At 72.5% G+C, this 56,340-nt stretch carries 57 protein-coding genes (2 of these 57 cut by a window edge); 19 read left to right on the plus strand and 38 right to left on the minus strand.

Annotated elements, in window-relative coordinates; all coding sequences use genetic code 11:
• From FO059_RS14125 to FO059_RS14145, 5 genes are all read right to left on the minus strand, one after another.
• Positions 1-361, minus strand: partial view of a MaoC family dehydratase gene (locus FO059_RS14125; RefSeq protein ID WP_233267121.1) — the 5' portion only. 107 nt of this gene lie to the left of the window's left edge; the window shows 361 of its 468 coding nt (coding positions 1-361); the start codon lies at positions 359-361; the stop codon falls past the left edge of the window.
• The gene (locus FO059_RS14130; RefSeq protein ID WP_143909643.1) at positions 358-1,383 is read right to left on the minus strand and encodes a bifunctional MaoC family dehydratase N-terminal/OB-fold nucleic acid binding domain-containing protein; all 1,026 of its coding nucleotides are present in this window, start codon (positions 1,381-1,383) and stop codon (positions 358-360) included. Before FO059_RS14130 ends, FO059_RS14125 begins: the two co-directional genes overlap by 4 nt.
• Positions 1,384-1,400: 17 nt before the next feature.
• Positions 1,401-2,567, minus strand: coding sequence for an acyl-CoA dehydrogenase family protein (locus FO059_RS14135; RefSeq protein ID WP_143909644.1), 1,167 nt, complete (start codon positions 2,565-2,567; stop codon positions 1,401-1,403).
• On the minus strand, positions 2,552-3,661 hold the full coding sequence (locus FO059_RS14140; RefSeq protein WP_143909645.1) for an acyl-CoA dehydrogenase family protein: 1,110 nt from the start codon (positions 3,659-3,661) through the stop codon (positions 2,552-2,554). The genes FO059_RS14135 and FO059_RS14140 overlap by 16 nt, the downstream gene beginning before the upstream one ends.
• 186 nt (positions 3,662-3,847) lie before the next feature.
• A complete protein-coding gene (locus FO059_RS14145) occupies positions 3,848-6,046 on the minus strand; it encodes an acyl-CoA dehydrogenase (RefSeq protein WP_143909646.1) in 2,199 nt (732 codons plus the stop codon).
• 357 nt (positions 6,047-6,403) lie between these two features.
• Between FO059_RS14145 and kstR the strand changes: the two genes are divergently transcribed.
• The 5 genes from kstR to FO059_RS14170 all read left to right on the plus strand — a co-directional run bounded on the left by kstR (position 6,404) and on the right by FO059_RS14170 (position 12,960).
• Positions 6,404-7,108: a cholesterol catabolism transcriptional regulator KstR gene (gene kstR / locus FO059_RS14150; RefSeq protein ID WP_143909647.1), complete on the plus strand. Its 705-nt coding sequence runs from the start codon at positions 6,404-6,406 to the stop codon at positions 7,106-7,108.
• Between the two features lie 178 nt (positions 7,109-7,286).
• On the plus strand, positions 7,287-9,836 hold the full coding sequence (otsB, locus tag FO059_RS14155) for a trehalose-phosphatase (RefSeq protein WP_143909648.1): 2,550 nt from the start codon (positions 7,287-7,289) through the stop codon (positions 9,834-9,836).
• Positions 9,837-10,046: 210 nt separating this feature from the next.
• Entirely contained in the window at positions 10,047-11,117 is a 1,071-nt protein-coding gene (locus FO059_RS14160) for a metal ABC transporter solute-binding protein, Zn/Mn family (protein ID WP_143909649.1), read from the plus strand.
• Positions 11,114-12,037, plus strand: coding sequence for a metal ABC transporter ATP-binding protein (locus FO059_RS14165; protein WP_143909650.1), 924 nt, complete (start codon positions 11,114-11,116; stop codon positions 12,035-12,037). The genes FO059_RS14160 and FO059_RS14165 overlap by 4 nt, the downstream gene beginning before the upstream one ends.
• On the plus strand, positions 12,034-12,960 hold the full coding sequence (locus tag FO059_RS14170) for a metal ABC transporter permease (RefSeq protein ID WP_143909651.1): 927 nt from the start codon (positions 12,034-12,036) through the stop codon (positions 12,958-12,960). The genes FO059_RS14165 and FO059_RS14170 overlap by 4 nt, the downstream gene beginning before the upstream one ends.
• A 13-nt stretch (positions 12,961-12,973) precedes the next feature.
• On the opposite strand, the gene FO059_RS14175 is transcribed toward FO059_RS14170, so the two are convergent.
• Complete coding sequence (locus FO059_RS14175) at positions 12,974-13,264, minus strand: thioesterase family protein (RefSeq protein ID WP_143909652.1); 291 nt, start codon at positions 13,262-13,264, stop codon at positions 12,974-12,976.
• A gap of 111 nt (positions 13,265-13,375) precedes the next feature.
• On the opposite strand from FO059_RS14175, the gene FO059_RS14180 reads away from it, so the two are divergent.
• From FO059_RS14180 to FO059_RS14190, 3 genes are read left to right on the plus strand one after another with little or no spacing between them, the layout of a single operon-like run.
• Positions 13,376-14,134, plus strand: a complete 759-nt coding sequence (locus FO059_RS14180; RefSeq protein WP_143909653.1) for a LamB/YcsF family protein — start codon at positions 13,376-13,378, stop codon at positions 14,132-14,134.
• 13 nt (positions 14,135-14,147) lie between these two features.
• Positions 14,148-14,939: a 5-oxoprolinase subunit B family protein gene (locus FO059_RS14185; RefSeq protein ID WP_143909654.1), complete on the plus strand. Its 792-nt coding sequence runs from the start codon at positions 14,148-14,150 to the stop codon at positions 14,937-14,939.
• Positions 14,936-15,871 carry a 5-oxoprolinase subunit C family protein gene (locus tag FO059_RS14190; protein ID WP_143909655.1) on the plus strand — a complete coding sequence of 312 codons (936 nt, stop codon included), beginning with the start codon at positions 14,936-14,938 and terminating at the stop codon, positions 15,869-15,871. The genes FO059_RS14185 and FO059_RS14190 overlap by 4 nt, the downstream gene beginning before the upstream one ends.
• On the opposite strand, the gene FO059_RS14195 is transcribed toward FO059_RS14190, so the two are convergent.
• The 8 genes from FO059_RS14195 to FO059_RS14230 form a co-directional block, all read right to left on the minus strand.
• On the minus strand, positions 15,855-16,100 hold the full coding sequence (locus FO059_RS14195; RefSeq protein WP_143909656.1) for a hypothetical protein: 246 nt from the start codon (positions 16,098-16,100) through the stop codon (positions 15,855-15,857). The genes FO059_RS14190 and FO059_RS14195 overlap by 17 nt on opposite strands.
• A complete protein-coding gene (locus tag FO059_RS14200; RefSeq protein WP_233267120.1) occupies positions 16,097-16,624 on the minus strand; it encodes a hypothetical protein in 528 nt (175 codons plus the stop codon). Before FO059_RS14200 ends, FO059_RS14195 begins: the two co-directional genes overlap by 4 nt.
• Entirely contained in the window at positions 16,621-17,190 is a 570-nt protein-coding gene (locus FO059_RS14205) for a hypothetical protein (protein ID WP_143909657.1), read from the minus strand. Before FO059_RS14205 ends, FO059_RS14200 begins: the two co-directional genes overlap by 4 nt.
• Before the next feature lie 18 nt (positions 17,191-17,208).
• On the minus strand, positions 17,209-18,192 hold the full coding sequence (gene hemB / locus FO059_RS14210; RefSeq protein WP_143909658.1) for a porphobilinogen synthase: 984 nt from the start codon (positions 18,190-18,192) through the stop codon (positions 17,209-17,211).
• A gap of 88 nt (positions 18,193-18,280) precedes the next feature.
• Entirely contained in the window at positions 18,281-19,846 is a 1,566-nt protein-coding gene (locus tag FO059_RS14215) for a bifunctional uroporphyrinogen-III C-methyltransferase/uroporphyrinogen-III synthase (protein WP_143909659.1), read from the minus strand.
• 115 nt (positions 19,847-19,961) lie between these two features.
• Positions 19,962-20,927, minus strand: a complete 966-nt coding sequence (gene hemC / locus FO059_RS14220; protein ID WP_143910782.1) for a hydroxymethylbilane synthase — start codon at positions 20,925-20,927, stop codon at positions 19,962-19,964.
• 65 nt (positions 20,928-20,992) lie between these two features.
• Positions 20,993-22,375 (minus strand): glutamyl-tRNA reductase, encoded by a 1,383-nt coding sequence (locus tag FO059_RS14225; RefSeq protein WP_143909660.1) that lies wholly within the window; start codon positions 22,373-22,375, stop codon positions 20,993-20,995.
• Between the two features lie 600 nt (positions 22,376-22,975).
• Positions 22,976-23,248, minus strand: coding sequence for a glutaredoxin family protein (locus tag FO059_RS14230; RefSeq protein ID WP_143910783.1), 273 nt, complete (start codon positions 23,246-23,248; stop codon positions 22,976-22,978).
• 406 nt (positions 23,249-23,654) lie between these two features.
• Between FO059_RS14230 and FO059_RS14235 the strand changes: the two genes are divergently transcribed.
• Entirely contained in the window at positions 23,655-24,665 is a 1,011-nt protein-coding gene (locus FO059_RS14235) for an HAD family hydrolase (RefSeq protein WP_143909661.1), read from the plus strand.
• 41 nt (positions 24,666-24,706) lie between these two features.
• Here the strand turns inward: FO059_RS14235 and FO059_RS14240 are convergent, their stop codons facing one another.
• The 8 genes from FO059_RS14240 to FO059_RS14275 form a co-directional block, all read right to left on the minus strand.
• Positions 24,707-25,726, minus strand: a complete 1,020-nt coding sequence (locus FO059_RS14240; protein ID WP_143909662.1) for a lysophospholipid acyltransferase family protein — start codon at positions 25,724-25,726, stop codon at positions 24,707-24,709.
• A 154-nt stretch (positions 25,727-25,880) separates the two neighbouring features.
• Positions 25,881-26,942, minus strand: a complete 1,062-nt coding sequence (locus FO059_RS14245; RefSeq protein ID WP_143909663.1) for an NAD-dependent epimerase/dehydratase family protein — start codon at positions 26,940-26,942, stop codon at positions 25,881-25,883.
• A gap of 238 nt (positions 26,943-27,180) precedes the next feature.
• On the minus strand, positions 27,181-27,282 hold the full coding sequence (locus tag FO059_RS14250) for a 30S ribosomal protein bS22 (RefSeq protein WP_003402602.1): 102 nt from the start codon (positions 27,280-27,282) through the stop codon (positions 27,181-27,183).
• A 361-nt stretch (positions 27,283-27,643) separates the two neighbouring features.
• Entirely contained in the window at positions 27,644-27,907 is a 264-nt protein-coding gene (locus FO059_RS14255; protein WP_143909664.1) for a helix-turn-helix domain-containing protein, read from the minus strand.
• Between the two features lie 208 nt (positions 27,908-28,115).
• Entirely contained in the window at positions 28,116-28,943 is an 828-nt protein-coding gene (proC, locus tag FO059_RS14260; RefSeq protein WP_143909665.1) for a pyrroline-5-carboxylate reductase, read from the minus strand.
• 75 nt (positions 28,944-29,018) lie between these two features.
• The gene (locus tag FO059_RS14265) at positions 29,019-29,858 is read right to left on the minus strand and encodes a sugar phosphate isomerase/epimerase family protein (protein WP_199257170.1); all 840 of its coding nucleotides are present in this window, start codon (positions 29,856-29,858) and stop codon (positions 29,019-29,021) included.
• A gap of 154 nt (positions 29,859-30,012) precedes the next feature.
• On the minus strand, positions 30,013-31,143 hold the full coding sequence (locus FO059_RS14270) for a hypothetical protein (RefSeq protein ID WP_143909666.1): 1,131 nt from the start codon (positions 31,141-31,143) through the stop codon (positions 30,013-30,015).
• Between the two features lie 29 nt (positions 31,144-31,172).
• The gene (locus FO059_RS14275) at positions 31,173-32,126 is read right to left on the minus strand and encodes a Ppx/GppA phosphatase family protein (RefSeq protein ID WP_143909667.1); all 954 of its coding nucleotides are present in this window, start codon (positions 32,124-32,126) and stop codon (positions 31,173-31,175) included.
• A gap of 34 nt (positions 32,127-32,160) precedes the next feature.
• Here FO059_RS14275 and FO059_RS14280 point away from each other — a divergent pair, with 34 nt between their 5' ends.
• Both FO059_RS14280 and FO059_RS14285 read left to right on the plus strand, forming a co-directional pair.
• Positions 32,161-33,015: a hypothetical protein gene (locus FO059_RS14280; RefSeq protein ID WP_233267119.1), complete on the plus strand. Its 855-nt coding sequence runs from the start codon at positions 32,161-32,163 to the stop codon at positions 33,013-33,015.
• 241 nt (positions 33,016-33,256) lie between these two features.
• Positions 33,257-33,784: a hypothetical protein gene (locus FO059_RS14285; protein ID WP_143909668.1), complete on the plus strand. Its 528-nt coding sequence runs from the start codon at positions 33,257-33,259 to the stop codon at positions 33,782-33,784.
• Positions 33,785-33,893: 109 nt separating this feature from the next.
• Here the strand turns inward: FO059_RS14285 and FO059_RS14290 are convergent, their stop codons facing one another.
• From FO059_RS14290 to FO059_RS14315, 6 genes are all read right to left on the minus strand, one after another.
• Complete coding sequence (locus FO059_RS14290; RefSeq protein WP_168226630.1) at positions 33,894-34,586, minus strand: response regulator transcription factor; 693 nt, start codon at positions 34,584-34,586, stop codon at positions 33,894-33,896.
• Entirely contained in the window at positions 34,583-35,773 is a 1,191-nt protein-coding gene (locus tag FO059_RS14295) for an ATP-binding protein (protein ID WP_143910787.1), read from the minus strand. Before FO059_RS14295 ends, FO059_RS14290 begins: the two co-directional genes overlap by 4 nt.
• A gap of 73 nt (positions 35,774-35,846) precedes the next feature.
• Positions 35,847-36,599: a phosphoglyceromutase gene (locus FO059_RS14300; protein ID WP_143909669.1), complete on the minus strand. Its 753-nt coding sequence runs from the start codon at positions 36,597-36,599 to the stop codon at positions 35,847-35,849.
• An 8-nt stretch (positions 36,600-36,607) separates the two neighbouring features.
• Positions 36,608-37,309 (minus strand): type III secretion system chaperone family protein, encoded by a 702-nt coding sequence (locus FO059_RS14305; protein ID WP_143909670.1) that lies wholly within the window; start codon positions 37,307-37,309, stop codon positions 36,608-36,610.
• Positions 37,306-38,649 (minus strand): D-inositol-3-phosphate glycosyltransferase, encoded by a 1,344-nt coding sequence (gene mshA / locus FO059_RS14310; protein WP_143909671.1) that lies wholly within the window; start codon positions 38,647-38,649, stop codon positions 37,306-37,308. The genes FO059_RS14305 and mshA overlap by 4 nt, the downstream gene beginning before the upstream one ends.
• Positions 38,649-39,563 (minus strand): alpha/beta fold hydrolase, encoded by a 915-nt coding sequence (locus FO059_RS14315; protein WP_143909672.1) that lies wholly within the window; start codon positions 39,561-39,563, stop codon positions 38,649-38,651. The genes mshA and FO059_RS14315 overlap by 1 nt, the downstream gene beginning before the upstream one ends.
• A gap of 95 nt (positions 39,564-39,658) precedes the next feature.
• Here FO059_RS14315 and FO059_RS14320 point away from each other — a divergent pair, with 95 nt between their 5' ends.
• Positions 39,659-40,501 (plus strand): SDR family oxidoreductase, encoded by an 843-nt coding sequence (locus FO059_RS14320; RefSeq protein WP_143909673.1) that lies wholly within the window; start codon positions 39,659-39,661, stop codon positions 40,499-40,501.
• A gap of 36 nt (positions 40,502-40,537) precedes the next feature.
• Here the strand turns inward: FO059_RS14320 and FO059_RS14325 are convergent, their stop codons facing one another.
• Positions 40,538-41,653, minus strand: a complete 1,116-nt coding sequence (locus FO059_RS14325) for a UDP-N-acetylmuramate dehydrogenase (RefSeq protein WP_143909674.1) — start codon at positions 41,651-41,653, stop codon at positions 40,538-40,540.
• 24 nt (positions 41,654-41,677) lie between these two features.
• Between FO059_RS14325 and FO059_RS14330 the strand changes: the two genes are divergently transcribed.
• Positions 41,678-42,190 (plus strand): DUF2505 domain-containing protein, encoded by a 513-nt coding sequence (locus FO059_RS14330; RefSeq protein ID WP_143909675.1) that lies wholly within the window; start codon positions 41,678-41,680, stop codon positions 42,188-42,190.
• A gap of 60 nt (positions 42,191-42,250) precedes the next feature.
• Entirely contained in the window at positions 42,251-43,015 is a 765-nt protein-coding gene (locus tag FO059_RS14335; protein WP_143909676.1) for an LmeA family phospholipid-binding protein, read from the plus strand.
• A gap of 59 nt (positions 43,016-43,074) precedes the next feature.
• On the opposite strand, the gene deoC is transcribed toward FO059_RS14335, so the two are convergent.
• Positions 43,075-43,752, minus strand: a complete 678-nt coding sequence (gene deoC / locus FO059_RS14340; protein WP_143909677.1) for a deoxyribose-phosphate aldolase — start codon at positions 43,750-43,752, stop codon at positions 43,075-43,077.
• 64 nt (positions 43,753-43,816) lie between these two features.
• Here deoC and purU point away from each other — a divergent pair, with 64 nt between their 5' ends.
• A complete protein-coding gene (gene purU / locus FO059_RS14345) occupies positions 43,817-44,725 on the plus strand; it encodes a formyltetrahydrofolate deformylase (protein ID WP_143909678.1) in 909 nt (302 codons plus the stop codon).
• Between the two features lie 58 nt (positions 44,726-44,783).
• Here the strand turns inward: purU and FO059_RS14350 are convergent, their stop codons facing one another.
• The 6 genes from FO059_RS14350 to FO059_RS14375 form a co-directional block, all read right to left on the minus strand.
• Complete coding sequence (locus FO059_RS14350) at positions 44,784-45,821, minus strand: alpha/beta fold hydrolase (protein ID WP_233267118.1); 1,038 nt, start codon at positions 45,819-45,821, stop codon at positions 44,784-44,786.
• 161 nt (positions 45,822-45,982) lie between these two features.
• A complete protein-coding gene (locus FO059_RS14355) occupies positions 45,983-46,762 on the minus strand; it encodes a MerR family transcriptional regulator (protein ID WP_143909679.1) in 780 nt (259 codons plus the stop codon).
• A gap of 308 nt (positions 46,763-47,070) precedes the next feature.
• On the minus strand, positions 47,071-47,343 hold the full coding sequence (locus FO059_RS14360; RefSeq protein WP_233267117.1) for a DUF2516 family protein: 273 nt from the start codon (positions 47,341-47,343) through the stop codon (positions 47,071-47,073).
• 153 nt (positions 47,344-47,496) lie between these two features.
• A complete protein-coding gene (locus FO059_RS14365; RefSeq protein ID WP_143909680.1) occupies positions 47,497-48,231 on the minus strand; it encodes a heparin-binding hemagglutinin in 735 nt (244 codons plus the stop codon).
• Between the two features lie 121 nt (positions 48,232-48,352).
• Positions 48,353-48,868: a helix-turn-helix domain-containing protein gene (locus FO059_RS14370; protein ID WP_143909681.1), complete on the minus strand. Its 516-nt coding sequence runs from the start codon at positions 48,866-48,868 to the stop codon at positions 48,353-48,355.
• Positions 48,869-49,022: 154 nt separating this feature from the next.
• Entirely contained in the window at positions 49,023-50,276 is a 1,254-nt protein-coding gene (locus FO059_RS14375) for a DUF445 domain-containing protein (RefSeq protein WP_143909682.1), read from the minus strand.
• Between the two features lie 257 nt (positions 50,277-50,533).
• Between FO059_RS14375 and FO059_RS14380 the strand changes: the two genes are divergently transcribed.
• The gene (locus FO059_RS14380; RefSeq protein WP_158726854.1) at positions 50,534-51,229 is read left to right on the plus strand and encodes a TetR/AcrR family transcriptional regulator; all 696 of its coding nucleotides are present in this window, start codon (positions 50,534-50,536) and stop codon (positions 51,227-51,229) included.
• Here FO059_RS14380 and FO059_RS14385 read toward each other — a convergent pair.
• Positions 51,189-52,283 carry a helix-turn-helix transcriptional regulator gene (locus FO059_RS14385; protein WP_158726853.1) on the minus strand — a complete coding sequence of 365 codons (1,095 nt, stop codon included), beginning with the start codon at positions 52,281-52,283 and terminating at the stop codon, positions 51,189-51,191. The two genes, FO059_RS14380 and FO059_RS14385, sit on opposite strands and share 41 nt — an antisense overlap.
• A gap of 110 nt (positions 52,284-52,393) precedes the next feature.
• On the opposite strand from FO059_RS14385, the gene FO059_RS14390 reads away from it, so the two are divergent.
• From FO059_RS14390 to FO059_RS14395, 3 genes are all read left to right on the plus strand, one after another.
• Positions 52,394-52,945 carry a septum formation family protein gene (locus FO059_RS14390; protein WP_143909685.1) on the plus strand — a complete coding sequence of 184 codons (552 nt, stop codon included), beginning with the start codon at positions 52,394-52,396 and terminating at the stop codon, positions 52,943-52,945.
• A gap of 62 nt (positions 52,946-53,007) precedes the next feature.
• Positions 53,008-53,142, plus strand: a complete 135-nt coding sequence (locus FO059_RS18910) for a hypothetical protein (protein ID WP_268892906.1) — start codon at positions 53,008-53,010, stop codon at positions 53,140-53,142.
• Positions 53,143-53,636: 494 nt separating this feature from the next.
• The gene (locus FO059_RS14395) at positions 53,637-54,629 is read left to right on the plus strand and encodes a type IV toxin-antitoxin system AbiEi family antitoxin domain-containing protein (protein WP_143909686.1); all 993 of its coding nucleotides are present in this window, start codon (positions 53,637-53,639) and stop codon (positions 54,627-54,629) included.
• A gap of 258 nt (positions 54,630-54,887) precedes the next feature.
• Here FO059_RS14395 and metE read toward each other — a convergent pair whose 3' ends face one another.
• Positions 54,888-56,340: the 3' portion of a 5-methyltetrahydropteroyltriglutamate--homocysteine S-methyltransferase gene (metE, locus tag FO059_RS14400; protein ID WP_143909687.1), read on the minus strand. The gene runs 866 nt beyond the window's last position; 1,453 of the gene's 2,319 nt are visible here — the last part of the coding sequence; its start codon lies beyond the right edge, outside the window; its stop codon occupies positions 54,888-54,890.

A 56,340-nucleotide genomic window follows, 5' to 3' on the forward strand; every position in this document is an offset into this window, starting at 1 on the left:
CGTCATCGTCGACCGACTCGACGGAACCGGTCAGCGTCAGCGTGTCGTACGCGTACCAGGGCACGCCCAGGCGCAGGGAGATCGACCGGATGACGGCCTTCTGCCCTGCCCAGTCGGTCACGTACCGCTGGACCAGCCCGGTGTCGGTGAGGATGTTGACGAACATGTCCTTGGACCCGCGCGTCTGCGCCCGGTCGCGGTCGTGGTGCACGTCCTCGAAGTCGCGCGTGGCCAGGGCCGACGCGACGATGAAGGTGGGGGTGCCCTCGATCTTCAGCTCCGGGAGCGCGTCGCCGGCCGCCACTGCGGGCGGCCCGGCCGGGGGCGCCGCCACGGGGGCGCCGGGTGTGCTGGGGCTCATCGCATCTCCTTGGCTGCTTCGTCGACGGGTCGCCACGCGTAGAGCGTCCAGGCCTCGCGGCCCGACGCGTCGGGGTCCTCGGGGAAGTCGAGGAAATCGACCTCGACGGGCTGCCCGATGGCCACCGCGCCCGGGTCGACGCCGCGCAGCTCCCCGAGCATCCGTACGCCCTCCTCGAGCTCGACGAGCGCGATGACGAACGGCAGCTGCCGCCCGGGCACCTTGGGTGCGTGGTGGACGACGTAGCTGTACACCGTGCCCCGCCCGGATGCGACGACGTAGTCGGTGGTCTCGCCCTTGGGCTTCCACAGCGCGGGGAGCGGCGGGTGCTGCAGCGTGCCGTCCTCGAGCTTCTGGATGCGCAGCTCGTGCGCGGCGACGCCGTCCCAGAAGAACTCGGTGTCGCGGGACGCCTGCGGTCGCATCATCTTCGTGCCGTCGAGGTCGTCGACGGGGTCGCCGCTGGCCGAACGCGCCTCGGCCGGCCCGGCCGATGCGCCGCCGGTGCTGCTCGGCGGACGGAACTTCAGGATCCGGAACTCCATCTCGGCCACCACGTCACCGGCGGCGTCGCGCCAGAAATTGCGGGTGGTGAAGAACCAGCCCTCGCCCAAACCCGTCTTCTTGGGGCCGACGACGTCCTCGAGCACCGACTCGATCGTGACCTCGTCGCCGGGCTGCAGGTAGCGGTGATACACCTGGTTGCAGTTGGTGGCGACGACGGACGTGAAGCCGGCGTCGTTGAGGATGTCGGTCATGCGCCCCAGCGGGTCGTCGGCCTCGCGCACCGCGCCGAGCCCGCGCATCGTCCACACCTGCGCCATGGCGGGCGGCGCCACGATGCCGTCGTGACCGGCCGCGCGGGCGGCGGCGGCGTCGACGTAGACGGGGTTGCGGTCGCCGATGGCCTCAACCCAGTTGTTCACCATCGGCTGGTTGATCGGGTCGCGTCCCCTGCGCCGCGCGCTCGCACCGTCGTCACGCACGCGCTGGGCGGCGTCGAGGATGTCCTGATCCGTCATGTGCGTCTCCTGTGCGGTCACCGGCGCGACACCTTCGGCAGTCCGAGGCCGGCGGTGGAGATCAGGTCGCGCATGACCTCGTTGACGCCGCCGCCGAACGTGATGACCAGGTTGCGCTTGGTCTGCGCGTCCAGCCAGCGCAGCAGGTGGCCGGTCTCCGGGTCGGCCGGGTCGCCCCAGCGGCCCACGACCTCCTCGGCGACGCGACCCATGCGCTGCACCTGCTCGGTGGCGAAGACCTTGGTGGCCGACGCGTCCGCCATGTCGAGGTCGCCGGTGTTCGCCGCGACCTGCCAGTTCAGCAGCTCGTTGAGCCGGTAGATCGCCCGGATCTCGCCGAGCGCACGCTGCACGTCGGGTTGGGAGGCGATGGGGGCGCCGTCGGGCCCCTCGCGCTTGGCCCACTCGCTGACGTGGTCGTACAGGCCGCCGATGCGCCCGCACGGCCCGAGCATGACGCGCTCGTGGTTGAGCTGGGTGGTGATCAGGCGCCAGCCCTTGTTCTCCTCGCCCACGAGCATCGAGGCGGGCACGCGCACGTCCTCGTAGTACGTGGCGTTGACGTGGTGCGCGCCGTCGGCGGTGATGATCGGGGTCCAGGAGAACCCGGGATCCTTCGTGTCCACGATGAGGATCGTGATGCCGCGGTGCCGGTCCTCCACGGTGCCGGTGCGCACCGCCAGCCAGATGTAGTCCGCCTGGTGCCCGCCCGTGGTGAAGATCTTCTGGCCGTTGATCACATACTCGTCGCCGTCTCGCACGGCGGAGGTGCGCAGCGAGGCGAGGTCGGTGCCCGATTCCGGCTCGGTGTAGCCGATCGCGAAGTGCACCTCGCCGGCCAGGATGGCGGGCAGGAACCTGCGCTTCTGCTCGTCGGTCCCGTACCGCTGGAGCGTCGGCCCCACCGTCTGCAGCGTCACCGACGGCAGCGGCACGTCCGCACGGACCGCCTCGTTGGTGAAGATCTGCTGCTCGATCTCGCCGAAGCCCTTGCCGCCGAACTCGGTGGGCCAGCCCACGCCGAGCCAGCCGTCGGAGCCCATGCGGCGGATGACGTTCTCGTACGCCGTGCCGTGGCGGTCGGTGAGCATCTCCTCGGCCTCGTCGGGCGAGATGAGGTTCGCGAAGTACTCGCGCAGTTCCGACTGCAGTTTGCGCTGCTCGGGGGTCAGATCGATGAGCATGCTGCCTCCACACCCAGGTCGCGGGCGCTCAGGGCGCCCAGGATGGTCAGACGGGACGCCGGGCCGCCGACGAGGCGCACCAGGTCCTTGGTCTGCTCGTAGTACAGGTGCGCCGCGTAGGTGACGTCGGCGCCGAGGCCGCCGTGCATGTGGCTGCACTGCTGCATGGCCACCGGCAGCTGCTCGGCCAGCCAGAACGCGGCGACCGCCGTGTCCTCCGCGGCGTCGAGCCCCTGCGCGAGCCGCCAGCATGCCGACGTGGCCGCCAGCTCCAGGGTGCGCGCGGTGACGTAGGCGTCGGCGACCTGCTGCGAGACCGCCTGGAACGCGGCGATGGGCTTGCCGAACTGTTCGCGCGTGCTCACGTGCTGCGCGGTGAGGTTGGTCATGCCCGTGCCCAGGCCGGCCGCCTGCGAGGCCAATGCCGCCAGCGCGATCCGGTACACGGCCTCCACCGGCGCGCCGGTGAGCATGGCGCCCGCGTCGACGCGCACGCCGTCGAGCACCACCGTGCACTCCGGCGCGAGCGACGCGGTGAACGTGCGGGTCAGCGTGACCCCGTCCGCGCCGGGCGCCACCACGGCGACGCCTGCCGACGTCGGCACCAGGATGTACGCGGCCTGCTCGGCGTAGCGCACCGCCACCTTGCGGCCGCTGACCACGTACCCGTCGCCGTCCGCCACCGCGGTGGTGGCGGGCTCGGCGGGCATCGGCGCCCCCGGCTCGTTCAGCGCGGCCGTGAGGATCGCGCCGCCCGGGACCCCGGACAGGAAACGTTGCGCGTCCCCGCCGAGCGCGAGCAGCGGCAGCACGCCGAACCCGAGGGTCTCAAGGACCGGCGCCTGCGCCGCCTGCCGGCCGACCTGGTCCAGCAGCACCCCGATCTCCGCGATGCCGAGGTCGTCGCCGCCCAGCGATTCCGGCAGCGGCAGCGAGAGCACGCCCTCGTCGGCGAGCCGCTTCCACAGCGTCTCGTCCCACACCGGGGATTTCCTGTCCATGGCGGCGAGGGTCTCGGCGCTCGCCGCCGTCTGCAGCACGGTGGCGGCCACTTCGGCCACCGCCTGCTGCTCACTTCCCAGAGTGAAGTCCACCTGAAAACCGTCCTATCGAACTAAGTGGAAGCATTTGTCACGATCCGTTCCGTCGCACCGCGCGGGACGCGACCAGGGCACCGGCGCCCGTGTGCGTACTGATACTCCGGCTCGCATTGAATCACCGCCGGGGCCGCCGGGGCACGTGCCGGGCCCGCTGTCCGGTAGCGGCCCCGACCGGCGGCATCACCCGCGGGGCAGGCCCAGCAGTCGTTCGGCGGCGACGGTGAGCAGAATCTGCTCGGTGCCGCCGGCGATCGACAGGCACCGATGGTGCAGGACCTTCTTGATCTGCGGCCCCCACACCGCGCCGCGCACGCCCGCGATCTCGAGTGCCGCGTCGGCGAGCGCCTGGCGGTGGCGCACGCCGATGATCTTGCGCACGCTCGACCCCGGCCCGGGATCCTGCCCCTCGAGTGCCCGGATCGCGGTGCGCAGTCCCAGCAGCGAACCGGTGGTGCCCTCCGCCACCTGCGCGCCCAGCGTGTCGAGCTCGGTGTCGCCCAGGCCTCCTGCGGCGCCGTGGATCTCGGAGATGAGCCCCTCCATCTCGTCGCCCATCGCCGAACCGCCGCCCATGGCGACGCGTTCGTTGGCGAGAGTGGTGCGCGCCAGCCGCCAGCCGCCGTCGACCTCCCCCACCACGCACTCGTCGGGGACCACGACCCCCTCGAGGAACACCTCGTTGAACAGGGCGTCCCCCGTGATCTCGCGCAGCGGGCTGATCCGGATGCCCGCCGACTTCATGTCCACCAGGAAGTACGTGATGCCCTTGTGCTTGGGCGCGTCCTTGTCGGTGCGTGCGAGGCAGATGGCCCAGTCGGACTGCACCGCCAGCGAGGTCCACACCTTCTGGCCATCGAGCTTCCAGCCGCCGTCGACCCGCTCCGCGGTGGTGCGCAGCGCGGCCAGGTCCGATCCGGCGCCCGGCTCGGAGAACAGCTGGCACCAGGAGATCTCGCCGCGCAGCGTGGCGGGGACGAAGCGGTCGATCTGCTTCTGCGTGCCGTGCGCGATGATCGTCGGCGCGGCCCAGGCGCCGATCACCAGGTCGGGCCGGTGGATGCCCGCACGGTCGAGTTCCTCGTCGATGAGCACCTGCGCGCCGGCCGACGCGGCGCGCCCGTACGGCTTCGGCCAGTGCGGCGTCAGCAGCCCGGACGCGGCCAGCTCCGCGCGCTGCCTGCCCTCGTCGAGCTGCGCGATCTTCTCGGCCTCGGCGCGCACCTCGGCGCGGCCCGCCTCGGTGGCCTCGTCGAGCTGCAGGCGCAGTGTGCGGCGCGCGCCGCCGAGGGTCAGCTCGGCCACGCGGCGGCGCCACGCGGCCGACCCGCCGAGCACCTGCCGCAGCGCCAGCGCCCGCCGGAAGTACAGGTGCGCGTCGTGCTCCCAGGTGAACCCGATCCCCCCGAGCATCTGGATGCAGTCCTTCGCGTTGTCCACCGCGCAGTCCAGCGCGGCCGCGGCGGCCACGGAAGCCGCGATGTGGAGCTCCCCGCCGGCGGCGCCCTCGTCGACGGACTCGTCGACGGCCACCGCCGCGTCCCACGCGACGGCGCGCGCCTGTTCGGCGCGGCAGAGCATCTCGGCGCACAGGTGCTTGACGGCCTGGAACCGCCCGATCGGCTGGCCGAACTGCTCGCGGATCTTCGCGTACTCGACCGCGGTGTCGAGCAGCCACCCGGCGAGTCCGGCGGCCTCGGCGGCCGCGAGGGTCGCGAACAGGTCGTGCACGAGCCCCGCGCGCAGCCCCGTGAGGACACGCCCGGCCGGCACGGCGACCGCGTCGCAGTGCACAGTGGCCATGGGCACGGAGAAGTCCGCCGCCTGCTGCGGGTCGGCACGGACGCCCTCGGCGCCGGCGTCGAGGAGCACCCACGTCTCCCCGTCCGCGTCGTCGCCGCCCGCCAGGCGCACCAGGATGAGGCCGTCTTCGTCGTACCCGTAGACGAGGCCGGCGTCCCCGGTCAGCGACAGGCCGCCGTCCGGGGTGCCCGACCCGGCTGCGCCGGCCGGCTCCACCGCGAGACCGCAGGTGCGTTCGCCCGCGGCCAGGGCCGGCGCCAGCTCGTCGGCGGCCGCCCCGCCCGCCTGCGCGAGCACCAGTCCCGCGAGCGCTCCGGTGAGGACCGGCCCCGGGGCCAGCGCGGCGGCGGCCGACTCGAGCATCGCCGCCAGGTCGGCGACGGTGCCGCCCGCCCCGTCGAGCTCCTCGGGCAGCGCCACCGAGAGCACTCCGAGATCCGCCATGGCCGGGTAGAGTCCGCGCCACGAGCGCGGATCGTCCTCGGATCGCCGCACGGTCTCCAGCGGCGAGGCCGAGCGCGCCCAGGCGCCGATGGAGTCCTGTACCGCCTGTTGTTCCGCGGTGGTCGCGATGGTCACGGTTCCTCCTGGCCGGTCATTCGTCAGATCCGCTCCATTCTGGGCGTTAACACCCGCGAGCGGTGCGGCAGACTCGATCAGTGGTCCGCGGCGGACTGCGCGTGGCGCAGCGCACGGCCGCCGCCCGGATCGAGACAAAGCCTCGCCCAACCTTAGAACGTGTTCTAATATGAGGTGTCATTCGGGTCGAGACCGCATCTCGGCCTCCCGGAGAGTGGTACACCGGTTGACAACCCGGCGCGCCGCGTAACCGTAGCCTGAACGCCACGGCCGCACAGCGCACGATCGATGCACCGTGCCGGGTCGATACACAGTGCCGATGCCCCACACGGCCACACGGATATTCGAGGTAGTCCCATGGCAAGCAGTTCCCGCACCACCGCCCGCGACGGTGTCATCCCGACCCTGCGCGACGACGACCTGAATTCCACCGCGCAACGGGATCGGCGCCGCCGCATCCTCGACTCCACGTTGGCGCTCGCGTCCCGCGGCGGGTACGACGCCGTGCAGATGCGCGCCGTGGCGGACAGGGCGGACGTCGCCGTGGGCACCCTCTACCGGTACTTCCCGTCCAAGGTGCACCTGCTGGTATCGGCGCTGGCGCGCGAGTTCGAACGCATCGACACCAAGACGGACCGCCGCATGCCGGCCGACCTGTCCACCCGGGAACGCCTGGAGCTGATGATCGGCCAGATCACGACGGTGATGCAGCGCGACCCGCTCCTGACCGAGGCGATGACGCGCGCGTTCATGTTCGCCGACGCCTCGGCGTCCGCGGAGGTGGCGCGGGTCGGCGAGCTCATCGACCGCATCTTCGCCCGCGCCCTCACCAATTCCGAGCACCCCACGGCCTACGAGCTCAACGTCTCGCGCGTGATCTCCGACGTGTGGATGTCGAACCTCGTCGCCTGGCTCACCCGGCGCGCCACCGCCGTCGACGTGGCCGATCGCCTCACGCTGACCATCCGGCTGCTCATGGGCGACCGCGCCGACGCGGTGGACCCGGCGCCGAGCGACGCGCCGGCCGCGCCGGATGCATCCGGATCCGCCGGCACCGCGTGACCGGCGGGGGCGCACATCGCGCAGCGTGATCCGCCGGGCGTGACGCGGCACGCACCGGGCCCGCGGACCCGGCGACGGCGCCGGTGGTGGCACTAGACTTCGGCTGCACGGACCGCAACCGTCCGCCGCAGGCGGGCGCGTGCGGTCGCCCCGCTCCCGAAAGCCCAGGACTGCCGCTGTGTCATCCCTGCCCGACGACCTCCGACGCACGCTGACCGCCCTGGCACGCGTGCCGCGGCTGCTCGTCGCGTCCGACTACGACGGCACGATCGCGCCCATCGTCAACAATCCCGTCGAGGCCTACCCGCGCCCGGAGTCGGTCACGGCACTGCGCAATCTCGCCACACTGCCCGGCACCGTGGCGGCGGTGATCTCCGGCCGCGCCCTGCGCGACCTGGCCACGCTTTCGCGGCTGCCGTCCGAGGTGCACCTGGTGGGCAGCCACGGCTCCGAGTTCGACATCGGGTTCATCGAGGAGATCGACGCACCGGCCCGCGCCCTGCTGGGCCGCGTGGTGGACGCGCTCGAGGAGGTCGCCGCGGGGGTGCCCGGCGCCGGCGTGGAGGTCAAGCCGGCCAGCGCCGCGCTGCATGTGCGCAACGTCGAGGACTCCGCCGCGGCGGATGCGGCCGTGCACTCCGTGCGCGTCGGGGCGGCGGCGTGGTCGGGGGTGCAGTGCACCGAGGGCAAGGCGGTGATCGAGCTGTCGGTGGTGACCACCGACAAGGGCGATGCGCTGGACATCCTGCGCCATCGGGAGGGCGCGTCGGCCACGGTGTTCCTGGGCGACGATGTCACCGACGAGAAGGCGTTCCGCCGCCTCCACGGGCCCGATGCCGGCATCAAGGTGGGCCCGGGGCCCACCGGCGCGCACTTCCGCGTGGGGGGCACCGAGGACGTGGCGCGGGTGCTGGCCTTCCTGCTCGAGCAGCGGCGCGCGTGGCTGCTGGGCGCGCACGCCACGCCCATCGAGCGGCACACCATGCTGGCCTCACCCGACGCCAAGGCGCTGGTGACGCCCACCGGATCGATCAACTGGCTCTGCCATCCGGACCCCGACTCCGCCGGGCTGTTCTCGGCACTGCTGGGCAGCGACTCCGCCGGACACTTCACCGTGGTCCCCGAGCATGACGGCCTGCCGCTGAGCCAGGAGTACGTCGACGGGACGATGACCGTGGAGACCCGCTGGGCGTCCCTGCTGGTGACCGACTATCTGCCGCACGATGCCGCACGCGGCCGGGTGAACCTCACGCGCGTGATCAGCGGGACGGCACCGTGCCGCGTCGTGTTCGCGCCCCGGCCCGAGTTCGGGCAGGTGCGGGTGCAGATCGAGGCGGACGTCGACGGCCTGCGCGTGCAGGGCACCAACGATCCGATCGTGCTGCGCTCCCCCGGCGTCCGCTGGCGCATCGTCGGCGACGGGCTCCAGCAGTCCGCCGAGGCCGTGGTGGACCCGTCCGGCGCGCCCGTGGTGCTGGAGCTGCGGTGCGGCACCGACGATCTTTCCGCCGCACCGCGCCCGGAGGCCGAGATCCGGGCCGAGGCCGAGGACTACTGGCGCACGTGGGCGCAGTCGCTCACGTTGCCGCCGCTCAAGCCGTCGCTGATGAAGCGCAGCGCACTGACGCTGCGCGGCCTGGTGCACGCGGACACCGGGTCGATCATGGCCGCGGCCACCACGTCGCTTCCCGAGGAGATCGGCGGCGTCCGCAACTGGGACTACCGCTACTGCTGGCTGCGCGACGCCTCGATGACGGCGTCCGCGCTGGTCTCGGTCGGGTCGCTCGGCGAGGCCGCCGGGCTGCTCGACTGGCTGCACCGCGTCCTGGGCACGCTCTCCGGCCCGGAGCGCCTCAACCCGCTCTACACGCTCGACGGCGCGGGGCTGCCGCCCGAGGCCGTGCTCGACGCCCTGCCGGGGTACGCGGGTTCCCGGCCGGTGCGTGTGGGCAACGCCGCAAATCAGCAGGTGCAGTTGGACGTGTTCGGCCCCATCACCGAGCTGATCGCCGACCTCGCGCGCGCCCGGCGCGCGGTGGGGGCGGACGCCGCCGACGCGCTGACGGACCGGGACTGGGCGCTGGTGCGGGCGATGACCTCGGCCGTCGCGCAGCGCTGGACCGAGCCGGACAACGGGATCTGGGAGATCCGCGGAGCACCGCGGCACCACGTGTACTCGAAGGTGATGTGCTGGGTCACCATCGACCGGGCGCTGTCGCTCTCCTCGGACTTCGGGCGCGAGGCCGAGCCGGAGTGGGAGTCGCTGCGGGCCAAGATCGCCGACGACGTGATCGAGAACGGCTGGAGCGGGCAGGCGCACTCCTACACCGCCGCCTACGACGGGGTGGACCTGGACGCCGCGTCGCTGTTCATCGGGCTGTCCGGCCTGCTGGACGCGGCCGACCCGCGCTTCGCCGCCACCGTCTCCGCCACCGAGGCCGTGCTGCGCAGCGGGTCCACGGTGTACCGGTACCGCTCGGACGACGGCCTGCCCGGCACCGAGGGCGGATTCCATCTGTGCGCGGCATGGCTGGTGGAGGCGTACCTGCTGGTGGGTCAGCGCCGCCAGGCGGAGGCGCTGTTCAATCAGCTCGTCGCCGCGGCGGGCCCCACCGGCCTGCTGCCGGAGGAGTACGACCCCGTGGCCGAGCGCGCCCTGGGCAATCATCCGCAGGCGTACAGCCACATCGGGATCCTGCGCTGCGCGCAGCTGCTGTCCGCGGAGTAATCCTCGCCTCACCACCGCGCGTTCCGGCGCGCCCTTGCGCTACTCTGTAATGACAATCGTTTTCATCAAGCGATCCATCACAGAAGCGATCCGTTCGAGTTGCGACGCGTTCGGGCACCCGCGTGTCCGAGCGCGACCACCGTCCCCGGCGGCACCGTCCGTCGCCGCCGGCGTGGCGCAGCGACGAGCGCCGGCGAGGAAGGGGCCCGAATGCGCTGGCAGCCGCGCGCCCGCCGAACCGCCCGCACCGCGGCGGGCCGGCGCCCCCACGCCGCCCGGGTGGCGTCGGCGGCCGTGGCGTTGACCGCGCTCGCGGCGGCCGGCTGCGCCTCCGCGGGCACCGCCCCCTCCGACGGCCGCATCTCCGTCGTCGCCTCCACCCCGGTGTGGGCGGAGATCGCCGAGCAGATCGGCGGCTCCGCGGTGGACGTGCGGTCGATCGTGCCGCAGGGCCAGGATCCGCACGAGTTCCAGGTCACCCCCACGGACGCGCTCGCGGTGGACCGGGCGGACGTGCTGGTGGCCAACGGCGGCGGGTACGACGCCTTCTTCTCGTCGCTGCTCCGTGGCGTATCCGCCACCGCTCCCCTGATCGACGCGGCGGAGCTGCACGCGACGGCCGCCGATCGGGCAGTCGATGGAGGGCATGCCGGGGAAACGGACGGCGGACGGGAGCACGCCGACGAACACGACGACGGTGACGGCCACGACCACGATCAGGGCCATGGCCACGGTCATGATCACGGTCATGATCACGGGGCGGCCAACGAGCACCTGTGGTTCGACCTCCGCACGGTCGACGCCGTCGCGGCCGACCTCGCCGGGCACCTGGCGCGGATCGTGCCCGCGGAGGCGGACGCGTTCCACGCCCGCGCTGATGCGCTGCACCAGGAGCTGCAGTCGCTCGAGGACCAGTCCGCCGCCATCGCCGCGGGCCGCCCCCGCCCCGTCATCGCCACCGAACCGGTGGCCCACTACCTGCTGGCCGCCGCCGGCATCGAGGACCTGACCCCGCCGGAGTTCGGCGAGGCCATCGAGCACGGCTCCGATCCGGCGCCCGCGGTGATCGCGCGCCTCAAGTCGCTGCTGGCCGGCGGCGACGTGGCCGCGCTGGTCTACAACACGCAGACCGACAGCCCCACCACCGAGGCGGTGCTCCGCGACGCCGAACGCGCCGGCCTCCCCGTCGTCGAGGTCGCGGAATCCCCGCCCGACGGCATCCCCTACACCGAATGGGTGCACACGATCCTCACCGCACTGGGAAAGGCGACCGCCCGATGACCACGCAACCCGCCCCGGCCGCCGCCGACGGCCGGAAGACTCCGGAACCTGTGCCCGCTCTCGCGCTGCGCGGCGCCGGCCTGGGCTTCGGCGACCGCACGCTGTGGTCCGGGCTGGACCTCACGGTGCACCCCGGCGAGTTCATCGCCGTGCTCGGACCCAACGGTTCCGGAAAGTCGAGCCTGCTCAAGGTGCTGCTGGGGCTGCAGCCGCTCAGCCACGGAGAGGCGGAGGTGACGGGCAGGGCGGTCCGCACCGGCAACGACCGGGTCGGCTACATCCCGCAGCAGAAGATGATCGACCCGGGGACCACCGTGCGCGGCCGGGACCTGGTGGGCTTCGGGCTCGACGGCCACCGGTTCGGGGTGGGACTGCGCGGCAGGCGCCGGCGCCGGGAGAAGGTCGACGCCGCGCTCGCGGAGGTCGGCGCCGGCGCGTACGCCGACCGGCCGATGGGCGTGCTGTCCGGCGGCGAGCAGCAGCGTCTCCGCGTGGCGCAGGCGCTGTGCGGCGACCCGGCGGTGCTGTTGTGCGACGAGCCGCTGCTCAGCCTGGACCTGGCCAACCAGCAGACGGTGGCCAGGCTGATCGACCACCGCCGCCACGAGGCCGGCACCGCGGTCCTGTTCGTCACCCACGAGGTCAATCCGATCCTGCCGATGGTCGACCGGGTCCTGTACATCGTCGACGGACGGTTCGCCGTCGGCACGCCCGACGAGGTCCTCACCACCGAGGTGCTCACCGACCTGTACCGCACCCCGGTGGACGTGCTGCGGGTACACGGCCGCGTGATCGTCGTCGGCGCCACCGATGCCCCGCTGGACCCGCACTGCCAGGCCTCGCCGATGGCGCCGGACGGCCGGCCCGGCGCCGATGCGGACGGCCCCGCGGCCGCGGGCCGGACGGCGGCCCTGCGATGAACGACAAGCTGACGCAGCTGATCGACAACCTGTTCGCCTTCGAGACGACCGGCGCCCTGCTGCAGATGGACTTCGTGCGCAACGCCCTGATCGCCGCGGCCGTCATCGGGCTGGTCTCGGGCATGATCGGCCCGCTGATCGTCACCCGCCAGATGTCCTTCGCCGTGCACGGCACCTCCGAGCTGTCGATGGCCGGAGCCGCGTTCGGGCTGCTGTTCGGCATCGACGTGGGCGTGGGCGGGCTGGCAGGCGCTGTGGTGGCGGCGGTGGCCTTCGGCCTGCTCGGCACCCGCGTCCGCGAGCGCGACTCGGTGATCGGCGCGATCCTGGCCTTCGGCCTGGGCCTGTCGGTGTTGTTCATCTGGCTCAACCCGGACCGCACGTCCAACAAGTTCTCGCTGCTGGTCGGCCAGGTGGTCAGCGTGGACACCGCGGGGATCTCGCTGCTGGTGTGGTCCGCCGTGGTGGTGCTGGCGGTGCTCGCCATCGTCTACCGGCCGTTGTGGTTCGCCAGCGTCGACCCGGACGTGGCCGCCGCCCGCGGGGTGCCGATGCGGCTGCTGTCGATGGTGTTCGCGGTGCTCATCGGCATCACGGCCGCCATGGGCGTGCAGATCGTGGGCGCGCTGCTGGTGCTGTCGCTGCTGATCACCCCCGCCGCGGCCGCCGGCCACGTCACGTCCAGTCCGCTCCGCGCCACCGTGCTCTCGGTGGTGTTCGCGGAGGTCTCCGTGGTGGGCGGAATCATCCTGTCGCTGGCGCCGGGCGTACCCGTCTCGGTGTTCGTCACCGCCATCTCGTTCGCGATCTACGTGGTCTGCCGGTCGGTGGCGGCGGTGCGCGCCCGCCGCGCCTGCCTGCACCGGAGGGCGGGCGCCGAGCCTGCGCCGCAGGCGACGGACCCCGAGCCCGTCGGCGCGTGACGCGGCGCGGCGTCTATCCGCGCACTCCGGACGTCTTGCCGATCCCCGTGGGGAGACCTGCGGAGCGCTGCGCCTCCCACAGCGCCGCGAGCCTTGCCCGCACCTCGCCGGGGAAAGGGGCCGCCCGGCGTGCCCCGAGGTCGAAGTGCAGGTCCAGCTGCTCGCCTGCGGCCACGCGGATCCCGGACTCGAGCGAGCGCATCTCGTGGAAGAAGTGCAACCGCTTGTCATCGACGCCCAGCAGCCAGGAGTCCACCGCGATGCCCTCGCCGAGCCGCGCGGAACGGGAGTGCTCGCCGGTCATGACCCCGGGTACTAGGCAGGCCCGCCGCCCCCGGCCGGAACGCCGGTCCCGCGCACCGGGAGGCGGCCGCGTCCGCACACGTCGGTGCCCGCCCCGTGGGAACATGGTGGCGTGACGGTGATCGACCTCAACAGCGACCTCGGCGAGGGCTTCGGCGCCTGGCCGCTGGGCGACGACGCCGCCATGCTCGCGCTCGTCACCTCCGCCAACCTGGCGTGCGGATTCCACGCCGGCGACCCGGCCACGCTCCTCGACACCGCGGGCGCCGCGGTGGAACGCGACGTGCGGGTGGGCGCCCAGGTGGGCTACCGCGATCTGGCGGGGTTCGGCCGCAGGTTCATCGACATGACGCCGCGCGACCTCACCGCGGACGTGATCTACCAGATCGGCGCGCTCGACGGCCTGGCCCGGGTGCGGGGCGGCCGTGTGCGTTACGTGAAGCCGCACGGCGCGCTCTACAACGCCGTCGTGCATCACGAGGGCCAGGCGCGCGCCGTCGTCGACGCGGTCCGGGCCTACGACCCGGCGCTGCCGGTGCTGGGGCTGCCGGGGTCGGTGTTCCTCCAGACCGCCGAGCGCGCGGGGCTGCGCGCCGTCGCCGAGGCCTTCGCCGACCGCGGCTACACCCCGGCGGGCACGCTGGTGCCGCGCGGCGAGCGCGGCGCGCTGCTCACCGACCCCGACGCCATCGCCGCGCGGGTGCTCGCCATGGTCGAGGACGGTGCGGTCACGGCGGTCGACGGCGCCCGGATCCCGGTCGCCGCCGAGTCGGTGTGCGTGCACGGGGACACCCCCGGCGCCGTCGCGATGGCACGTTCCGTGCGCGCGACGCTCGACCAGGCCGGGATCGGCCTCCGCCCGTTCACGTGAGGGCGGGGCCACGATGGGCACGGCGGACGGCCGGCACGTGAGCGGCGGGCACAACGACGGCGGGGACAGGGTGCGCGTCCTCGCCGCGGGCGACGACGCCGTGCTCGTCGAGTTCCCGGACTCCGACGGACCGGTCGCCCCCGCAGTGCTGCCGTTCGTCGCCGCCGCCGCGCATGACCGACCACCCGGCGTCGTCGACGTGATCCCGGCCGCGCGCACCGCGGCCGTCACCTACCGCGCCGAGAAGATCGCCGCCCACGCGGTACGCGAGTGGTGCGCGGACCTCGCCGTCCGTGCGACCAGCGCTGCGGCGGCGGGCACGGGGACAGCGGGTGCGGAGACAGCGGGTGCGGAGACAGCGGGTGCGGAGACAGCGGGTGCGGGGACAGCGGGCGGCCCCGCGGAGCCGGCGCCGGAGGAAGTGGTGCTGCCCGTCGTCTACGACGGGCCCGACCTGGACGCGGTCTCCGCGGCCACCGGATTGTCCAAGGACGAGGTGATCGACGCGCACACGGGAACCGCGTGGACGGTCGCCTTCACCGGCTTCGCCCCCGGCTTCGGGTACCTCGTCGGCGGGGACCCGCGGCTGGCAGTACCTCGCAGGACCACGCCGCGCACCCGCGTCCCCGCGGGCAGCGTGGGTCTCGCCGGGCCGTTCAGCGGCGTCTATCCGCGGCCCTCGCCGGGCGGCTGGCAGCTCATCGGCACCACTGCCGCGGAACTGTGGCAGCCGCGCCGCGACGCCCCCGCGCTGCTCGCGCCGGGTGTCCGCGTGCGCTTCGAACGGCAGGGGCCGGCGGCATGACCGGGACGGACGGCGCGGAAGGCGAAGGCGCGGCGCACGACGGCTGCCTGGAGGTGGAGGAGCCGGGCCCCTTCACGACCGTGCAGGACGGCGGCCGCCCGGGCCTCGGCGCGCTGGGGGTGGGACGTTCCGGCGCCGCGGACCGGGCCGCGATGGCCGCGGCGAACCGCCTGGTGGGAAACCCAGAACGGGCGGCGGTGCTCGAGTCGACGATGGGCGGTCCGGCAGTGCGCGCCCGCCGTCCCGTGATGATCGCGGTCACCGGCCCCGCCACCGTCGTCGAGGTCGACGGCACGGCGGTGGGCTCGCATTGCCGCGTGCTCCTGCGCGCCGGTCAGGTGCTGTCCGTCGGCGCACCGCCGCACGGACTGCGGAACTATCTGGCGGTCCGCGGCGGGGTGACCGGGGTCCGCGGTGCGGACGGCTCGGTGCACGGGCCCGAGCTGGACAGCCTGGCGACGGACGTGCTCTCCGGGCTCGGGCCACCGGCGCTGCGCGCGGGCGACGTCCTCACGGCCGGCCGCGCCGCCGCGCCCCTGCCTTCCGCCGATCTCATCCCGCCCGACCGCGCCGCGCACACCGGCCCGGTCCGCCTGCCGGTGGTGTGGGGGCCGCGCGACGACTGGTTCACCGACGGCGCCCGGCGGCTGCTGGTGGGCGGCGAGTGGACGGTCACGCCCGACGCCGACCGGGTGGGCGCCCGGCTGCACGGCCCGGAGGGTCTGCGCCGCGCACGAGGTGGCGAGCTCGCCCCGGAGTCGATGGTCACCGGCGCGCTGCAGGTCCCCGCCGACGGGCTGCCGGTGCTGTTCCTGGCCGACCACCCGGTGACCGGCGGCTACCCGGTGATCGCGGTGGTGCGCGGCGCCGCGCTCGACGCGGCCGCACAGCTGCGCCCCGGGGACCGGGTGGTGTTCACCGCCGCCGGGTGAGGACCCTGCGCAGCGCGTCCACGACCGCCAGCCCGGCCGCGGCCATCATCACGATCGACGTGGTGACCCGCGCCCCGTCGTACATCGTCACCTCGATGGGGGGCAGCCCCTCGACGAGCACCGGGGTGCTCGCCGGCTGCACCGCCTGGTTCCAGAACCACACGGACATCGCGATGGCCACCAGCGCCACCAGGGTCTCCGCGGCGGCGATCCACCGGTTGCGCGTCACCGCAGCTCCCCGCCCGGTCGCGGCGCCGCCTTGCTGCCCGGGCCGCCCTTGCGCGGACGGCGACGGGCTACCAGCGGTTCGAGCTGCGCACGCAACGCCGCGTCGTCGCGGGCCCACGCCTGCCGCAGCGCGCCGGAGCGCAGCTGCACGCCGATCCCCCGCCGTCCCCGCGGGACCACGGACAGCCCGCCCAGCGAGCGCGCGGACTCCCACGGCTCACGCGGATCCTGGCGGGCGCGCCTCTTGGGGGCCGGCGGGAACACGTGGACGATGTCGGTGACGGCGATGTCGTCGGTGCCCAGGCGCAGCGTGCCCGCGGTCAGCTCGACGGCGGTGTGCGTGCGCGCGGCGTGGATGATGAGCGCTCCCACCGCCGCGAGGACCACGCCGGACACCAGCCACACGAGCACCGGCATGCCGCCGCCCATGGCCGCGTCGGTGGCGATGCCGACAAGCGCGAACGCGGGCGCCAGGACGATGGGCCACCAGCGTGCGCCGGGTTCGGAGAACAGCGGGGTGCTCACCGCGGCCGACCGCCGTAGAAGTACCGGTGCGCCTCGCCGCGGTGCACGATCACCGAGGCGCCTATCGCGAGCACGGCCTGCAGGATGGAACAGACCTCCAGCACGATGGACCCGCCGCTGTTGAAGCCCAGCAGCCCCTCGAACCCGATCACCGTGATGATCGCCGTGAACCCCACGAGCGCCGCACGCGCCCACGCCTTGCCCCGCAGCATCCGGTGCGCCACCAGCCACGTCAGGCCGATGACCACCGCGCCCAGCACGCCGATCACGCCCAGCGACACGTGGAAGCTGGACACCACGTCGGCGCGGGTGACCGGCTGTCCGTTGACGCCGCCGGAGAACTGTTCGAGCATCTCGTCGACCACGGTGTCCTGCAACCCCGACATCAGCAGGATCACGCCGATGGTGGTGCCGATGCCGAGCACCGCCACCACGCACCACAGCTCGTAGGCGATGCGCACCGCCGGCGGCGCCTCCGGGCGCTCGTCGCCGGAGCCTCCGCCGCCCTGCCCCGTCCCCGGGAACGGCGGCGGCGGGGCGCCCGGCATCTGCTGGTTGGTCCTCACGCGCGGATCACCACCGGTTCACCGCAGAATCGCGGCGGCCTCGGCCGCCCAGTAGGTGAGAACGATGTCCGCGCCGGCGCGGCGGATGGCGGTGAACGACTCGAGGATCATCGCGTCACGGTCGATCCACCCGTTCGCCGCCGCGGCGCTGATCATCGCGTACTCGCCGGACACCTGATACGCGGCGACGGGGACGGTGGCCTCGGCGGCCACTTCGCGCAGCACGTCCAGGTAGAGCATCGCGGGCTTGACCATGACCATGTCGGCGCCCTCGGCCAGGTCCAGGCGGGTCTCGCGCAGCGCCTCGCGGGCGTTGGCCGGGTCCTGCTGATAGGTTTTGCGGTCGCCCACGAGCGTGGAGCCGACCGCCTCCCGGAACGGCCCGTACAGGGCCGACGCGTACTTGGCGGAGTAGGCCAGGACGGAGGTGTGCCGGAAGTTCGCCGCGTCCAGCGCCGAGCGGATGGCGCCCACCTGGCCGTCCATCATGCCGCTGGGGCTCACCACGTGCGCGCCGGCCTCGGCCTGCGCCAGCGCCATGTCCACGTAGCGCTGCACCGTGAGGTCGTTGTCGATGCGCTCACGGCCGTTGGCGTCGCGGCTGAGCACGCCGCAATGCCCGTGGTCGGTGAACTCGTCCAGGCAGGTGTCGGCCATGATGACGGTGTCGTCGCCGAACTCGGACCGCAGCGCCGCGAGCGCCCGGTTGAGCACGCCGTCCGGGTCGTCGGCCCCGCTGCCGGTGGCGTCCCTGCGTTCGGGCACGCCGAAGAGCATCAGCCCGCCGACGCCGGCCGCGACGGCGTCGTGCGCCGCGCGCACCAGCGTGTCCTGCGTGTGCTGCACGACCCCGGGCATCGCCGCGATGGGCCGCGGGTCGGAGAGGCCCTCGGCCACGAACATGGGCAGCACCAGGTTGCGGGGCGTCGTGGTGGTCTCCGCCACGAGCCTGCGCATCGCCGGCGTGGTGCGCAGGCGCCGGGGACGGTGGTCTGGGTACACGCTCTCCTCCTTCGGACCCCGCCGGGCAGGGCCGCACCGCGCACGATACCCCGCGCCGCCCGGTCGGCGGCGCGGGAACCCGCCCGTCTCAGCGGCGGCGCGACTTCTTCCGCGGCGGCGGCAGAGCGCCCTCCGCCCGCAGCCGCGCGGCGTGCTCGGCCAGCGCCTCCACCAGCGGGATCACCTGGGAGACCTCCGGCTGCACGTCCACGCGCAGCCCGAACTCGCGGGCGGTCTCCGCCGTCTTCGGCCCGATGCAGGCGACGATGGTGCGGGCGTGCGGCTTGCCGGCGATGCCCACGAGGTTGCGCACCGTCGACGACGAGGTGAAGCACACCGCGTCGAACCCGCCGGTCTTGATCATCTCGCGGGTCTCCGCGGGCGGCGGCGAGGCGCGCACGGTCCGGTATGCGGTGACGTCGTCGATCTCCCAGCCGCGCTCGCGCAGACCCTCGGCGATGGTCTCGGTGGCGATGTCGGCGCGCGGGAGCAGCACCCGGTTGACGGGGTCGAGGACCTCGTCGAACGGCGGGAACTCCGACAGCAGCCCCTCACTGGACTGCTCGGTGGCCGGCGGGATCATCTCCGGTTCGATGCCGAACAGGCGCACCCGGTCCGCCGTCGCCTGGCCCACGCAGGCGATCTTGACCCCGGAGAACGCGCGCGCGTCCAGCCCGAACTCCTGGAACTTCTCCCACACGGCCTTGACCGCGTTGGTGGAGGTGAACACCACCCACTGGTAGCGGCCGTCGACGAGCCCCTTGATGGACCGCTCCATCTGCGCGGGGCTCCGGGGCGGCTCGACGGAAATGGTGGGCACCTCCCTGGGGATCGCGCCGTGGTCGACGAGGCGACTGCTCATCGCCGCGGCCTGGTCCTTGGTGCGCGGCACCAGCACCGTCCACCCGTACAGGGCGCGCGACTCCCACCACGACATCTTGTGCCGCTGCGAGACCACCTTGCCGATGGTGACGACCAGCGGCCCCACCATCTCGGAGCCGACCTCGTCGAGAGTGCCCAGCGTGGCCTCCACCGTGCGCTGGCGGCGCGTCGTGCCGCTGACCGTGATGGCCGCGGGGGTCGACCCGCTCATGCCGTGCTCCACCAGGGCGCCGGCCGTCTCGGCCAGGCGACCGGAGGTGGCGTGCAGCACCAGCGGGCCGGGGGCCGCGGCCAGCGCCGCCCAGTCGACCTCGCCGCGCACGTCGAACTCGGTGTGGGCGGAGCCGATGGGCATCCCGGCATAGGCGGGCACCGCGCTGCCGACGGGGACGCCCGGCACCACCTCGAAGTGCACCTGGGTGCGGGCGATCGCGGTGATCTCGGCGATCACCGAATCGGTGGTCATCGGGTCGCCGGAGACCAGACGGATCACGTCGTGACCCTGCTTGGCCTCGGCGACCAGCGCCTTGGCCACGTCCGCCGGGTCGCCCAGCGCCGGGCGCACGTCCGGGCCGCCCTCGCCCGTCTCCTCGTCGACTTCGAGCCCGGTGCCGATGAAGGACACGACGCCCTCGTCGACGTCGGCGTCGGTGTAGGCGACGACGGCGGCGGCGAGGACCTCGCGGGCCCGCAACGTCAGCAGGGCCGGATCGCTCGGACCGGCCCCCACGATCAGGATCCGGCCGGGAGTGGTCTTGCGTGCGCGGCTCATCGTTCGATCTCCAGAGTGAGTGCGAGGGTCAGTACGTGGTCTGGTGCGGCGGAACGCCGCGGTATGCGGGATGCGACCGGGCCTGTGGGCCCCCGCGCCCGCGCGCCATGGGCGGTCATCCGGGCACCCCCGATTCCGGCGCCCCGCCCGGCGTGCCGGCCATCAGGTCGGCGGCGCCCCTGGCGAGAAGCTCGTCCGCGATCGCACGCCCCAGCGTCTCCGCGTCCGCCACCGGGCCCACACGCGAGGCGCGCAGCACCACGCCGCCGTCCTCCGCGGCCGCGGCGGCGCGCACCGACAGCTCCAGCACGGGCGCGCCGTCGGGCCCGGTCGAATCGACGACCTCGGCCAGAGCGCCGACGGGGGCCGTGCAGCCGGCCTCGAGGCGCGCCAGCACCGCACGCTCGGCCGCGACGGCCGCGTGCGTGTCCGGGTCGTCGAGCCGGCGCACCAGCGCCACCAGCGCCTCGTCCCCGCTGCGGCACTCGACCGCCAGTGCGCCCTGCGCCGGCGCGGGCAGCATCTGCAGCGGGTCGATCGTCTCGGTGATCAGCCCGGTGCGGTCTGTGCGGTCGAGTCCGGCGCGCGCGAGGATCACCGCGTCGAGCTCACCGGCGTCGATGCGGCCCAGCCGCCGCTCGAGGTTGCCGCGCAGCGGCTGCACGTCCAGCCCCAGGCCCAGCGCGCGCAGCTGCGCCACGCGGCGCGGTGCGGACGTGCCCACGCGGGCCCCCGGGGGCAGCTCGCCGAGCGTCATGCCGTCACGGGCCACCAGCGCGTCGCGGGCGTCGGCGCGCGGCGGAACGGCGGCGATGGTCAGGCCCGGCTCGGCGGCGGTGGGCAGGTCCTTGAACGAGTGCACGGCCACGTCCACCCGGTCGTCGCGGATGGCCTCGCGCAGCTCCGCGGTGAACACTCCCACGCCGATCTTCTCCACCGGGGACATGGACTTGTCGCCGGAAGTGCTGATGATGACGAGTTCCGCGGGGTGCCCGGCCGCGATCAGGGCGTCGCGCACGGTGCCCGCCTGCGTGCGGGCGAGCACGCTGCCACGGGTGCCCACGCGGATGGGGTCGGGGATGCCCGACCGCCCTGCGGATCCGTTCTCGGCGGTCGCTCCGTTGTCATCAGACGCCGGGTGATGGCTCACTGTGCGCCCTCCTCTGCGAGGCTCTGGTCGGCGGGTTCGACGTCGGTGGCCGTCTCCGAGGAGCGCGCCACGGCAGCCGTCACGCCCGGCGACAGTTCGAACAGCTCGCGCAGCGCCTCCGCATACGACCCGCCGCCGGGGGCGGCCGCGAGCTGCTTCACCCGCACCGTCGGCGCGTGCAGAAGCTTGTCGACGACGCGGCGCACCGTGCGCTCCACCTCCGTCTTCTCCGCATCGGTGAGGCCGGGGGCCTTGGACTCGAGCCGCAGCAACTCGCCCTGGACCACCTCCGCGGCGCGCCGCCGCAGCGCGGTCACCGTGGGCGCCACCTCCGAGGCCCGCTGCTGCCCCAGGTAGGAGGCCAGCTCGGCGGCCACCAGCTCGCGGGCGGCCTCCGCATCGGACTCCGCGGCGCCGGCTCCCGGGTCCCGCCGCAGCGTCTCGATATCCAGCAGGTCCACTCCGGGCAGGCCGACCACCGCGGGATCGACGTCGCGGGGCAGGCCCAGGTCGCAGATCACCAGCGGCGAGTCCTCGGTACGTCGGGTCAGCGCTGTGTGCACGTCGGCCACGGTCAGCACGGCCCCGACCGAGCCGGTGCAGGTGACCACCACGTCGGCGGTGCGGATGGCGGCGGCGAGCCCGTCGAACCCGGCCGCCTGCGCGGCCACGCCCGCATCAGCCGCGGTCCCGGCCAGCCGGGCCGCGCGCTCGGCGGTGCGGTTGACCACGGTGACCTCGCCGATGCCGGCGCGGATGAGGTTGGCCACGGCCAGTCCCCCCATCGCCCCCGCGCCCAGCACCACGGCGCGACGGCCCGCCAGGCCCTCCAGCTCGCGCGGCCCGCCGAGCAGCGACGCGGCCCGCTCCAGCGCCACCGACACCACGGACGCACCGGCGGCGTCGATGCCGGTCTCGCTGTGCACCCGCTTGCCCACCCGCAGTGCCTGCTGCGCGAGCTCGTGGACCGCGCGCCCCGCCACCTGCTGGGAGTCCGAGGCCGCGTACGCGCTGCGGATCTGGCCGAGGATCTGCTGTTCGCCCACGACCATCGAGTCCAGGCCGGCGGCCACGGTGAACAGGTGCTCCACCGCGGATTCGCTGTAGCGCACGTACAGGTGCGAGGTCAGCTCCTGCACGCTCATCCCGGAATGCTCGGCGAAGAGCCCGCTGACCTCCGCGAGACCGCCGTGGAAGGCGTCGACCACCGCGTAGATCTCGATGCGGTTGCAGGTGGAGACCACCATCGCCTCCGCGACGTGCGGCCGCCGGACCAGCGCGTCGAGCAGTTTGGGGCGGTCCGCCTCCGACACGGCCGCGCGTTCCAGCGTGGACACCGGCGCGCTGCGGTGCGACATGCCGACCATCAGAATGCTCATGCGGCGACCGCCTCCGCCCGCGCTGCCGACCGCCGTCGACGCCGGGCATCCCGGACGGCGGCGGACCGGCGGAGTGTGCCACTATTGGGAACACCGCGAAGGCGGCGGTGACCGGCGGCACCCCCGGATCGAATGCCCCCGGATCGAATATCGCCGAAGTCTCCGCGCCGGCCGTCTGGGCGGACCAGCGTCAGGCGGGCGAACGCTGGGCGTCGATCTGTCACGTCGCGGGCTCCTCGTGCAGCCGAAGTGAATGAGCGTCCGGGACGGGCGTGGCCGCCTGGCACGCCTGCGCGCAGCCCTCGGGCCGAGACGCAACCGCGACGGGCCTTGACGCGGCAACGCCGTCGGCATGATCGCGCATGCGGAACGGCGCTGCCCGGACACAGCCGCATAGACGCAGCTCTGACACAGCACCCCGGTGCTTGGTTCACACCACGGTAACCTTTCGCCACCCCCGGCACAAAGTTGACGCGGCACGCCACTACACGCTACGGGAACGGCCCCCGCACCCGGGTCCGCCGCGGACCGCGCACACCCGCCGCCTACCATGCCCCAGCGGCTCCCCACTGCTCCCGCGGCCCGCCCGGCGCGCCCGCCTCAGCCGGCCAGGTCGGCCCGCAGGCGCTCCACGTCCACCTCCCAATAGCTGTGCTCGCGCCCGTCCAGCAGCACCACCGGGAGCCGGTCCCCGAACTCCGCCCGCAGCTCCGGCCGTTCCGCCGCCGCGGCATCCACGTCCACCGCCGACGCGGTGATTCCGAACTCTTTGCACACCAAGTCAAGTCGTGCCCACGCCTGGTCGCAGCCGCCGCAGCCCTCACGCGTCAGGAGCGTGACCTCCCGGCCGCCGCCGGCCGCTCCGCCGTCCATCCCCGCTCCCGTTCCCGCAGTGTCCACAGCCGCGCACCTTCCTCCCGCATCGCCCGCCCGCCGCACTGCCGGGCGGGCCCCAGTCAACCACCCGCCAGTCCGCGCACGCCGTCCGTCGCCCCCCGCCGGCACCGCGCCGGGGCGCGACCTCGACCGCACGGCGACGGACCGGCGACGGACCGGCGCCGGTCGCGGCGCCGGAGATCATTGTCACAGCACCCGCGGCCGCGCGGTGGTGCAGGGAACGGCAGGCGGCACGCGTCCGCGCCGCACGCGTGCCGCGGCCCCGCTCCCCCGGGCCGACGGTTACTGTTGTGGTGACCGTTCAGGTCCACGGTCCGCTGCGGGTCGCGGGCCGCGACCGCCCCGAGCGGCCATCAGGTTTCAGGCGGATCAGGAGGATGCGGTGCCAGACCACCGGGAGCAGCCGGACCCGCAGGATTCCTCCGTCCGGCGCCGCCTCGCCCGCCTCAGCGCCCGCAACCCGCTGGGGCCGAGCCTGGGCGAGCTGCTCCAGAACCTCGCGGGCGAGGCCAGCGCCGACGCCGCGCACGCGCAGCTGGAGGCCGAGGCCACCGGAGAACGTGCGTCCGGACAAGCGGCGGAGGGGGCCGAGGGCGGGCCGCCGCAACCGCCGGCGCCGCGGGACCTCACCGCCGCCGCCTTCTTCGACGTGGACAACACCATCGTCCAGGGCGCCTCGATCATCCACTTCGCTCGCGGGCTCGCGTCCCGCAACTACATCGAACTGTCCGACATGGCCCAGTTCGGCTGGCAGCAGATCAAGTTCCGGGTCAGCGGCAAAGAGAACAGCGACGACGTGGCCAGCGGCAAGGAGAAGGCCCTCACGTTCATCGCGGGGCGCGAGACCGCGGAGTTCACCCGGCTGGGCGAGGAGATCTACGACGAGATCCTCGCCGACAAGGTCTGGGCGGGCACGCTCGCCCTGGCCCGGCAGCACATCGACACGGGCCAGCAGGTGTGGCTGGTCACCGCGACGCCGCAGGACCTGGCGCAGGTGATCGCCAAACGCCTGGGGCTCACCGGCGCGCTCGGCACCGTGGTCGAAAGCGAGGACGGCAGGTTCACCGGCCGCTTGGTGGGCGACATCCTGCACGGCCCCGGCAAGGCGCACGCGGTGCGGGCCCTGGCCGTGCGCGAGGGGCTCGACCTCAAGCGCTGCACCGCGTACTCGGACAGCCACAACGACGTCCCCATGCTCACCGCGGTCGGCACGGCCGTCGCCGTCAACCCCGACGCCGACCTGCGCGAACTCGCCCGCAACCGCGGTTGGGAGATCCACGATTTCCGCACCGGCCGCAAGGCGGCGAAGATCGGCGTGCCCACGGCGCTCGCGCTCGGGGCCATCGGCGGCGCGGCCGCGACCGTGCTGGGGCGCCGCGAACAGTCGGCCTGAGCCCCGGCGGAGGCCGAGCCGGGGGGCGGTCGCCCGCGCAGTCAGCCGAAGAAGACGTTGCGGCGGCTCGCGAGCAGCGTGTAGAGCGTCTGCTGGATGCGCTCGCGGACCTGATCGGTGAGGTCGAACGTGACCATCGGATCCTCGGCGGACTGCGCGTCGTAGCCGTCCGTGGCGATGGGCTCGCCGAAGGCGATGTGCCATTTGGACGGCAGCGGGACGGCGCCGAGCGGACCCAGCAGCGGGAACAGCGGCGTGATCGGGAAGTACGGCAGCCCCAGCAGCCGCGCGAGCGGCTTGACATCGGCGATCTTCGGGTAGATCTCCTCGGAACCGACGATCGACACCGGAATGATCGGCGCGCCGGTGCGCAGCGCCGAGGTCACGAATCCGCCCCGGCCGAAACGCTGCAGCTTGTAGCGGTCCGAGAACGGCTTGCCGACGCCCTTGAAGCCTTCGGGGAACACGGTGACCAGCGCCCCCTCGCGCAGCAGGCCGTCCGCGTCCGGATGGCAGGCGAGAGTGTGCCCGGCCTTGCGGGAGAACGATCCCAGCAGCGGCGACTGGAAAACGAGGTCGGCCGCGAGCATGCGGGTGGGACGGTGCTGCGGATGATGGTCGTGCACCGCCACCGAGAGCATCAGCCCGTCCACCGGCAGCGTGCCGGCGTGGTTGGCCACCAGCAGCGCGGCGCCGTCCGCCGGCAGGTTCTCCACCCCCGACACCTCCACCCGGAACCACTTCTCGAACACGGGGCGCAGGGCGGGCAGGATCACCGACGAGTTCAGGTGCGGGTCGAAGCCGTAGTCGTCCACCTCGTAGTCGCCGGTCACCCGCCGGCGCAGGAACGCCAGGACGTCGGCCAGGTGGTCGACCAACGCCGAATGGTCGGCCTGGCCCGCCGTCCCGCCGGCGTGCAGCTGATGCACCGCCGGAAGGATCCCGGGCTCCTGCACTCCGCCCGGGCATTCCCTCGACGCGCCCCGTGCCACATCGCCGCGCCCCTCACCGCGCAGCGGAATGACCTTGGCCACCGCCGAATCGTCCACCTCGACTCCCATCGTCTCCGCTCCCGGCCTCAGGGCCGGTCGCGCTCCCTCTCGCGTGCGCCCCCGCGCACCGTGTCCACGTTGCCACACCGCATCCCCGCACCATGCGGCGCACAACACCTTTCGGCGGCCCGGCGAAAACCCCTTCCACACCGGGCCACCGCTCTCACACCGGCAGCCGCCGAGCCAGCGCCGTCAGCCGCTGCTCCCAACCACGCACCATCACCGGGTCTATCACCGGGTCCAGCGACCTGCCGCGGACGAAGTCGTCGAACGCGTCCATCGTGGACCAGCGCGGCTCGAACCCGAGATCGGCGCGCATCCGCGTCGTATCCAGCACCACGCCCTGGCTCAGGAACCCCAGCTCCTCGTGCGAATAGTCCACCACCCGCGCGGCCCGCAGCGCGGAGCCCACCACCCCCAGGATCGGCGACGGCAGCGGGATGCCCAGCCGGCCCGCCCGCCGAGTCGCTTGGGCGCCGGACATCGTGCCGCCGCCGGCGATGTTGAACGTGCCGTGCGCGGGGGCCGTGACCGCGTGCTCCAGCGCCCCCAGCGCGTCCTCCTCGTGCAGCAGCTGGATGCGCGGGTCGTACCCGAGCACGTTGGGCACCAGCACGGCCCCGAAGTAGCGGCTGAGCTCGGTGTCCATCCGCACGCCGATGAGCGGCGCGAAACGCAGGATGCTCACCTGCAGGTCCGACCGGCGGCGCCCCGCTCCCCGCGCGTACGACTCGATCTCCACGCTGTCCCGGGAGAACCCGCCGCGCGGGGGGTTCTTCGGCGCCATCTCCTCGCCGAAGCGCGCCGGATTGCGGGGGCTGTAGCCGTAGACGGCCGAGGTCGACCGGACCACGAGCCGCCGCATCGTGGGCGCCTTCTGGCATGCGGCGAACAGGTGCAGCGCGCCGATGACGTTCATGTCCTTCATCACCGCGCGGCCGCCGGCCTCTCCCGGCCGCGAGTAGACGTCCGTGTGAACGACGGTGTCGATCTCCGCGCCGCGGATGATCTTGCCGATCATCGGATTGCGGATGTCCGCGCGCACGAACTCCGCACGCCCCAACCGCCGCAGCATGTTCTTGCTGGGCGCCAGGCAGTCGACGGCGACGACGCGCTCGACAGACGGGTGCGCTGCCAGCATGGCCGCGAGGGAACCGCCGAGAAAACGGCTGGCTCCCGTCACGAGGACCGCCCTGGGCTCGCGCGGCACGTCGGATTCGCTCATCGCCTACAGACTAGCCGTCGGGGGGCGACGGCGGCCATATCCCGCCCGGTACCGGACTTCCGTCACACCGCACGCCCCGGACGCCCGGACGCCGGCGGACACGCAGGGCACAGCGAAAGCTCCGCCCGCCGGCTCGGAAACGACCGGCGGCCCGGCCCACGATGGTGGACCGGGCCGCCGGAGCAGCGCGCGGCTGTCGATTCGCGACCGGAGCAGAACTAGTGCCGGTACGCGCAGATCACTTGCCGAGTTTGCGACGCTGCACCCGAGTGCGGCGAAGCAGCTTGCGGTGCTTCTTCTTCGACATGCGCTTGCGGCGCTTCTTGATCACTGAACCCATACCGGGAATCCTCACTGCCTAGTACCTGGGGACCCGCACCGGTGCGGTGACCCTCGTGCACGAATCCATCGATCGGACCCCGTGCTGCCGTGTCCGCGCGGTGCGCCGGGCGCAGAGCGCGGCGAGCACGATTTCCGGCGTCCTGCACCGGTGCACCGATCGCTCGGTGGCGCACCGGCCCCGTGCGGCACCCGGCCACACGCGACGCCCGCCGACAGCAGCCGAGGAAACCTCTCCACGGCACGACAATCGACAATGCTACCGCCGCCCGGCCGGGCCCTCGAACCGAGGTGCCGAAGGGCACCGGAACGCGGCGGCGAGCACCCGGGCACCCGCCTTCCCGGCGCCGGGCGCGTCCGTCCTAGCCGACGTCGAAGTACGACGACTGGAGATACTCGTGCACCGCCTTGGCCGGCACCCGGAACGAGCGCCCCACCCGCACCGACGGCAGTTCACCGCCGTGCAGGAGCCGATACACGGTCATCTTGGACACGCGCATCATCGTCGCCACCTCGGCGACGGTCAGGAAATTGGTGCCCGCCAGCGACGCCGGTTCTCCGGCGTTCGAGGAGCTCTGCGACGCAGACTTCGCTCCTCCTGCGGGCGGCTTGTCAGATGACGCCATTGGTTCACATCCTCCGGCACGCGTCGCGCCGCCGGCTTCCCCTCCGGCGGACCTGACACGCACGTGCTACCACGCAGCCTAACGGTAATCATGGTGTCGTTGCGACGCGTGTGACGAATCCTCGGTGAATGCCCTGCTCGGCGCGGTAACGCGAAGATCACGATGCGGCGACTGCGCGGCCTCGGCCGGCCACGGGCGTCGCGCCGGATCAGGCGCCGTCCTCCTTCACCGCGCCCATCGCGGCCGAGCGGTCCCGCACCATTGCCATCGCCTCGAAGAACGCCGAACGCAGGCCGTCCTTCTCGAACTGCCGGATCGCCGCCGCGGTGGTGCCCCCCGGCGACATGACGGCGGCGCGCAGCTCGGTGGCCGTCTCCCCGGACTCGGACAGCATCGCGCCCGCACCCACGAGCGTCTGGATGGCCAGGTCGCGCGCGACGGGCCGGGTGAGCCCCAGCGCCACCCCCGAGTCCACCATGGCCTCGATCGCCAGGAAGAAGTACGCAGGCCCCGAGCCGGACACCGCGGTCACCGCGTCCATCGACGACTCCTTGACCCGGCGGACCATGCCGACGGCCCCCATCATCTCCTCGACGAGGTCCATGTGCACCGCCGTGGCATGCCGCCCCGGCGTGATGGCGCTGGCGCCCTGCCCCACGAGCATCGGAGTGTTGGGCATCACGCGGACCACCGCGGTGCCGGCGGGCAGGAGCTGCTCGAAGCGCGCCGTGGTGGTGCCGGCCGCGAGCGACACGATCAGCTGGTCGTCGTCGCTGGTCTCCTGGTACTCGGCGACCTCGGTGAGGACCGATTCCACGTCGTTGGGCTTGACCGCGACGACGAGCACCGCGGCGCCCTCCGCGGCGTCCGCAATGCTCTGGGTGACGCGGATGCCGTACTCCGAGGCGAGCTCCCGGCCGCGGGCCTCGAACCGCTCCGTGACCACCAGGTCACGCGCCTGCCTTCCACTGGCCAGCAGACCCGACACCAGTGCTTCACCGATCCGGCCACCGCCCACCACAGCAATTCTCGTCATGCCCTCAGCCTGCCACGCGGGCAGCGGATCCACGCGCCCGCGCCCCCTTCCGGCGTCGCCGGCATCCGGACCGGGTCAGTCCGCGCGCTGCGGGCGCGCCAGGTGCGTACGGGCGAAGGCCAGCGAGTCCGCCAGCACGGCCGCACGCTCGTCCCGGGTGCGCACTGTCTGGGTGTTGATCTCCAGCACCACCTGGCCGGCGAAGCGCCGGGCCGCGAGCCGCCGGCACAGCTCCACGCAGGGCTGATCACCGGCGCCGGGGGGAAGGTGCTCGTCCGTGTACGCGCCGCGACCGTCGGCCAGGTGCACGTGCGCCAGCCCGTCGCCCATCCGCTCCGCCAGTTCCAGCGCGTCCATGCCCGCGGTCGCCGTGTGCGACAGGTCCAGGGTGAAATGCCGGTGATCGACCGCCGTCGGGTCGTGCCCGGGCGCGAACGCCGAGACGGCGGCGCCCGCACCCCCGCGCTTGCGGAGCCGCTGGATCGACCCCTCCTTGTTGCTCATGAATCGGTCCGCGCGGAACGGATACATGTTCTCCACCGCGACGACGACGCCATGCGTGTCCTCCAGCCGGTCCACCTGCGCGGCGAAGCCCCGGGCGTAGGCGCGCTGCCAGCGGAACGGCGGGTGCACCACCACGGTCGTCGCCCCCACCTGGCGGGCCACCTGCACCGCCCGGTCCAGGCGCGGGATCGGGTCCGAGCCCCACACCCGCTGCGAGATCAGCAGGCACGGCGCGTGCAACGCGAGCACCGGGACCTGGTAGCGGTCGATCAGCTCCGAGACCGCGTACGGGTCCTGGCTGGCGGCCTCCGCCCACACCATGAGCTCGAGGCCGTCGAAACCCAGCTGCGAGGCGTACTGGAACGCGCTCTCCGTGGTCTGCGGGTACACCGACGCCGTCGACAGCCCCACCGGTATTCCCCTGGCCTTCACCGCCGGGCCCCCCTCATCGACTCCTCCTCGTGCCGCCGCAGCCGGCCCCTCCGTTCGGTGGACATCTGGTCGGAATCTCGGCGAAAAACGACCGAATGTCCACCGAACGCGGGGCGGGACGCGGCGGCCCGGGTCATTGCGTGCTCAGCACGAACGCGAGCGGGCCCAACGTCACCACCACGCCCACCACCATCGCGAGCAGGAGGCTGATGATGTCGTCCGTCTTGCGCAGGATGCGGACGACGGCCACGAGTCCCAGGATCACGAGCACCGCCAGGACCAGGGCCACATAGGGCAGCGAATCCCACAGCTTCTCGAATCCCTTGAACACCGCGGCGCCCACCGCGACGCCGACGATCACCTGCAGGGCCAGGCCGGCCCACTGGCGCACCGCGCCGCGCCCCTCGGCCGGCTTCCCTGCGGCGTCCGTGTCCGCCGTGTCGGGGTCGTCCGCTGCGGCAGGTTCCGCGCCGGCGGCCTGCGGGACGGCCGGCTCCGCATCGGCGTCGTCCGCGAGGGGCTCGGCGACCGGGATCACCGCGGTCGCGGCCGGCCCCGGTTCGCCGCTGATCGACGCGATGGGTGCGTCGCTGCGGGCGAGCATCTCCGCGACCGTCGGCGTGCCACCGGTGGACACCGGAGCGCTCTCCGGCCCGGCCGGCTCGTCGCCGGCGGCTTCCGACTCGGACTCCGTCGCTTCGAAGGCCCCAGTCTCGAAGGCCGCCGATTCGAAGGCCGCCGTGGCACTGTCGGCGGAGTCAGGGTCCGCGCCGTCGGTGTCGTCGGCCTCAGCGGTGTCGTCGGCCTCAGCGGTGTCGTCGGCCTCAGTGGTGTCGTCGGCGGCTTCGGCATCGGTGACCACCGCGTCGGCGGTGTCGGCATCAGCCGACTCCGCGTGCTCCTGCGCCTCGCGGTCGCCCTCCACGGCCGCGTCTTCCACAGCCGGTTCGTCCAATGCTTCGTCTTCGACGGCCGCGTCTTCCTCGACCGCCTCCGGCTCCTGCACCGGCCCGGCCGTCGTGGCATCCGCATCATCGGCGGCCGTCGAATCGGCGGCACCCGGGTCCGCGGCGGGGACGGCCTCGTCACGCGCCGCCTGGCGGTCGCGGTCGATGCGGTCCTCCGCGACCGGCTCACGGATCACCGGGATCTCGCCGGTCAGCTCGGCAACGGAGATCCCGCCCGTGCGCTCGCCGCGGTGGTGCCGGCGTGACCGCCCACCGCTGTTGGAACCGTTGCGGGCGAGCAGCTCGGCAACAGTCACCGGCCGACTGTTCGACTCCGGCAGTTCGCTCATCGTGCACCCACCAAAAGTTCGCCACCCATCTCGGTATCGAGCCGGCGCAGGATCAGACCCTCACGCAACGCCCACGGACAAATCTGCAACTGGTCCACCGACAGTGCACGCATGCTCGCCTCGGCGACGAGCGCCCCGGCGACCAGTTGCGGCGACCGGTCGGCGCTGACGCCTTCGAGCTCCGCACGGTCCGCTGCAGTCATCCTAGAAATAAACGCGATCAGTTGCCGGAGGCCGCTGGCCGTCAGCGTCCGTGTCACGCGCGGGCCGGCGCTCGACGGCGCCGCCCCGGTGAGCCGCGCCAACGTCCGGAAGGTCTTGGACGTGCCTACGCACAGGTCCGGCGCACCCGCCTTACGCAGCTGTTTCGCCGGTTCCGACAGCTCCGCGTCCAGCCAGTCCCGCAGCGCCGCGACGCGTCGCTTTCCGGGCGGATCGGTCTGGAGCCAATCGCGGGTGAGACGTCCCGCACCCAGCTGGAGCGAGTGCGCCAGGTCCGGATCCTCGTCGACGCCGTTGCACAGCTCCAGCGATCCCCCGCCGATGTCGAAGTTCATGATCCGCCCGGCGCTCCACCCGTACCAGCGGCGCACAGCCAGGAAGGTGAGCCGGGCCTCGTCGACGCCGCCGAGGACGCTCAGTTCCACCCCGGTCTCGTCGTGGACGCGGCGCAGCACCTCGTCCGAGTTGTCCGCGTCGCGGACCGCGGAGGTGGCGAACGCCATCATCTCCCCGCATCCCGACGAGTGCGCGATGCCGGAGAACTCCGATACCGCGGCGATCAGATCGTCGGTCACGTCCGGGTGCAGACGGCCGTCCTCGGTCAGCCGTTCGGACAGCCGCAGCGCCACCTTGGACGAGCTCATCGGCGTGGGGTGCCCACCACGGTGCGCGTCCACCACCACCAGGTGGACGGTGTTGCTTCCTACATCGAGTACTCCGAGTCGCACACCGACCAACTTAGCGGGTCTACGGTGGGGACCTGTGACGCACGGACCCCTATCCCGCAGTGAAGACCTGCCGCCCGCGGTGGAAGTGGAGCCGGATTTCCCGCGCGAGTGGGTCGAGTTCGTCGACCCCGCGGACCCGGATCACCTGGTCCGCGCCGACATGACCTGGCTTTTGTCGCGGTGGACGTGCGTCTTCGGCACGCCCGCGTGCCGCGGCATCCTGGCGGACCGGCCGGACGACGGCTGCTGTTCGCACGGCGCCTTCCTCAGCGACGACGACGACCGCGCCCGCCTCGACGCCGCCGTGGCGGACCTCACCGCCGAGGATTGGCAGCTGCGCGCGCTGGGCCTGGGGGCCGAGGGTTACCTGGTGGAGGACGAGGTCGACGACGAGCCCGCGCTGCGCACCCGGCGGCACGACGGCGGCTGCATCTTCCTGAACCGGCCGGGCTTCGCCGGTGGGACCGGCTGCGCCCTGCACCGGATGGCCCTGCGCACCGGGCGGCTGCCGATGACGGTCAAGCCGGACGTGTGCTGGCAACTGCCGGTGCGCCGCACCCAGGACTGGGTGGAGCGCGCCGACGGCGAGCAGGTGCTGGTCTCCACCGTCGGCGAGTACGACCGCCGCGGCTGGGGCCCGGGCGGCGCCGATCTCGACTGGTACTGCACCGGCGACCCCGCCGCCCACGTCGGCACGCGCGCTGTGTGGCAGTCGTACGCGCCGGAGCTGACGGAACTGCTCGGCGCGGCCGCCTACGGCGAGCTGGCGCGGCTGTGCGCGCGGCGGGCGGAGCTGGGTCTCGTGGCCGTGCACCCCGCGACGGCGCGCAGCGCGGAGGCGGCAGAAGGCACTGTCGGCACGGACGGCGCAGAAGACCGGCCCGACTAAATAGACTGACTTCTGTCGTTTAATATTTTCCGCCCGGCCGAGGAGCGTCGCGGGCGCCCCATTCCACAGGAAGTCTTCAGCAGGTTCCCTGTGTTTGTTAACACTCCGGCGAATGGTCGCGATGAGCTGTATGAGTGACAGCTTGAACGGCTCTCCACGCACTTTGCGCCAGCGGTGAATCACCGATTGCAGGCGAGCGGCCGTTCCTCGGACAGAAGGGCCTCCCATTATGAAGAAGACCATGAAGAAGGTTGTGACAGCCGCAGCCGCCACCGCCGCCGCGGGCGGGATGGCACTGGCCATCGCGCCGGCCGCCAGCGCAGCGCCGGTATACACGAACGTCAGCGACTCGTTCATTCCGTATGACGCCCCCGGCGCATTCAACCCCGGGAACTCGAACGTCCTCATCAGCCCGGCATACGGCACGGTGACGCCCATCTTCTGTCAGATCGACAATGGCGCATGGCGTAATTGCTACCAGGAGGGCTGGAATCACGAGCCGCACCAGGTTCACTACCTCGCCAATGTGAACGGCCACGGCACCTGGGCCACGGTCGATCTTCCCCAGGGCTCCAGCGTGCCGCAGCTCCCGGTCATCCAGCTTCCGGCCGGCAGCGTCTCGGGCAGCCTGGTCAACCTCATCGGCGGCGCAGGCGCCGGGTCCACCGGCTCCGGCGGGGGCGGCGCGGGCGGCGGCCTGAACGTCGACATCGGCGGCAGCCTCGGCAACATCGGCATCGGCCTGCAGGGCGGGCTCGGCAGCTCCTAGGCCGCGCTGTACGCATACGAGAGGACCCCGCAGCGGTACGGCTGCGGGGTCCTCTCGTATGCGGTCCGGTCACGCCCCGCCGACCCGGCGGTGGTGCCGGGCCGGGCGGTCACGCCTCCAGCTTGTATCCCAGTCCGCGCACGGTCACCAGGTGCTTGGGCTTGCCGGGATCCTGCTCGATCTTGGCGCGCAGCCGCTTGACGTGCACGTCGAGCGTCTTGGTGTCGCCCACGTAGTCGGCGCCCCACACCCGCTCGATCAGCTGCTGACGGGTGAGCACGCGGCCGGCGTTGCGCAGCAGGAACTCGAGGAGCTCGAACTCCTTGAGCGGCGGCGCGATCTCCTCGCCGTCGACCGTCACCACGTGGCGCTCCACGTCCATGGCGACCGGCCCGCAGGTGAGCATCGCATCGTCGTAGCCGTCCTCCTCCGCCTGCGACTCCGTGCCGCGGCGCAGGACGGCGCGGATGCGCGCGATCAGCTCGCGCGCCGAGTACGGCTTGGTGACGTAGTCGTCGGCCCCGATCTCGAGGCCCACCACCTTGTCGATCTCGCTGTCACGCGCCGTCACCATGATCACCGGCACCGACGACTTGGCCCGCAGCTGCTTGCACACGTCGTTGCCGCTCATGCCCGGCAGCATCAGGTCCAGAAGGACGATGTCCGCGCCCTCCCTGTCGAACGATTCCAGCGCGGAGGGTCCGTCCACGGACACGGTAACCTCGAAGCCCTCCTTGCGGAGGAGGAAGGCGAGCGGCTCGGCAAGCGATGGCTCATCCTCCACGATCAGCACTCGGTTCACCGACGGATGTCCTCTCTGTGGTCTGGGTCGGGCCGTGGCGGCCCCGGCGGGGATTGCGGTGCGGTCGGCTCGCCCACGCGGTCCTGGACGTGGGCGGGCAGTTCCAGCGTGAAGGTGGACCCGGTGCCGGGCTTGCTCCACAGCCGGATGCGGCCATTGTGGTTGATGGCCACGTGTTTGACGATGGCCAGGCCCAGGCCGGTGCCGCCCGTCTCGCGTGAGCGCGCCTTGTCCACCCGGAAGAACCGCTCGAACACGCGCTCCTGGTACTTGGGCGCGATGCCGATGCCGTGGTCGGTGACGCTGATCTGCACCTGTCCCCGCCGCAGCGCGCGGCTCACGGCCACCGGGGATCCCTTGGGCGAGTAGTTGACCGCGTTGGAGATGAGGTTGGTCAGCGCCGTCGTCAGCAGCATCTCGTCGCCGAGGACCCGGAGGCCGCTCGGCGCGTCGGTGGTGATCTCGATCTCCGCCGCGTCGGCGGTGAGCTCGGCGTTGTCCATCGCCGCGGCGACGATGGCGTCGACCTCCACCTCCTCCAGGTTGGGCAGCTTCTCTGCGCCTTGCAGGCGGGAGAGGGCGATCAGCTCGGAGACCATCGCGCCCAGCCGGGTCGCCTCGCCCTGCACCTTCTGCCCGAAGTGCCGGACCGTCTCCGGGTCGTCCGCCGACTCGAGCAGCGCCTCCGCCAGCAGCCCCATCGCCCCGACGGGCGTTTTGAGCTCATGGCTGACGTTGGCGACGAAATCCCTGCGCGCGGACTCCATGCGGACGATCTCGGAGTCGTCGTCGGCGAACAGCAGCGCGTAACGGCCCACTCTGTCATCCAGCACGCGCGCCTGCCCGCGCACCGACATCGACCGCACCTGGCTGCGCTGATCGCCCATCAGATCGAAGTCCACGGGGTGCCGCTCGGAGAGCACCTTGCGCGCCGCCGCCCAGGCACGGTCGTCCAGCTCGTCGCCCTGCACGAGCCCCAGCTCCGTGGCGCGCCGGTTGAACAGGACGATGTCGCGACCGCCGTCCACCACCGCGATGCCCGTGGGCGAATCGTCCACCACCAGCTCGAGCAGCTTCGACGGCGACGGTCCGTGGGTGAGGTAGCGGCGGCGGTCGACCCACTCCCGCAGGCGCGGCCCCGCCGCCACCCCGGCCGCTGCACCGATCGCGATACCGGCCACCAGCATCAGGCTTCTCACCCCCGCCGCTCCGCTGTGCGCGGACAATTGCGCGGAAAATTGTGCGTCACGGCCGGCGCCCCTACTTGCCCTGCCCGGCCACGGCCGCCGCGCCGGCGGCGGCGGCCTCCGGGTCCAGGTACTCGCCGCCGACGGTCACCGGGCGCAGCGTCGAGCCCTCGTCGATCAGGTCGTAGCGCAGGGGGATGCCGGTGGGGATGTTGACGCCGGCGATGTCGTCGTCGGAGATCCCGTCGAGGTACTTGACCAGCGCGCGGATCGAGTTGCCGTGGGCGGCCACCAGCACCGTGCGACCGGCGCGCAGGTCCGCGGCGATCTCGGTCTCGAAGTACGGCACCAGGCGCTCGACGACGTCCTTGAGGCACTCGGTCATGGGCACCGAGGCCAGGTCGGCGTAGCGGGGGTCGGCGTCCTGGCTGAACTCGCCGCCTGCGGCGATCTGCGGCGGCGGGGTGTCGTAGCTGCGGCGCCACAGCATGAACTGGTCCTCGCCGAACTCCGCCTTGGTCTCCGCCTTGTTCTTGCCCTGCAGCGCACCGTAGTGCCGCTCGTTCAGGCGCCAGTCGCGCTTGACGGGGATCCAGTGCCTGTCCGCGGCGTCCAGCGCCAGGTTGGCGGTGGTGATGGCACGGCGCAGCAGCGACGTGTAGAGCACGTCCGGCAGCAGGCCGTGCTCCACGAGCAGGTCCCCGCCCCGGCGGGCCTCCGCGGTGCCCTTCTCGGTGAGCGCGACGTCCACCCAGCCGGTGAACAGGTTCTTTGCGTTCCATTCGCTCTCGCCGTGGCGGAGCAGCACCAGGGTTCCCATAGTCATGACGACGATTATCCCAGGGCCTGTCCGGGCACCGCATCAGGACCCGCGCCCGCGTCGGTCACCACGCTCCGGGGCGGGTCGCCGGCCCGGCCGATCTCGCCGCGCGCGGCGGCCGCCCGGTCCTCGTCGGTGACCAGATGCTCGAACGCGGCGAGGTTGCGCAGCGACTCGCCGCGCACCGTGCGCCAGCGCCATTCCCGCCGGATTGACGTGTGGAATCCCAGCTCGAGGATGGTGTTGAAGTCGCCGTCGGCGGCCTCGAGCACCTGGCCCAGCACCCGGTCGAGCTCGTCGCTTCCCAGCGCGTCCATGGAGATGCGGCCCACCAGGTAGACGTCGCCGATCTTGTCGATCGTGTAGTGCACGCCGAACAGGTGCCGGTTGCGCCGCAGCAGCCACTTGTACACGGCGGCGTGGTCTTCATCCGGGTGCCGGGCCACGAAGGCCTCCACCCGCACCCCGTGCATGCCGACCGTGAGCAGGCAGGTGGTCTTCAGCTTGCGCTCACCGGGCAGGGTGAGCACGAAGTGCGGCCCCTCCGGGCGCGTGTACTCGATCCCGGCGGCATCGAGCGCGCCGCCGATCAGCGCCACGGCGTCCGCGACGCTTCGCCGCCCGACCCCGACCCCGACCCCGACCCCGTCGCCGGAGCCGGAGCCGGAGCCGTCCTCGCCCGCTCCGGCCGCACCGTCGATGCCGTGCCTGCTCATGCCGTCACCTCCCGCAATCGCCCCGCCGACGCCGCGACGCCCGCCACGTCGTGGGCGATCCGCGCGTCCCAGTCGAGCATCGCACGCCGGTAGGTGCTGCGCAGCCCCTCCGCTGTATGGCTCCAGGAGAACCCGGCCGCGTGCCGGGGCGCCGCGGCCGCCATCCGCGCGCGCAGGGCGGGTTGCGTGATCAGCGAGCGCAGCGCCGACGCCCACGCGTCGATGCCGTGGCCGTCGACCAGGATGCCGGTCTCGTCGTCCCGGACCGCCACGCCCAGCCCGCCGACCCGCGCCGCGACCACGGGCACCCCGCATGCCTGCGCCTCGATCGCCACCAGCCCGAACGACTCCGAATGGCTGGGGACCGCGACCACGTCCGACGCGCGATACACCTGGGCCAGCCGGTCCGGCGGCTGCGGCGGGAGGAACGTGACCCGGTGGGCGATGTCGAGCTCCGAGGCCAGCGCCATCAGCGACTCCGGCCGGCGCAACCCGCTGCCGGACGGTCCGCCGACGACGAGCACCCGCAGGTTCCCGCCCGGGTCCTGCTCGATGACGCGCGCCGCGGCCCGCACCAGAACGTCCGGCGCCTTGAGCGGCTGGATGCGCCCCACGAAGGTCACCACCGTCTCCGCCGGGTCCAGGCCCAGCTCGGCCCGCGCGGCCGCGGCGTCTCCCGGCCGGTACCGGCTCAGGTCCGCGCCGGGCGCGATGACGTCGACCCGGTCCGGGTCGGCGTCGTGGATCGCGATGAGCTGGCGGCGTTCCTCCGCGGTGTTGGCGACGAGGCGGTCCGCCTCGGCCACCACCTGCTGCTCCCCGATCCGGCGCGACAGCGGCTCCGGTACGTCACCGGCCGCCAGCGCCGCGTTCTTCACCGCCGCGAGCGTGTGCGCCGTGTGCACCAGAGGCACCGCCCACCGGTCGCGGGCCAGCCAGCCCACCTGGCCGGACAGCCAGTAGTGCGAGTGCACCAGGTCGTAGTATCCGGGCGCGTGCTGGGCCTCCGCCCGCAGCACGCCCGCGGTGAACGCGCACAGCTGCGTGGGCAGGTCGCGCTTGTCCAGGCCCTCGAAGGGCCCCGCCACCACGTTGCGCACCAGCACGCCCGGCGCGGCCTCCACCACCGGCGGGAGGTCCGAGCGCGTGGCGCGCGTGAAGATCTCCACCTCCACGCCCCGGCGCGCCAGCTCGCGGGCCGTCTCGAGCACGTAGACGTTCATGCCGCCCGCGTCGCCCGTGCCGGGCTGACTCAACGGCGAGGTGTGCAGCGAGAGCACCGCCACCCGGCGCAGCTCCCGGGTTCCCGGTGCGGCATCGGGACGGGCGCGATCTCCCATCACCGGCCGCCCCCTGCCGCGGAGCCGACTCCCCCGCCGGCCGCGGGCAGGTCGCCGTCGAGCACGTCGATGAACTCGTCGATCTCGCTGATGAACCGGCCCTCGTTCTCGACGAACGGCGCATGCCCGCCGCCGTCCCAGAACGACGGCCGGGCGTGCGGAATGGTCGCCAGCGCGTGCTCGGCGACGCTCGGGTCGACGATCCTGTCGTCCGTCCCGTGCATCACCAGTACCGGGATGTCCAGGGTCGCGAGCATCTCGTCGTGCCCCGAGTTGCGGTTGAACAGCGCCGTGCGCACCCGCGGCGGCGTGCCCAGCGCCAGCGCCAGCAGCGCCTGCTGACGCTCGCCCTTGCCGTGCAGTTCGCCGTGGAAGGCGGACGTCAGCTCGATCATCGCCGGCACCGCCACCTCGGCGTCCGTGGCCAGAACGGACGGCATCGCGGAGCGCATGGCCTTGCCCACGCGGCCGCCCTTCTGCCCGCGGCCGATTCCCGTGAGCGCACCCACAAGGATCAGCCCGCCCACGGTGCCGTCCGCCGCGGCGCCGCGCTCGTTGTCCAGAAAGTCGCAGCAGACCAGCCCGCCGTAGGACCAGCCCAGCAGCACCGCGCCGGCCCCCGCGCCGATGCCCTCCGCGTCCAGGACGGCGCGCAGGTCGCCCGCCCACAGCGACGGATCGTCGTACGCGTCCTCGGGGGCGTCGGAATAGCCGTGGCCGCGCAGGTCCACCGCGATCACGCGGTACTGGCGGGTGAGGGCCGCGAGCACGTTGGGCCCCCAGCAGGCGGACGACTGGGCCCACCCGTGCACCAGGATCAGCGGCCGCGCGCCCACCCTGCCGTCGACTCTGTAGACGATGCGCGTCCCGTCCGAAGCATCCACCTGCCGGACCGCAGCACTGTGCTCTGCCATGGCTTCCAGAGTATGCCCGCGCGGCAAGGCCGGCCTTCCGCGGGTGAGGCATCGCACCGGCCCCGCGGCGACGGCGCGGCGATTAAGGTCGGGGCATGGCATCAGACGCACCCGCTTCACGCACGGACGGCCCGGCGGCGCAGGACGAACTCGCCCGCGGCGTCGACGCCGTCGCCGGGCAGCAGCGGACCGGAGGGACGGCGGGCCGTCGCAAGACTGCGGTCGTCACCGGCGCGAGCTCCGGCATCGGCGAGGCCTGCGCCCGCACCCTGGCCGCGCAGGGGTTCGACGTGGTCCTGGGCGCCCGCCGCACCGACCGCATCGACGCGATCGCCGCGGAGATCGGCGGCCGCGCGCACCGGCTCGACATCACCGACCAGGAATCCGTGGACGCGTTCGCCGAAGCGGCCGGGCCGGTGGACGTGCTGGTGAACAACGCCGGCGGCGCCAAAGGCCTGGCCACCGTCGCCGAGGCCGACCTGGACGACTGGCGCTGGATGTGGGAGACCAACGTCCTGGGCACGCTGCGCGTCACCAAGGCGCTGCTGCCCAGGCTGATCGACTCGGGCGACGGGCTCGTCGTCACCGTCACCTCGGTGGCCGCCCTGAGCTCCTACGACGGCGGCGCCGGGTACACCTCCGCGAAACATGCGCAGGCCCTGCTGCACCGCACCATGCGCGGCGAACTGCTGGGCAAGCCGGTGCGCTTCACCGAGATCTGCCCGGGCATGGTCGAAACCGAGTTCTCGCTGGTGCGGTTCAAGGGCGACGCCGACCGCGCCGACAGCGTCTACGCCGGGGTCACCCCGCTGATCGCCGAGGACATCGCCGAGATCGTCGCGTTCGCCGCCACCCGCCCGGCGCACGTCGACCTGGACCAGATCGTGGTGCGGCCGCGGGACCAGGCGCACGACGGCCGGGTCAACCGGCGAATCTGAGGCGCCTGTGGGTGGCGCCGCGCCGCGCCGCGCCCGTCAGATCTCGCAGCCGACCAGCACCGGCTCGGGCTCCAGCCGCACGCCGAAGGCCGCGCGCACCCCGTCGCGCACCTCCCGCGCGAGCGCCAGCAGGTCGCCGGTGCGCGCGGCCCCGCGGTTGGTGAGCGCCAGCGTGTGCTTGGTGGACAGCCGCGTCGGCGCCCCCTCGCCGGGGTACCCCTTGCCGTAGCCGGAGCGCTCGATGAGCCAGCCGGCCGACAGCTTGGTGCGCCCCCCGCCGGCCGCGTACTGCGGCACCCGTGCGCCGTCGCCGACGCGCGCCGCGACCGCCTCCAGCACGCCGGGCAGGTCTGCGTCGTCGATCACCGGATTGGTGAAGAACGAGCCGGCGCTCCACGAGTCGTGGTCGGGGGTTCCGTCGTCGCGCATCAGGTCCGCCACCATCCCCTTGCCGGTACGCAGGCGCAGCACGGCGCGGCGGACGTCGGCCGACGGCGCCCGTGCGCCCGGTTCGGCGCCCATCGCCGACGCCAGTTCGCCGTAGCGCAGTGGCGCGCTGAGCCCGTCGTCGTGCAGCCGCATCTCCACCGTCAGCACGAGGGCGTCGTCGCGGTGTTTGAGCACGGACGTCCGATATCCCAGCCGGAGGGCGTCGGGCGCCACCCAGTGCCGTTCGCCGGTACGGCGGTCGAGCAGCTCCACCCGCTCGAGCACGTCGGCGATCTCGGCCCCGTAGGCGCCCACGTTCTGGACCGGCGTCGCCCCGGCGGAACCCGGGATCCCGGAGAGGCATTCGAGGCCGCCGAGGCCCGCCGCCACAGTGGCCGCCACGACGTCGTCCCACAGCGCCCCGGCGTCGGCGCGCACAAGCGTCCCGTCGACGTCGATCCCCGCCGACGCGACGCGCACCGCCGCGCCGTCGAAGCCGGAGTCGGCGATGACCAGGTTGGACCCGCCGCCGAGGATCAGGGTGCTCTCGCCGGCCGCGTCGAGCGCGCGCACCACCGCCACCAGTGACCGGGTATCGGCACAGGTCAGCAAGTGGGTACAGGGGCCGCCGAGGCGCAGCGTGGTCAGGCCCGAGAGGGGGGCGTCCGCGGCATGCCCGGCGCCGGCGTCGGCCGCGAGCCCGGGGAGATCGAGAGTGTGCACAGCAGCCCACGGTAACCTGCCCCCATGCCACGACGCATCGAGTACTCGGCCCGCCTCTCCGGGAACGCAGCGCGCACCTACGCCGCGCTGGCCGACAAGGCGTATTGGGACGGGTTGATGGACCAGCTCCGCGAGTTCACACCCGTGTCGGTGGTCGAATCGTTCGAGTCCGGCGACGACGGGATCCGGGTGGAGATGACCCAGGTGATCGCCCGCGAGATGATGCCCGCAGTGGCCCAGACCGTGCTGCAGACCGACCTCGTCATCACCCGCAGGGCGACGTTCGGGCGGTTCGTGCCGGACGGCGTCACCACGGGCGGCTTCTCCGCGACGATCCCCGCCGCCCCGGGCAGCCTGGGCGGCGACGTCACCCTGACCGGCACCGACGGCGGGTCCGTGCTGCACTACACCCCCGAGGCCAAGGTGAACATCCCGTTCGTCGGCGGCAAGCTCGAGGACGTGATCCTGGAGAATCTGGTGAACCTGATCGGCATCGAGGAGGACTTCACCAATCGCTGGCTGCGTTCGCACAGCTGAGCCGCCGATGCGCCACGATTCTCATATTCCTTTCATGTTGGTCGTGGACAATCTGTCGTGATGACTACTCGAGCGCCTTCACGCACCCCGCGCCGCCGCCGGCACACCGCCCTCCTCGTCACGATCGGGATCGTCGTGGCCCTGGTCGCGGTGGCCGTGGGCGGCGAGTTCTACGCCCGCGACCGCGTCGGATCCTGCGTGGCGACGGCGATGGGGCAGGAGGTCGACGGCGACGTCGACGTCAGCCTGGGCGCCACCCCGCTGCTGCTGACCCCCATCACCGGCACCGTCTCGTCGATCAGCGTGAACAGCGACAGCATCAACCTGGCCGGCCCCGGCGAGGCGAGCATGCGCGGGCTGCAGCTGCGCTCCACCATCCACGACATCAGCCTGCCGGAGGGCGACGGCACCGGCACCGTCGGCTCGTCGGAGGCATCGGTGTCCTGGGCCAACGACGACATGCTCGCCAGCCTGCAGACGCTCCCGTTCGGCATGCTCATCAGCGGCGTCACCACCGACCCGGCCACCGGCACCATCGACGTGGCCGTGGCAGGCGGGCTGGGCAGCATGTCGCTGACGCCGCGGATCGAAGGCGGCGTGGTGACCATGCAGGCCTCCGACATCACCGCCTTCGGCATCGGGCTGCCCACCGGCGGCGCACAGCAGATCATCGACCTGCTCACCCGCAACCTGGCCGAGTATCCGCTGCAGATGCAGCCGACGTCGGTGGACGTCACCGACCAGGGCCTGCAGGTGAAGCTGCAGGGCGGCCCGGCCCCGTTGACCACGGCCGACGGCCCCAAGGTGGACTGCAGCATCATCTGACGGGCGGCGTCACCTGCGCGGGCGCAGAAGGCCCTCAGGCCTCCGGCAGCCCGTCCGGCTCAGGCCTCCGGCAGCCCGTCCAGCACGGCCCGCGTGCCGGAGAGCCCCAGTCGCGTGGCGCCCGCGTCGATCATCGCCATCGCGGCCTCCGCCGTGCGGATCCCGCCGCTGGCCTTGACGCCGAGCCTGTCACCCACCGTCTCGGCCATCAGCCGGACCGCATGGGTGCTCGCACCGCCGGCCGGGTGGAAACCGGTGGAGGTCTTGACGTAGTCGGCCCCCGCGCGCTCCGCCGAGCGGCAGCACTCGACGATCGCCTCGTCGCCGAGCACGGCCGTCTCCAGGATCACCTTGAGCACGATGTTCGGGCCGATCGCCTCGCGCACCGCCAGAACGTCGGCCAGGACGGCGCCGTAGTCCCCGGCCACGGCGGCGCCCACGTCGATGACCATGTCGATCTCCTGGGCGCCGGCCTCCACCGCGAACGCCGACTCCGCGGACTTGACCAGCGAGTGGTGCTTGCCCGACGGGAAGCCGGCCACCGCGGCGACCACCAGCCCGTCGGCGTGCACCGGCAGCATGCTCGGCGACACGCACACCGCGCCGACGCCCAGCTCACGGCCCTCGGTGATCAACGCACGCACGTCGGCCGCAGTGGCCTCCGGCTTGAGCAGCGTGTGGTCCACGATCGACGCGACGGTGCTGCGAAATGATCCGGGGGCCGCCTGTGCGTTCATGCCTGCGAGCCTGGCACACCGCCCGCCGCGCCCCGGCCGGACCCCCTGGGCCAAGATGGGATGCATGATCTCCGCTGGAACAACAGCCGCCGCAGCCGACGACCGCCGCTACGTCCTCAGCCTCGGTTGCCCCGACAGCACGGGCATCGTCGCCCGGATCTCGGAGTTCCTCTCCGACCTCGGCGGCTGGATCGTGGAGGCGGCCTACCACGCGGACCCCAACTCCGGCTGGTTCTTCACCCGACAGGCCATCCGCGCGTCGTCGGTGGACCTGAGCGCGTACGAGCTGCGCGAACGCTTCGCAGAGGTGGCGGCCGAGCTGGGGCCGGAGACGGAGTGGACGCTGCACGATTCGGGCACGCCCAAGCGCATCGTCCTCGTGGTCAGCAAGGACGGCCACTGCCTGCACGACCTGCTGGGCCGCGCCGCCCAGGGCGAGCTGCCCGCGCAGATCACCGCGGTCATCGGCAATCACCGCGACCTGGAACCGGTGGTGCGCGCGCACGGCATCGCCTTCCACCACGTGCCGTTCCCCAAGGCCGGCACCGACCCCGAGGCCCGCGCCGCCGCGTTCGCCGAGGTCCGCGACCTGGTCGACGCGCACGACCCGCACGCGGTCGTCCTGGCCCGGTTCATGCAGGTGCTCCCCGCCGAACTGTGCGAACACTGGGCGGGCCGCGCCATCAACATCCACCACAGCTTTCTGCCGTCGTTCGCCGGCGCCCGGCCCTACCATCAGGCGTTCGCCCGCGGCGTCAAGCTGATCGGCGCCACCTGCCACTACGTGACCGCCGACCTGGACGCCGGGCCGATCATCGAGCAGGACGTCACCCGCATCGACCACACCTACACGACGCGGGACATGGTGCGGCAGGGACGCGACATCGAGAAGCTCGTGCTGGCACGCGGACTGCGCTGGCATCTCGAGGACAGGGTGCTGGTGCACGACCACAAGACGGTGGTGTTCAGCTGACCTGCGGGGCACTCCGCCTGCCGGCACGGATTCTTCCGCCGGCCGCCCCCGTGGACGGTCAGAGCGCGGCGAGCCGCCGGATCTCCGCGTCCACCTCGAACGGCGCCTCCACCGGCACCATGTGCCCCACCCCCGTCAGCTCCACCAGCCGTTCCAGCCGGCCGGACTCACGCAGCACCTCGGCCATCCTGCGCGCGTGGACCGCCGGCGTCAGGCGGTCTTCGGTGCCGACGAGCACCGTGGTGGGCACCTCGAGCGATTCCAGCCCGGCGCGCACGTCGAGGTCGCTCATCGCGGAACCCCACCGGCCCCGGTTGCGTGCCGGGCAGGCGTTGACGATGTCGCGGCAGAACGCCACCTGCGCGGCGGTGGCGTGTGCGCCCATCGACACGTATTGGAATCCCCACTCCGGCAGCAGCGCGGCCGAGAGCGGCAGGCCCATGGCGGCGCGACCCAGCGCGAAGGCCCCCGGCAGGCGTTCCGGGAACGGCAGCACGCCGAAGTCGTTGAGGATCCTGTCGGCGGCGGTGCTGATGAGCATCGCGGCGCGGCCGTACACGGCCACCTGGTCCGGGTGCCGTGCCGCCCAGGCGTTGACCGTCATCCCGCCCATGCTGTGCCCCACGATAACGGCCGGCTCGTCCGGCGACACCGTGGCGCGCAGTACGGCGGCGAGGTCGTCGGCCAGCGTGTCCATGGACGCGGGGGCGTCGCCACTGGGTGTGCGGCCGTGGCCGCGCTGGTCGTAGCAGAGCACGCGGTGAGTCTGCGACAGCTCGTTGACCTGCGCGTTCCACATCCTGGTGCTGCACGCCCAGCCGTGGATGAGAACAATGGGGGTGCCGTCCGCCGGGCCGCGTTCCACCACGTGCACGGGGTTGCCGTCGCCGGCGACGACCGGCAGCACTCGCGGGTCCACGGCCGGGTCGGTCAACAGCGCGTCCATCGTCGCGCGGTGGGCGGCCAGCCGTGCAGCATCGGTACGGGAGCCGTGGCCGGACGGGTGGGCCCCACGCGACAGCATCCGTGCAGGCGCGTCGACCAGCGAGCGCACGGCGGACCGCCGCACCTCCGACCCCGCGTTCTGCAACGCCATCGCCTCGTCCTCTCGCTCGCGCGGAGTGCCGCGGCCGTGCCGGTCCGCCCCTGCCGGGGCCGCCGCTCTCATGGCCGGGATACCCCGAACAACCTGTAACGGCTACTCACATTACAACGCAACTTTGCGGACGATAGTCCCGAACTGTGAAGGTTCACAGGTCACACTTCTGCATCATCAGCCACGGGGGCGGCGCCCAGCTGGTCGGCCGCACGCTGGAGCGCCTTGCCGATCTCGACGTCCATGCTCTGCGCCAGCAACACCTGCAGAACCTGATTGGCGCGCGGGCGCAGCCTGTTGATCAGGTCGGCCACCTCGGCCACCTCGGCGGCGTCCAGATCCACCTGCTGCTCGCCGCCGGGCGCGCCCAGGTAGTGATCGGCGACGATGCCGACGAACCGCCCCGCGACGCGATCCATGTCGGCCTTCACCTGCTCGGCCAGGGTCAGCAGGTCGTCCAGCGGGATGCCCACCTCGGTGAGTTCGCCGACCGCCTCCAGCAGCTGCGGGTGCGAGATGACGTAGCCGTCCTCGCCGGCGACCGCGTCGGCGAGCGCGCCCAGCCGGGCCGACCTGCGGATGCTCTCCGGCGTCGGGTCCTCGCCGAACAGCCGCCGCAGCTCCGCGAGGGGCAGCCGCGCCGCCGAGCGCAGCTTCTGCCACGCCCCGGCCGGCTTGGGCGGGGACGACGACCCCAGTACGTCCGTCACCCGCAGCCCCTCCTGGGCGGCGGTGAGCAGCTCGCCGATGGTGGCGAAGGTGTACCCGCGTTCCAGCATCCGCGCGATCAGCTCGAGGCGGGCCAGGTGACCGTCGCTGTACCAGGCGGCACGGCCCTCACGGCGCGGCGCCGGCAGCAGGCCGCGCTCCTGGTACACCCGCACGTTGCGAACGCTGACGCCGGCCGCCTGGGCGAGGTCGTCTATCCGGTACTCGGTCATCGCCGCCGATCCTAGCGTGCCGGCGCGGCGGACCCGCAGGTCACGGGATGTGCGCACGCCGCGGCCCGCGTGCACCTTCGCCGCGTAGCGCGGATCGGCAGCGGGAACCCGAGCGCGTTCGGTGGTGGTCCACCCCACGGACCGCAGGTGGCGGCGAGCGCAGGGGTCGGCGCCGCGCGCCCAGTGCCGTGATGCGCGCGCCCCACCATGACGCACGCGCATTGCCCCGGCGTGTCGTCGCAATCGGCGCGCGCCACGACATCAGGCGCGCGCCACAGGATCCCGTTGAGCCTCAGCGCCCCTGGACCTCAGCGCCCCTGGATCTCGTCGACCTTGGGCCGCACGTCCGCCATGTAGATGCCGACCGCGACGACGCCGATGATCCCCAGGAAGCTCAGCGCGCCCATGATGAAGAACAGCACGAGCGCGACGGCGATGATGCCGATCCACACCGGCTTTGTCAGGCGTCCGACAGCGGGGAACGCGTCCGAACGCTGCCGGACCGCATGGATCAACGCCACGGCACCGAAGATGATCGCGGCCCACCGCGTGACCATGAAGATCAGATCGATTACTCCCACGCTGTCGATTGTACGGATACGCTGCGCGTCGCCCACTTCTCGGCGCCCCCGGCGACCAGGACGTCCACCGACCCCCCGATGCGCGCCGCCCCGGGCACCGTTTCCGGTACCCGGGGCGGGGGGTGTCGTGTACGCGGTGTCAGCCGCGCACTGTCACTTGTTCTGCGTGTTCTTGGCCGGAGCCTTCTTGGCGGGGGCCTTCTTCGCCGCGGCCGGCTTGGCGGGCTCGGCCTTCTTGGCGGGCTCCGCCTTCTTGGCGGCGGCCTCGGTCTTCTTGGCGGCGGCCTCGGTCTTGCCCGCCGTCTCGTTGCCGGCCGACTCGACCTTCGCCGCAGCCGCGGTGGCGGCCTTCTCGGTGGTGGCGGCGGCCTCGGCGCCGGCCTCGGCGGTGCTGCTCGAGGCACGCCCCGTCAGCTTGGCCGCGCGCTCGCCGACCTCGCGGGTGCGGGAGGCGACGGTGCCGAGAGCCTCTTCGGTGAGCTCACGCGCGTCGTTGACGGCGGCCTCGGCGCGGTCGAGGTTCTCGCCCACCAGCGGCTGCTTGCGCAGGCGGTCGACGGCGCCCTCGCCGCGCTCGGCCAGCGAGTTGTAGAGGTCGGTCGCGACCTGGATGTAGGCCTCGGCGACCTTGCGCAGCTCCTCCGAGGTGAACTTCTCGCGCAGGTCGTCGATCTGCGCCGGAAGCTCGTCGGGCAGGTGCTGGATGCGCTCGCGGGTCTCGTCGGCGCGGGCCTGCCACTCATCGGACTTGGTGCGCCACTCGGTCTGACGCTCCTCGGCGCGCTCGCGCAGCTTGCCGGCGACGTCGGCCACGGCCTGCAGCGCGTAGTCGCCCGCGCCGACGGCGGCGAACAGGGGGGTCTTGACGTTCTCGATGGGGTTCGACATGTCGTGCTCCTTATGGTGTGACGGCGCGAGGCCGTCGTTTCGGTCGGTGCAGGCGGGGATCCGCGCGGGCCGTCCGTGCGACACACCCCTCGTTGCGTCGCACCGGCCCACGCCGGGCCGCCTAGTGCGCGGAGTCCGCCACCCGGGAGGCGGCTCCGACGTTCTCCCGGCAGAACGAGTCGTAGATCTCGAGGATCACTTGCCTCTGCCGTTCGTTGAGGGCGGGATCGGACAGCACCGCGTCGCGCACCGGGCTGGGGTCGCGTTGCTCGAGGATCCCCGCGCGGATGTACAGCGCCTCCGCGGAGACCCGGAGTCCCTTGGCGATCTGCCCCAGGACCTCGGCCGACGGCCGGCGCAGTCCCCGCTCGATCTGGCTGAGGTACGGGTTGGACACGCCCGCCCGCTCCGCCAGCTGCCGCAGCGAAACCTGCGCGGATTCGCGCTGCGACCGGATGAATTCCCCGATGTCCTGGGCCGTGTTGACCACCTTCTCGGCGATCTCCCCGGCCCCGTCGCCGAGCTGGTCGGCGAACGGCGCAGCAGAGCCCGAGCCGCCCGGTGCGGGCCGGTCCTCCGGCGCCCCGGAATCGCGTGCGTCCCGGTCCGCTTCCGCGGGTTCATGGCCGTTTACCATGCGGCACCTCCTTACGCTGCATCACCCACGCTAACAGACGTGCTAACTATTGCAAGCGCTATGTTTGCGCAGATGAGGCCGTTGCCCATGATCTTGATCACAACGTCCCACTCGACGTGCCACACATCACTCCAGCCCCGCAACTCAGGCCGCCTCACCCCACGATGAGCTGCGACACCGCGTGGATCACCAGGCCCGCCGCCGCGCCCACCACCGTGCCGTTGATGCGGATGAACTGGAGGTCGCGGCCGGCGGCCAGTTCGATCTTGCGGCTTGCGACATCGCCGTCCCAGCGGGCGACGGTGTCGGTGATGACGCCGGTGAGCTCGCCCGCATAGTTGTCGACGACGAAGGCGGCGCCTCCGGCCAGCCAACGGTCGAGCGTGGCGCGCGCGTCGGCGTCGTCGCGCAGGCGGACCCCGATGTCGCGGAAGTACTCGACGAGCTTGCGCCGCAGCGCGCTGCCCGGATCCGCGACGGCCTCCTCGATCAGCCGCTTGGCGATCCGCCAGGCGGCCTCCGCCGCAGAGGTGATCTCCTCGCGGTCCATCAGTTCCGTCTTGACGCGCTCGGCCTTGGCCATGGTCTCCGGATCGGACTGCAGGTCGTGCGCGAAATCGACCAGGAACCGGTTGACCGCCTGGCGCACCTCGTGCTGCGGGTCCTGGCGCACCTTCCACGCGAACTCGACGAGCTCGCTGTGGATCTTCTCGCCCACCAGCAGGTCGACGAACCGCGGCGACCACGTCGGCGAGTCTTTGAGCACGACCTTGTCGATCGTGTCCTGCGCGTTCACCGCCCACTGGTACGCCCGCTCGCACAGCATCTCGATCACCGGCAGGTGCCGCTCCTCCTCCAGGAGCTGCTCGAGGACACGGCCGATCGGCGGCCCCCACTTGGGCTCGGCCAGCCTGCGCACGATCGTCGCGTCGATGATCTGCTGCACGTCCTCGTCGCGCAGCACCGTCAGGACGCCGCCCGCCAGCGTCGCGGCCTCGGCCGCCGCGCGCTCGGCGTTGCGCGGCCGCGCCAGCCATTCGCCCAGGCGCGTCGGCACCTGCGCCGACTCGAGCTTTCCCAGCACCACGTCGCGCGCCAGGAAGTTCTCTCCGACGAACTCCCCGAGCCCCTCCCCCAACTGGTCCTTCTTGCGGCGGATGATCGCGGTGTGCGGGATGGGGATGCCCAGCGGATGCCGGAACAGCGCCGTCACCGCGAACCAGTCCGCGAGACCGCCCACCATCCCGGCCTCCGACGCGGTCTGGACATAGCCGACCCAGGTGGGGGCGTCGTCTCCGCCCAGCACCAGGCACAGCACGTAGACGACGACGGCCGCGAGCAGGAACGCCGCGGCGACGAGCTTCATCCGACGCAGGTCACGCACTTTGGCCGGATCGTCGGTAGTCATCAGCACACCGCCATTGTTCACGTTCGGCGCCGGCGGGGCGCGGCCGACGCGACGCACTGCACCGGAGCCGACGCGGTCCTGCGCATTCCCGCTCGCAGTCGCCGGGAGTCGCGTCCTGCGATCGGCGCGCACGCCCTAGAGTGGGATGCACGCGGAACGGTCGGAGACACACCGTTCGGCGGACGGCATACGCGGATGACAGACGACGCGCCCGATCCCTCCCACACAGGGACCGGGCGCAGCACCGAGGGACGCACGTGGCAAAGCGCAAGGACAACTCCGAGATCGACGGCCGCAAGCTGCGCTGGCAGGAGCACAAGCTGGCGCGGCGCGCCGAGCTGTCCGACGGCGCGCTCGCCGCCATCCGGGCACGCGGCAGCAACACCGGGATGGACGAGATCGCCGCGGAGATCGGCGTGTCCAAGACGGTGCTCTACCGCTACTTTGACGACAAAGCGGACCTGACCAGCGCCGCCACCATGCGGTTCATGGAGACGCGACTGGCCCCCGCGCTCGCGGCCGCGCTCGGCCAGGAGGACCTCGACGAGTTCGATCTGGCCGAAGCCGCCATCTCGGTGTACGTGCGCACCGTCGCGGACGAGCCGGAGATCTACCCGTTCATCATGGGCATGACCTCCGGCGGCACGGGCGTACGCGCCGCCCTGGAGAACAGCGAGCGGATCGTCGCGGAACTGCTCGCCGGGGTGCTCAGCGAACGGCTCCGGCGTCTGGGCTTCCTCACCGAGGGATCACTGACGTGGGCGTACGGAGTGGTCGGCGCCGTCCAGCTGGCCACGCACCGCTGGATGATGGACCGCTCCACGCCGGTCGAGGAACTCATCGAACACCTGCTGATGCTGGCCTGGGGCGGCATCACCGCCATCGCACACGCCCAGGGCGACCGCCGCGTATTCATGTCCGAGCGGCACGAGCTCCCGGTTCCGAAGGCCTGACCTCCGCCATCGGGACCGCGGACCCCCTGCGGAAGCGCTTCGCCACTCCCGCCAGGTAGCGGGCCATCTCCGGCGAGTCCTCCACCAGGAAGTCGGCGTCCAGGCGGGCCAGCACCCCGGCGATGGCGGCCGGCGTCTCCCCGCCCAGCACCACGGTGCAGCGGTCCGCACCCGCGGGCTCGACGCGCCCCTCCGCCGACGCGATCATCGGGCGCACCGTCTCCGCGGGCGCCTCGACCGTCGCCGTCGCCTGCACCTTCCAGGCGCTACCGGGCAGCCGGCGGCCCACGTACTCGTGGACGTCGGCCGCCGGCAGTGGGCGCGGGGAGAACCGGCGGCCCGCCGGCGGCGTGCACGGCTCGATGCCGTGCACCAGGAAGATCCGCCAATCGCCGCCGGACGGATCGAACGCCAGCAGGTACCAGCGGTGGCTGCGGTTGACCAGCAGATACGGCTCCACCTCGAACCGCTGCGTAGGCGGGAGCGGGGTGGCCCGCCGCACCGTCCGCGCGCCGGACCGCTGCCGCGCCGACACCACCGCCGGAACAGGCGCGCCGTCGCGGTAGTGGAAGCGCAGCAGTTCGTGCCGCTCGCACGATCCTGCGAGCAGGGTGAGCAGCGACGGGTCGACGATCGGAACCGGCTGCGCATTGTCGGTGGGCATCGGCACGACGAAGTGCCCCAGGTTGCGCACGTGCCGGCGCACCCGCGCCGGCAGCATCCGCTCGAGCTTGGACAGCGCCTGCAGCGAGACCTCCTCCATGCCGCCGATGATGCAATTGACGCCCGCGTGCAGCCCGATGGCGACCGCGATCGCCTCGTCGTCGTCCAGCACCAACGGCGGGACCGCGGTTCCCCCCGAGCCCAGTCGGTATCCGCCGTCACTGCCTCTGACGCCGTCGATCGCGTAGCCGCACTCGCGCAGCCGGTCGATGTCGTTACGCACGGTCCGGCGGCTCACCTGGAGCCGCTCGGCGAGGTCCGACCCGCTGCGGTAGGGCTCGGCCTGCAGCAGTGACAGCAGAGTCAGCAAACGCATCGACGATTGCGTCATGGCCATCATCCTCACCGGGCATTAGGCACGTTCCATACCTAGATCCGCTCTACCGTCATTCTGGACAGTCACGGACCGGAAGTCCACGGCACGCATCGGGTGCAGGCGGCATGGGAGGCGATGGGATGCAGGCGACGGTTTCTACGCGCAGGAGGACGGGGGTCGCCGTCGGGGCGGTGGCCGTTGCGGCGATTCTGCTCTCGGCGTGCGGGTCGGACGGTACGGACCCCGGCGGAGGTGGCACCGGTGAGCACGGCGGCGAGGAAGTCAGCAGTGGCGGCACCGACGTCGGCGGCGAGCCGGTCAATCCACTGTTCGCCGAGGTGGGAGACTGTTTCTCCGAGTTCCCCGCGATGGACGGCACCGCTATCCTCAGCATCGAGGTTCTCGACTGCGACGCCCCGCACGCCGGCGAAGTCGTCGACAGCGTCGAAATCGACGACTCCGCTGTGGGCCTCGAGCAGGTTCAGGGCGAGGCGGCGGAGATCTGCGCCCGGCGTGTGCCCAAGGCCGTGGACACCGAGCGCGTCGACCCCCAGGCGCAGATCTTCTACTGGGCGCCCGACCCCACATCCTGGGACAATGGCAACCGCACGGTCCTGTGCGGCCTGGGCGTGATCGACGGGAAGACCACCGGATCAGTCGGACTGCACGGCGCCTGAACTGCGCCGTTCCGGGTCCTGCGCTGCAGGAGCCGGATGCGAACCCACCGCGAGGAGAAACCATGCTCTCAGAGGACATCGTCGCCGGTATCGGCCGTTGGATCGGGGACGGCATGCTCCGCGGCGACCCGTTCGCGCTCGCATCGGCGGCGGTACTGGTGCCCATCGGCGCGATATTCGGCTCGACGGTCCTGTAGGAGAGGAGACGGCCATGGACGATCACATCGCTTTCGTACCCGAGAACCCGCTGCTGGCAGCGCTGCTCCGGCTGTTCTGGCAGGTGGAGTGCACATCCTTCGGGCGGTGCATCCACCCGATGTGAGCCGCCGGCACCGCCTTTCCAGTGCCGGGCGCCGCTGCCGCGCGCCTCCTGCCTGATCCCGTGCCGCGCGCCTCCTGCCTGATCCCGTGCCGCGCGCCTCCTGCCTGATCCCGTGCCGCGCGCCTCCTGCCGCCACGCGCGCCCACTGCCACGACACGCCGGGACAATGTGCGCGCGCCGGGACAATGTGCGCGCGCCTGGACTATGGGCGCGCGGCGCGGGGGGGGCGGGCGACGCAGAGACTGCCGGCGCGGGGTGAAGCGGCGCCGCACACTGCCACAGAAGTTATCCACAGGCGGCGGCGCTGTACTGGGGGTTCACTGCCTGCCATGGCGCCCGCTGTCGCCCAGTACGGCCATGATGGGTCGCATGGGGAGGAATAGGCTTCTGTTCAGGACCAACGCCGTCGGCAATGGATTCGACGATCACGCACTCCAAAGGATGTGCAATCAGGGGGATCTCGCGCGGGTGCGGCCGGGTGTATACGCGATGCCCGACGACGCGGCGACCGATGTCACCACGCGTCACGTCTTCGCTATCCACGCCGCTATGGCCAAGCAGCGGACGACCGCCGTGGTCAGCCATGTGTCCGCAGCCGCGATCCACGGGTTGCCGTTGTGGGACTTGAGCCTCGCCCGCGTCCACCTGACGCAGCCGGGCACCGCAGGAGGACACAGGACCCGGCGTCGGCACCAGCACATGGCGCATCTGTCGCCCGCTCAGGTGACCGAAGTCGACGGGCTCCCGGTGAGCACCGTGGCACGCACTGTCGTCGACCTGGCCCGGACGGTGCAGTTCGCTCGCGCGGTGGCGGTGGGCGACGCGGCGCTGAACAACGCCATGACCACTGTCGACGAGCTGTTGACGGAGATCGAACGGTTGCCCGGCAGAAGCGGAGCCAATCACGCGAGATCCGCCGTCCTCGCAATGGATCCGTGCAGTGAGAGCGTCGGCGAAAGCTGGAGCCGCATCATCATGGATCGTGCGGGACTGCCACCCCGCGATCTGCAACGGGTCATCCGGGTGAACGGCGACCTGCTGGGCCGGGTGGACTACTTCTTCGACGAGCTCGGCATCGTGGGCGAGTTCGACGGCCGCATCAAGTACTCGGGCCAGATCGACGATCCACGCGATCCGGGCCAGATCGCATGGGATGAGAAGAAGCGCGAGGACCGTCTGCGCGACGCCGGGCTCGAGGTGATGCGTTGGACTTGGGCCGACCTGGCCACCCCGCACCGCCTGGAGAGCCTTTTCGACAGCGCCCGCACACGCGCCTCAGCACGGCCGGCCCCGATCATCGACGCCGCCGACCCGCTCGACGCCTACGTTCCCCGGCGACGGGTTCGCCCCAGGACCGTGTGACAGAGTGCTGCGCGCGCCCGAGCGGGGCCCGCCTCCCCCGCCACGCGCGCCTCCTGCCGCGACGCGCGCCTCCTGCCGCGACGCGCGCCCACTGCCGCGACACGCCGGGGCAATGCGCGCGCGCCAGGACTACCGGCGCGCGGCGCAGGGGAAAGCGGTGGCAGCGGTGGCAGCGGAGGCCAGCCCGGGACCAAAGCGGTGACAGCGGGGCCAGACCGGGGGGCGGTGAGCGCCGCGCACTCACCGCCACCGACCGGCTCAGGCCAGACCGGTGCCGAGCGCCGATTCGGCTTCGAGCTGATCGGCACGCCGCCGCAGCCGCCGGGCGGCCGCCACGAGGTTGCGCAGCGACGGTTCGAGCTGCGAGAAGTGCCGCGTCTTGAGCCCGCCGTCGGGGTTGGCCCACAACCTGTCGACGTCGATGGCCTCGGCGGCCCGGCTGAGGCGGTCGTCGAGCTCGTCGATGTCGGGCACCACCGCCGAGCGCGTCTCGTACACGCCCGGCCCCACTCCCCGGGTGAAGCCGGCGCCGCCGAGGGCGTCGAGCACCCAGTCGACGGTGCGCGTCTGGATCAGGTAGGTGACGTCGCAGTCGAGGTTCTCGATGGCCTCGACCACCGATCGCACGCGCGAGAGACCGATGTGCGTGTGGATCTGTGTCTGGGGAGCGGCCCCGGCCGTGGCCAGCCGGAACGCCCCCACCGCCCATTCCAGGTACTCCTCGCGGCCCACGTCCTGCCGGGGCAGCAGGGTGCGGATGGCCGGCTCGTCGACCTGGATGATCCTGATGCCCGCGGCCTCGAGGTCGGCCACCTCGTCGCGCACCGCCAGAGCCAGCTGTTCGGCGGTGGCCGCCATGGGCTGGTCGTCGCGCACGTAGGACAGCGCCAGCAGCGTGACCGGCCCGGTGATGACCGCCTTGACCGGCTTGTCGGTCAGCGACTGCGCGTACTCGGCCCAGCGCACCGACATCGGCCCGGTCCTGGACACGTCCCCGTAGAGCACGGGCGGGCGCACCGTCCGCGATCCGTACACCTGGATCCAGCCGCTGCGGGTGATGGCGAAGCCGTCGAGCTGTTCGGCGAAGAACTGCACCATGTCGTTGCGCTCGACCTCGCCGTTGACGAGCACGTCCAGGCCGATGTCCTCCTGGAGCCGGATCACGCGCTCGATCTCCGCGTGCACCTCGGCGACGTACTCGTCCCACGTGAGCCGCCCCTGGCCCAGGTCGTAGCGGGCCTTGCGGATGTGCTCCGTCTGCGGGAACGAGCCCAGGGTCGTGGCGGGCACGTCGGGCAGGGGCATGGACTCGCGCTGGACGGCCCGGCGCTCGGCGAACGGCATGCGCGTGCGGTCGGCGTCGGTGACGGCGGCGACCCTCTTGCGCACCGCGTCGTTGGTGACAGCGGCGGGGCGTTCCGCCTCGTCGGCCCACTTGGCGGGCGGGCCCTTGCGCAGCGCGCGGGCGAGCGCCACCGACTCGCCCACCTTCTGCTTGGCGAAGGCCAGGTGGTCGGCGACGTTCTCATTGAGGTCGTACTCCATGAGCACGTCGTAGGGGACGTGCATCAGGGAGCAGGAGGTGGACACGACGATGTCGGGGATCGCCGCGTAGAGCTCCTTGAGGTAGTCGAGCGTCTGCTGCTTGTGCACGCGCCACACGTTGCGGCCGTCGATGACGCCGGCGTAAAGGCGCTTGCGCTTCATGCCC

It is taken from the genome of Tomitella fengzijianii (genome assembly GCF_007559025.1).
In the GTDB taxonomy this organism is placed as follows: Bacteria; Actinomycetota; Actinomycetes; order Mycobacteriales; family Mycobacteriaceae; genus Tomitella; species Tomitella fengzijianii.

Excerpts from the sequence above, each read along its gene's own strand:
- FO059_RS14175 (WP_143909652.1), bottom strand. The coding sequence starts at position 13,264 with ATGACCGGCGAGCACTCCCGTTCCGCGCGGCTCGGCGAGGGCATCGCG.
- FO059_RS14335 (WP_143909676.1), top strand. The coding sequence starts at position 42,251 with ATGACTACTCGAGCGCCTTCACGCACCCCGCGCCGCCGCCGGCACACC.
- FO059_RS14225 (WP_143909660.1), bottom strand. The coding sequence starts at position 22,375 with ATGAGCATTCTGATGGTCGGCATGTCGCACCGCAGCGCGCCGGTGTCC.
- FO059_RS14390 (WP_143909685.1), top strand. The coding sequence starts at position 52,394 with ATGGGAGGCGATGGGATGCAGGCGACGGTTTCTACGCGCAGGAGGACG.
- FO059_RS14240 (WP_143909662.1), bottom strand. The coding sequence starts at position 25,726 with ATGGGAGTCGAGGTGGACGATTCGGCGGTGGCCAAGGTCATTCCGCTG.
- FO059_RS14160 (WP_143909649.1), top strand. The coding sequence starts at position 10,047 with ATGCGCTGGCAGCCGCGCGCCCGCCGAACCGCCCGCACCGCGGCGGGC.
- FO059_RS14385 (WP_158726853.1), bottom strand. The coding sequence starts at position 52,283 with ATGACGCAATCGTCGATGCGTTTGCTGACTCTGCTGTCACTGCTGCAG.
- FO059_RS14135 (WP_143909644.1), bottom strand. The coding sequence starts at position 2,567 with ATGCTCATCGATCTGACCCCCGAGCAGCGCAAACTGCAGTCGGAACTG.
- FO059_RS14230 (WP_143910783.1), bottom strand. The coding sequence starts at position 23,248 with ATGGACGGCGGAGCGGCCGGCGGCGGCCGGGAGGTCACGCTCCTGACG.
- FO059_RS14305 (WP_143909670.1), bottom strand. The coding sequence starts at position 37,309 with ATGAGCAGGCACGGCATCGACGGTGCGGCCGGAGCGGGCGAGGACGGC.
- FO059_RS14165 (WP_143909650.1), top strand. The coding sequence starts at position 11,114 with ATGACCACGCAACCCGCCCCGGCCGCCGCCGACGGCCGGAAGACTCCG.
- FO059_RS14365 (WP_143909680.1), bottom strand. The coding sequence starts at position 48,231 with ATGTCGAACCCCATCGAGAACGTCAAGACCCCCCTGTTCGCCGCCGTC.
- FO059_RS14130 (WP_143909643.1), bottom strand. The coding sequence starts at position 1,383 with ATGACGGATCAGGACATCCTCGACGCCGCCCAGCGCGTGCGTGACGAC.
- kstR (WP_143909647.1), top strand. The coding sequence starts at position 6,404 with ATGGCAAGCAGTTCCCGCACCACCGCCCGCGACGGTGTCATCCCGACC.
- FO059_RS14330 (WP_143909675.1), top strand. The coding sequence starts at position 41,678 with ATGCCACGACGCATCGAGTACTCGGCCCGCCTCTCCGGGAACGCAGCG.
- FO059_RS14355 (WP_143909679.1), bottom strand. The coding sequence starts at position 46,762 with ATGACCGAGTACCGGATAGACGACCTCGCCCAGGCGGCCGGCGTCAGC.
- FO059_RS14320 (WP_143909673.1), top strand. The coding sequence starts at position 39,659 with ATGGCATCAGACGCACCCGCTTCACGCACGGACGGCCCGGCGGCGCAG.
- FO059_RS14395 (WP_143909686.1), top strand. The coding sequence starts at position 53,637 with ATGGGGAGGAATAGGCTTCTGTTCAGGACCAACGCCGTCGGCAATGGA.
- FO059_RS14300 (WP_143909669.1), bottom strand. The coding sequence starts at position 36,599 with ATGACTATGGGAACCCTGGTGCTGCTCCGCCACGGCGAGAGCGAATGG.
- FO059_RS14170 (WP_143909651.1), top strand. The coding sequence starts at position 12,034 with ATGAACGACAAGCTGACGCAGCTGATCGACAACCTGTTCGCCTTCGAG.
- mshA (WP_143909671.1), bottom strand. The coding sequence starts at position 38,649 with ATGGGAGATCGCGCCCGTCCCGATGCCGCACCGGGAACCCGGGAGCTG.
- FO059_RS18910 (WP_268892906.1), top strand. The coding sequence starts at position 53,008 with ATGCTCTCAGAGGACATCGTCGCCGGTATCGGCCGTTGGATCGGGGAC.
- deoC (WP_143909677.1), bottom strand. The coding sequence starts at position 43,752 with ATGAACGCACAGGCGGCCCCCGGATCATTTCGCAGCACCGTCGCGTCG.
- FO059_RS14295 (WP_143910787.1), bottom strand. The coding sequence starts at position 35,773 with ATGCTGGTGGCCGGTATCGCGATCGGTGCAGCGGCCGGGGTGGCGGCG.
- FO059_RS14215 (WP_143909659.1), bottom strand. The coding sequence starts at position 19,846 with ATGAGCCGCGCACGCAAGACCACTCCCGGCCGGATCCTGATCGTGGGG.
- proC (WP_143909665.1), bottom strand. The coding sequence starts at position 28,943 with ATGACGAGAATTGCTGTGGTGGGCGGTGGCCGGATCGGTGAAGCACTG.
- FO059_RS14285 (WP_143909668.1), top strand. The coding sequence starts at position 33,257 with ATGAAGAAGGTTGTGACAGCCGCAGCCGCCACCGCCGCCGCGGGCGGG.
- FO059_RS14375 (WP_143909682.1), bottom strand. The coding sequence starts at position 50,276 with ATGACTACCGACGATCCGGCCAAAGTGCGTGACCTGCGTCGGATGAAG.
- FO059_RS14315 (WP_143909672.1), bottom strand. The coding sequence starts at position 39,563 with ATGGCAGAGCACAGTGCTGCGGTCCGGCAGGTGGATGCTTCGGACGGG.
- FO059_RS14190 (WP_143909655.1), top strand. The coding sequence starts at position 14,936 with ATGACCGGGACGGACGGCGCGGAAGGCGAAGGCGCGGCGCACGACGGC.
- purU (WP_143909678.1), top strand. The coding sequence starts at position 43,817 with ATGATCTCCGCTGGAACAACAGCCGCCGCAGCCGACGACCGCCGCTAC.
- FO059_RS14245 (WP_143909663.1), bottom strand. The coding sequence starts at position 26,942 with ATGAGCGAATCCGACGTGCCGCGCGAGCCCAGGGCGGTCCTCGTGACG.
- FO059_RS14370 (WP_143909681.1), bottom strand. The coding sequence starts at position 48,868 with ATGGTAAACGGCCATGAACCCGCGGAAGCGGACCGGGACGCACGCGAT.
- FO059_RS14250 (WP_003402602.1), bottom strand. The coding sequence starts at position 27,282 with ATGGGTTCAGTGATCAAGAAGCGCCGCAAGCGCATGTCGAAGAAGAAG.
- FO059_RS14350 (WP_233267118.1), bottom strand. The coding sequence starts at position 45,821 with ATGGCGTTGCAGAACGCGGGGTCGGAGGTGCGGCGGTCCGCCGTGCGC.
- FO059_RS14255 (WP_143909664.1), bottom strand. The coding sequence starts at position 27,907 with ATGGCGTCATCTGACAAGCCGCCCGCAGGAGGAGCGAAGTCTGCGTCG.
- FO059_RS14185 (WP_143909654.1), top strand. The coding sequence starts at position 14,148 with ATGGGCACGGCGGACGGCCGGCACGTGAGCGGCGGGCACAACGACGGC.